Source organism: Enterobacter cloacae complex sp. SYL003, assembly GCF_049236925.1.
In the GTDB taxonomy this organism is placed as follows: domain Bacteria; phylum Pseudomonadota; class Gammaproteobacteria; order Enterobacterales; family Enterobacteriaceae; genus Enterobacter; species Enterobacter intestinihominis.
In genome coordinates, this window is record NZ_JBMKJK010000017.1 from 55,701 (window position 1) to 107,716 (window position 52,016).

Sequence of the window (52,016 nt, forward strand, 5' to 3'; positions counted from 1 at the left end):
CCCCTTTATTGTGACGCCCCCGATAAACCGTGTTGATCCCGGCAAAGGTCAGACACTACAGATCAGTTTTACCGGAAAACACCTGCCTTCAGATAAAGAGTCAGTATTCTGGCTTAACGTGCTTGAAGTGCCAGCACGTAACAGTGCAAAGAAAGATGATAATTTTTTACAAATCGCTTTTCGTACCCGGATAAAACTTTTTTATCGGCCGCAGGCGCTTCAGGGGAAATCCATTGAAGCTCCGGATAAGCTCGAATGGAAAACCGTAGACGGGAAATTACAGGCCATCAATAAAACGCCCTGGAATGTATCTATTTCTGGCGTAAAAGCGAATGGAAAAAAGACCGAAGGGAAAATGATAGCACCTTTTGATGCTGAGTCGTTTCCGTTGCAGGTAAGGCATGGACAAACGATTCACTTTGACGCCGTCAATGATTATGGCGCAGTCACTGCGAAATCTGCTGCTGTTCAATAACGTCTGTTTGACAGGGAATATAACGTGAAAAACCATAATAAATATTTCCGCAAGAGCTTTCTTGCAGCAGCTGTTGCGGGTTTTTGCAGTATATCGCATTCAACTGAAGCAATGGAACACACAGGAGCGCAGCCTGAGAATCCTCTGTCAGAAGTGATACCTGACCCCGGGACCGGGGACGTTGAATTTATCAGTGATGTACTGATGTTACAAAACAATCAACCCGTCGATATCAGCCGCTTTTCAAAGCGCGGTTTTCTTTTACCCGGGAAATATTATGCCTCTATTCGGGTAAATGGGAGTGAAGTAGGGAATGAAAATATCGAGATTAAAACCCGGGCGGATAACTCTGGTTATGTCTGTATAACGCCGGAATTACTGAAAGCGATCCCTCTGGCCTGGGAAAGAATCAATGAGACCGACACAGTGCGACTGCCAAATTCTGATGGCTGCACCGAGATCTTATCTGGCATCCCGAATGCCAGGGTCGAATTCGATGCGGGAGAGCAGGTACTGGATATTACGTTGCCGCAAAAATATGTCCATCGCTCTGCGCGTGGTTTCGTGAACCCGGAACTCTGGGATAGCGGTATACCAGCAGCATTTCTCAGCTATGGCCTCAACGCCTGGACAAGTCAGTCCAGTCATTACGATTATAAATCGTTGTTTGCCTCGCTAAATACCGGATTTAATCTTGGTGCATGGTATTTCCGTCATAATGGCTCTTATTCCTGGTCAGATGACGGGAAAAAGGATTATCAGTCTCTGAACTCGTATGCGCAGCGGGATATTCCGTTCATTAAAGGCCGCTTACTTGTCGGCCAGTCTAATACTACAGGCAGGGTTTTTGACTCACTGCCCTTTTCCGGTATGCAAATTGCCAGTGATGAGCGCATGTATCCGGCTTCGCTGCGGGGTTATGCACCTGAAATCAGGGGGATGGCCAGAACGAATGCGAAAGTCACTGTACGCCAGAACAGCGCCATTATTTACGAAACTACCGTGTCCCCGGGTGAATTCGTCATTAACGATCTTTATCCGACAGGATTTGGTGGTGACCTGACAGTGACCGTCCGGGAGGCAGATGGCAATGAAAACTTTTTTCTGGTCCCATATACCGCGATGCCCCAGCTCATTAGACCGGGGTCGTACCGCTATTCCTTTACGGCGGGTAAATTACGCCAGCTCAACCTTAGAGATAAACCAGAGTTTTATGAGGCAACCTGGCAGCACGGCCTGACAAATTACCTGACGGGCTATACTGGCTGGCAACAAAGCGACGGTTATTATGCTGCTCAGGCAGGTATGGCATTAGGAACGCAGGCCGGGGCGATTTCTCTGGATATCACCCAGTCGCACGCTTCTTTCGCGGGCAACCCGAACGGTCAGGAGTATAGCCATAAAACGTCATCCGGACAGAGCTACAGACTCAGCTATTCAAAATTCATCCCCCGGACGGGTACCAATCTGACGCTGGCAACCTATCGTTTTTCAACTCAGGGCTATTACGATCTGGCAACAGCCATGATGACAAAAGATCTGCTGGCGCGTGGTTACGCTGAACAGCGTCTGAAACGTTCCAAAAGCCGCTATACCCTGACTGCCAGTCAGTCTCTTCCAGCAGGTCTGGGACAGTTCTATGCAAGTGCGTCATTACAGAATTACTGGAACAGTAAGGATACCGATAAACAATTCCAGGTCGGTTACAGTAATAGCTGGAATTCAGTCACTTACGGACTGAATGTCAACCGAACATATACCTGGTACGGCAAAAGCGATACCAGCTGGCTTCTGTCCCTCAGCTTCCCTCTGGGGACTGCCGGAGACACTCACGTTCCATCCGCGCGTCTGGAAACAGGGCGCAACAATGATGGTTCATGGTCAAAAGCGGCCTCCCTGTCCGGAACGGCCGGCGAAGACAACCAGTACAACTATGGGGTAACAGCCCGCAATACCAGCGGCGCAACCGGCAGCAGCTTGTATGTTAACGGGCAGTGGCGGACACCATATACGTACCTTAATGGCAGCAGCAGCGTTGGTAATCATTACCAGAGCCAGTCATTTGGTGCGAATGGGTCCGTGATCCTGCATTCCGGTGGCGCAACGCTCAGCCCTTACACCTCAGATACCTGGGCGTTGATTGAAGCCAGAGGAGCCGAAGGTGCCCGGGTTTCCTCTTACCCTGGTATCCGCATTGATAATGCCGGTTATGCCGCAGTGCCTTATCTGAATGCGTATGAACTGAATGAAGTGGCCATCGATCCAAAGGATGCGACAAACAATGTCGGTTTTGAGAGCACGTCACGTAAGGTAGCCCCCTACGCCGGTGCCATTGTAAAGGTTCAATATCATACGCAGACAGGGGTCCCCGTACTGATTTCTGCCCGATGGAAAGGAGAACCAGCCCCCTTCGGCGCGGATATCAACAATGAGAAAGGTAATTATATTGCGACCGTCGGCCAGGCCGGGCAGATATTTGTTCGCCTTGAGCCAGGCACTCATATTCTCAAACTGAAGGCCGGTCATCAGGGTGAATGTAAAATGAAAGTCATCGTTTCCGAAGAAGATTCAGCAATTAATATGAAGAAAGAGGTCCTGGAATGTTACTGAATGCGGTAGGGTTTCTGTCACGCAGTAGCATGAGAATGCTACTTGCTATTTTATTTTTCATCATGGTGAATTTCCCATTGGCAGCATTGGCAGCCCCTGTTTGCGATAATGCCAATATTGGGCACAAGGAGCTAGTATTGCGTGGAAGTAGTATTTCGCCTGGTGTGGACTTGTCATCTATCACCATAGTATCAGGTGGTGGTTTTGGCCCGGATGATATTGCAGGTCCACCTCCTACCAATTATCAATGTCACACAACCAGTGGAGACAATGAAGATTATCTTTTAGAGATTTTTCTTGAGCCATTGAGTTCATATGGTAGTTCTTATTATTTAAATTTTGGGGTGTCAGGGATTTACAGTAGTGTCGTTGCAATAAATGCTCCAGCATTTGGGATCGGATTCACTCCAGGTCCATTTTCCCGACCTGGTATGGGGATGACTACGGTTCGTACAGTATTTTTTAACAAAAGCGGTAGTATTGATACTGGCTTATTTGGTGGTATTTATTATATATCATTAGTTAATGGCTCTCTGTTACAGCCAGGAGTTTTATCGGGGAGTGACCTGCCCACCTTCGGCATATACGGCATGATTTTTAAGAATGATGGAACAGTCTATGACGGAAAGAAAATATTGATGGGGTCTTTATCTTTTAGCGGTTCAGTAAATATTATTCCGTTTACATGCCAGACACCTGATGTTGTCGTGCCAATGGGAAAATACAAGACGACAGATTTTACCGGCGTGGGAAGTACCAGTCAGTGGGTGGATTTCAATATTGAATTAGATAACTGCCCGGGGAATTATCCAGGATATTATCAGGCTAAAAACCAAATGAGTTTATTGATTAATCCCGTTTATGGCAATCCGACCCCTGATTCATTCAGTCTCAAATCAGGTACTGGCAGCGCAACGGGGATAGATATGCAGGTCAGAAAGCAAAATGATACCAGCATGATAACAATGGGAACAGGTTTTGACCCCCTGGGCCCCGTCACCGGAAATACAGGCGTTAAGCAATTACGCATCCCTCTGCAGGCCAGATATATACAGTCAGGCGGGCAGGTGACTCCTGGTTTGGCGGAGTCAGCGCTAACGTTCACAATAAATTATTATTAGTATGATAAATAATAATTTTTCTCTCATCCATTGAAATTAAAGAGTCGATATGACCAGGCAGGAATGGCTTTTGCAACTAAGACGATGTACTTCAAAAGATACGTTAGAAAAAGTGATAGATAAAAACACATATTCTCTTTCCAGTGATGAGCTGGAAACATTTAATTCAGCGGTTGATCATCGACTGGCCGAACTGACAATGGGGAAACTTTACGACAAGGTACCTCCGGAAGTGTGGAAATTTGTGAAATAAAATGCGGGCGTGGCAGGTAGCACAGCGCCTGCGTGACGTTATGTTATGTCAAACCTGACGGCTGGAAGAAGAGTAACCTTCTCGTCGTCAGGTGGGCTGAATGCTCCATGCACGTTAAATTTTATGACGTTATTGGCCATCCGCAGATAATCACTAGAAAGGTAACAGGATGGCTGAGATGATCATATTTTTAGCAATTTTCATGTGTCTATCCCTGATCTCATCGACATTTCCGCGCTAACGTTTCACCAAATCGATTGCTGCTTAAAATTAATGAGATTCAGAAAGGTTTTGTGAAGCGTGTTTTTCTCAAAAAATGACATAAACGGATTAAGTGAGTTTTGTCCGTAGCTATTTAAAAAGAACTCACTTTTCTTTTTCATCAATCCAGGCAATCAGATCGGCGAGCCTCTTCTCAGAAAATACGGCTATACCATGTTTGGAGAGTAGCGATGCAGCGACACCCATTCCTGACTTACGCTGGCCGCTGAATGAACCGTCATAGATAAATTGACTACCGCATGTTGGGCTGTCGTCGGTTAATAGCGCCGCGGTACAATCTGACTCCTGAGCGGTACGAAGCGCTAATCTGGCGGCGAGCTGATATTGTTCAGTGACATCCTGCCCATTAATTTCAATTATTCTGACCTGCGCCAGCAATGTATCTTTAATTTCAGCAGAAATAATTTCAGCCGGAGGACGGGGCACTGATAAACCGGCGGCCAGTTCTGGACAGAAGATCACAAGGCGTCCTTCTTTCTGCCAGCGCTGCAACTGATCTGACATCTGTGCTTTCTCGCTTCCGTCATAACGTACTTTGAGTCCCGTCAGGCATGCACTTACCAGTATTTTATTGATCATCGTTATCTAATATGACGTAACCCGTATAGCTGTATGTTAACACATTACTTGTATATATCTGTCTCTTAGCGGGGGAATGCTGCGCTGTATCTTTAGACTGATTGAGAAAAAGCATGATCGTAAACGCCGAATGGCGGTATACCCCCAAGGCTATACCGCCAGCGCCATATTATCGCGCCATTAACGCAAACACCCCCCAGCCAAAGTACTCCCGCGAGTACGTCACATGACGTTCAGGCGCTATCGTCAGCTCCGCCCGAACCTCCTGCGCGAAGTCATCTTCTGGGTTTTCCTCCAGCCAGCGACGCATGGTCATCCATTTTGCGGCTTCGTACCTGTCCCAGCCTTCCTGGTCTGCCAGCACCATTTCAACCAGGTCATAGCCCTGTTGATCGAAAGACGCAACCAGACCGGGCAGAGTGAGAAAGTCTGCAATCGACGAGACGCCGCACGCCTGGGCTGTCTCCTCCGTCGCGGGTACCTGACGCCAGTACGGTTCGCCAATGAGCATTATTCCCCCGGGCTTGAGGCTTTTTGCCAGCAGATCCATCGTCCCGGCTACGCCACCCGCAATCCAGGTTGCGCCAACGCAGGCCGCCACGTCACATTTTTCATTCGCGACATAGCCAGCCGCGTCGTTATGAATGAAATGGACGCGTTCGCTGACGCCGAGTTCCTCTGCGCGCCGCGTGGCCTGCGCGGTGAAGAGCGGGCTCATGTCGATGCCGGTACCGGTGATACCGTAATCACGTGCCCAGGTGCAAAGCATCTCTCCCGAGCCGCTGCCAAGATCGAGAATGCGTGTGCCTCGCTTCATGCGTAACACGCGGCCCAGCGTCGCGTACTTCTCTGGTGTAAAGGGGTTATGAATGCGGTGTTCGCTTTCGCTAACAGTAAAAATACGTGGGATATCCATCATCCTCTCCTTAACGATTATCAGGCTGCGCGCGAACGTTGTTCAGCCCGGTAGTGTTAATGCGGTAGGGCTGACCGTTAACGGATTTGATCAGCTTTTTGGTTTTGAGCTTTTTGAAAACGGCGAGCGTGCAGTCAGCCAGCAGTAGCCCTTCGCGGCTATAGCATTCAACGGCGGTGACGCGGCCAGACGCATCGCGGACGTGCACAATACGGCCACCTTTGGCGAGAACGTGTAAGGTACGTTGTTCCTGACGGGATAAATTCATACTGGAAAACCTGTTTAATCATCATGTGCAAAACGTGCAAACACACAGCGGTGTCCGCATTCGATTTCGGCGCATTGATAATCAGTCCGGCCTGGAAAGGTCGGTAAGCTGATTATCGGATGATTACATTCTCCAGCATCAAAGCCTCGGGTTGAGTTGAAAGGTATTTACGGGGTGAATGATAACACCTGATTTTTATAAGTGAATACCCAGGGGTGAAAAACGTGATCACGGTTGGCATCGGGCTGAGGAGAGGGAATCATTCCTGGCCGCTCTTAATTTTGCTGTCGACCTGAGGCTGTGGTTTGCTGAAAAGATATCCCTGCACAAGCTCGCAACCCAGAGCCTGAAGCCGCTCAAGCTGCTCTTCGGTCTCAACGCCCTCGGCTATAACGCCCATATTAAGGCTCTTAGCCATACCGGTAATAAGCTTCACAATATTAAGCGCATCTTCTTGTGTAGATATCGGATTGACAAAAGATTTATCGATCTTGATTTTATCAAAATTCAGTTCGCTGAGTCTGGAGAGCGACGAATAACCCGTGCCAAAATCATCAATGGAAATTCTTACGCCCAGTGCGCGGAGTTTTTTCAGAATCGCAATGGGGTTATTTCTGTCACTAAAGAGGGATGACTCCGTGACCTCTAACTCAAGACGGTTAGCCGGGAGCCCGGTCTCAGCCAGAACGGTCTGCACCGTATTAATAAATGATTTGCTGCCCAATTGAACAGGCGAGACGTTTACGGAGATCCTGGCCGGAACAGCCCAGGAGACCGCTTCCCTACAGGCCAGTTTAAGTACGGTTTTACCTATCTCGTTGATCATGCCTGTTTTTTCAGCGGCGAAAATAAAGCTATCCGGGGAAAGCATTCCCTTTACAGGATGCATCCAGCGAATAAGCGCTTCATAGCCGTAAATTTCCTTGCTGACGGAATTCACAATAGGCTGGTAATAAACAATAAATTCATTGTTTTCAATCGCCCTTGCCATATCATTTTCAAGCGTTCTGCTCTCCTGTAACTTCTGAAGCATTCGCTGACGGAAAACTTTAATCTGCTGTGAGCCTGCCTTTTTGGCTTCATAGAGCGCCAGATCGGCGAACTTATAAAGATAATCAGCACGTCGTTCATTATCTGATAAAACAATACCCACGCAGGTGGCAATTTTTATGAGCTGGTTATTAATCGTATAGGGTTTACTGATATTCTCGCTGATCTCTCTAGCGCGCAAAACGGCTTCGCTTTCGTTTAACCCACTGGCTAAAAAAGCAAACTCGTCTCCGCCTAAACGGTAAAATCTGTCTGAAATATTGCTCATCGCGGTCAATCGCCTGGATACCTGACGTAACAGTAAATCGCCAGCATCATGACCATAGGTATCGTTGACCTCTTTGAATCGGTCTAAATCAAATAACATTACCGTAACGGGAACATGATTTTCTTCGGCCTCAAGATTGAGTTTGCTGAGCTCATCCCAGAAGTACAGACGGTTTTTCATGCCAGTGAGGGAATCATGGTAAACGTCATACTCTAGTTTTGAATTCTGAATCTGTAGGGTCTCCTTGGATAACTGGAGTTCTTCTGCAAGACTTTCAACCTGCCTGTGCGCTTTAAGGATGTTTTTATTTTGATAGATCGTTAAAAAACCCAGGATAATACTCAGAATGATCAGCAGTAAAGAGAGGGCTGAGTAAATATAATACAGGATCTGTATTTTATGGTTGCTACTGTTAATCGTGCTAATGTCTTTCGTTAACGCGCTTGATGAAAGCTGACTGAGTGGAGCATCCAGCAAATGCATGGTATGAAGGTATGTTTTTACATCCGAATGGCTCATTTTTTCGAGGTTAGCATCCAGATACGTAAGGATTTTATCAAGGCTTAACGCGAGGTCATGATGTGCCTGAACGTTTTTAATGTAATGTCCTAAATCCCCCTCCTTAAACAGATCATTCTGGCTTAGCATAATTTCCAGCCGCATCCGGACCTGGTCTATCGTAACGTCATCGGAATCGGTTGCGTACAGACCAAGCCATGATTCAAAGCGGTAATATTCGGATACCAGTTGGGCGACAGACCATGACTCCGTGTAATGAGTCAGTTTTTGGAGCTCCTGCTGTCGATCGTAAACAAGAAAAGCAATATATCCAGTCGTGATAAAAAGAGAAAAAATGATACCAACCAGTATCCTGTTCATTATGTTCTCCTGAACTGCTATTCAATCTTCATTTTGCTGACCTGCCATGCCGATCGCGAATAATATATCTGATTATTTAATTCAGGAAGACTGTCGTAGGGATATACAATGAATGCCGGACCTTTATCTCGGATGCGCATATATTCACCATTAACCTTCAAAGCGAGTATGGCATTATATTTTTTAAAGTCGCTGAGCGGGATGGCTGTCGCGTAATCATTAAGCGCTATAACATTGACCACGTTACCCTTTGCGCCAATATAATCCATGAGTTTGCTCATTGGAACACCCTCAAACTTTGTGCGGCCATTATACCAGGGGGATGATGTCTGGAAGCTCACCATACCGAGTTTTTCAAGGCTGGCGATATCAAACACGGCTTTTCCACTTTCATTCGTGTTCTCGATATTACCGTAAATCGTTAAAATGGGTTTACCAGCAGGTTTTGGCAACTCACCAGCCAGGGTGACGCTTTGCACTAAAAAGCAGCACAGCATTAGGATTAATCGCATTTCAGCCTCCACGTTTTAACATAAGTATAAGAATTATAATTTAGTTATCCTACTAGTTTATATATTTTATCTCTCCCCACGTTTATCCATCATAATCAGGATGTAAAAACGCCGTCAGTCGGCAGCCACCCGAGCGATGCTTAACCTTCTTACCGCAGACGCATGACAAGGAACCGTCCATCATGAAAAAAGATAGCTATGCCTTTTTAATTCCACTCATCGTTGGCGGGTTAGCGTTGATATTTGGCTTTGTTGTCTGGTCAATCGAGATTTATCGCGTGACATTTCTTACGGCCCTGGGGGAACAGTATCTTGCGGCTGTCACATTGCTGCTGCCGCTGGTGGCGATAGTGATGTTCGCCGCGAAGTGGGCGTTTAAAGACAAAACCCTTGTTGACGTTGTCAAACTTTACCTCGGCCTCATCATCTTCAGCCTGCCGGTTGCCATTTTCGTCATCTTTACCGCGGCCTGGCTACTGAACGGAGAATACTCTGCCTGGAGCCAACCTTACCGGTATGAATCCGGCAGCAGAAATAGCTGTTCGGGGGCGGAAGTCTATGAGCCGGAACTCAAGAGAGAGATCCGCATCTGTTATCCTCAGGGATATTATTTAATCGATGGCACCCTGTACGTGGAAAAGCGGAGTAATTCGCTGGGTATGGTGGTGCTTTGGGCGATCGCGCGATCCTGAACCTCAGGCTCGAATAACCCCTTTAGCCCGCCTCCAGCATCCCAAAGCTGACAATCCGCGAGCGGCCCAGCTCTTTCGCCCGGTACAACGCGACGTCCGCCGCGCGCAGCAGATTATCGCTCTGGGCGTGCTGCGGATAGCTGGCGATCCCGATCGACACATCCACCGGGCCAATCTCCGAAAGCCCGTAGCGCAGCGAAAGCGCATGCACGCTGTTGTAGATCTCCGTTGCAGCGGCGTGCGCTTCTTCCTCATCTGCACCGGTAAGAAGCACCAAAAACTCTTCACCCCCATAGCGGAAGGCCAGCCCGCTATCGTGTACCGCCCGTTGAATAATGGCTGCCACGCTTTTGATCACCAGATCGCCGGCCTCATGACCAAAGCGGTCATTAATGCTCTTGAAGTGATCGATATCGATCATCAGGCAGCTTACCGGCTCCTCGTTACGCACGGCCTGCTTCATTTGAGTACGTAACGTATCTTCCAGATGGTGGCGGTTACGCAGCCCCGTCAAGGGATCGAACAGGGCTTTTTCCAGCAGCGCATCGCGCAGCCGCTGGTTGGCCAGCGCCAGTCCCAGCGCCTCGGCCATCAGTTCCAGATAGGCGCGGGACGGCGCGGTTTCAGGCGTGATGTTCTGGAATGAGAGCAATCCAATCGCCTCGCCCTGAGCAATCAGGGGAACGCACAGCGATTGCTGCGCCTGTGATTCGGGCAGATGATAACAGCCGATATCCGGCTCGCCGTTCACTGGCGGATGGCTTTGACCACGCCGGACGGCCCAGCATTCGTCAGGATGGAACGGCTTTTTATCCCCTTCTGGCGATAGCCATTCGGCCGTACAGCGCATCTGCCACGGCTCGCGTTCCAGAATATACAGGCGCCCTGAAACCCCCGGCGCAATATTGGGTGCAAACAGCTCCGCCACATTCATCACGTCGGCAAAGTTTTCACAGCCCTGCAACCGCTGGGTCATTCGCGCCAGCAGTTCGCGGATGGCCCAGTCAGCATCGCGCTCTTTTTCCAGCCGCTGCCTTGCCAGCCCGTTCTCACGGAAGATGCGGATGGCCTGCGCCATATCACCGATTTCATCAACCTGGGTAAAGTTCGGCGTTTCGACGGCGTAATCCTGCGATGCAAGACGATGAACCACGTCACTCAGACGCACCACCGGACGGAGTACACGGCGCTTGAGGATGAAAACCATCACAAACAGGAAGAGCAGGGCGGTCAGGCCGACCATCACCTCAGAGGCCGTTCGAAGCGTTTTGGACGTTTTGGTTGCGGCCTGCACGTCGGCAATAATGCGCTTGTCCAGCAGCATGCGAAAGCGTTCGATAGTGTTGTGTGCCCGTTCGAGTTCCAGCTCATAGCTCTTACCAAACAGCAGCGAAACGGCCTGCTGTTCCTCGCCACGGGCGATACCGTCAATGGCAGCCTGCTGTTCATCCTGGAGATCGTCTACAATTTTCAGTCCGTCGTACAGCAGCGCCAGCTCTTCGCCCGATGCCCCCGTATTTTTGAGCTGTCGCAGCGTGTGTTCGATATTCTTCAGCTCGGCTTCTTTCGCCTGATATTTCTCAAGCACCTCGGGCTCTTTTTGGATGACGTAAAGCCGCGCCAGATCGGAGAGCATCCAGGTGTCTGTCTCGATCTCCTCCGTCAGCTGATCGAAGACCTGGCGTTGTTTAACGGCTTCACGTTCGATGTTATCGGCGTGGGAAGCCATCAGCATGACGATGCCGGAGGCAATGGTCAGGCACACCGTGACACCATAAGCCCAGTTCGTGATCGTGGCGATTCGCACCTGTTGGATCCTTCTACGACAAATGTGAAAGAGCGTTCATTTCAGATTATAGAAAACCTCTGATTTATCGCGAAAAAAAAGGCGGCACAGGGCCGCCTCACAGAACGCCTTTCTTTATAGATCCGGAGAATTTCTCCCCTCTTCGATAAAGTCTGCGTCCAGCTCCTCGGCGTTGCCTGCGTGATCGCGGCCGGAGAAGAGGTTCCAGCAGGCGATAAACAGAGCGGCAATCAGCGGCCCAATCACAAAGCCGTTGATGCCGTACAGCTCCATACCGCCGAGCGTGGTAATCAGTATCAGGTAGTCCGGCATTTTGGTGTCTTTGCCCACCAGCAGCGGACGCAACAGGTTGTCCACCAGCCCGACGATAATGACGAAGAAGCCCACAATGAACAGACCCTGCCACAGCTGGTGAGTGGCAAACAGGAAGATGGCGGCGGGAACCCAGACGATGGCCGACCCAACGGCAGGCACCAGGGAGAGAAATGCCATCAGTGCGCCCCACAATACGCTGCCGTCAATACCGACAATAGCAAAGGCGATACCACCGAGCGTGCCCTGAACCACCGCCACGACCGCCGTGCCTTTTACCGTGGCGCGCGAGACGCCGACAAACTTAGCGAACAGGTGCTGTTTGACGAAGTCAGACAGCGGCAGCGAGTCGAGGATCTGGCGCACCAGATACGGCCCGTCTTTCAGCAAGAAAAACAGCAGATACAGCATAATGCCAAAGCTGATGGCAAAGCCGAACGTCCCTTTCCCAATCAGGAACGCGCTGCCCGCCAGATACTGCCCGCCCTGTAACGCGACATCGGAGAGTTTTTTCTGGATCTGCGCGGCGTTGGTCAGGTTGTGATCCGCCAGGAAGCCGCTGGCCCAGTCCGGCAGGCGGTTGAAGATACCGGCGATCACTTCCGGGAACTGCGTGTTGTTCTGTTGCAGCCTGGTGTAAACCATGTTCAGTTCCACCGCGAGCGAGGAAAGGATCACCATCAACGGAATAAACACGATCAGGCAGATAATGCCGAGTGTGAGGAGTGAAGCCAGCCCGTTGCGATCGCCCAGCGCGGTACGCAGTTTGTTTTTCACCGGGTTGAAAATGATGGTCAGGATCGCGGCCCACAGAATCGCCGAGAAATAGGGAGACAGCACGTCAAAGAAGGCCCAGGTTACAAGGGCCAGGATGAGAATAAAGAAACCTTTGGTCAGTCCGTTAAATCGCATAGTGAGTCCTGGTGAAGAAGAAACTGTGTCGACTATAGAACTGATTTAAGGATTTACCAATAATTGCGCTGAAGTCGCGCCGGGTGGCTTTTTGTTAACAATCGCGGTATAACACTCCTTCTTTGGATGTTTAGATGTCCATACGTTTAGAAGGTAACATGCAAACACAACAAGAAAACGGGCAACTTAAGCGCACCATGAAAACCCGCCACCTGATTATGCTCTCGCTGGGTGGCGTTATCGGCACAGGGTTATTCTTCAATACCGGATATATCATCTCGACAACCGGCGCGGCGGGCACGCTGCTGGCATATCTTATCGGTGCGCTGGTGGTCTGGCTGGTCATGCAATGTCTGGGCGAACTTTCCGTGGCGATGCCGGAAACCGGCGCGTTTCACGTCTATGCCGCCCGCTATCTCGGTCCGGCGACGGGGTATACCGTGGCGTGGCTCTACTGGCTTACGTGGACAGTGGCGCTGGGATCGAGCTTTACCGCGGCCGGGTTCTGCATGCAGTACTGGTTCCCACAGGTTCCCGTCTGGACGTGGTGCGTTGTCTTTTGCGCTGTGATTTTTGGTCTTAACGTGATTTCCACGCGCTTTTTCGCGGAAGGGGAATTCTGGTTCTCGCTGGTCAAGGTTATCACCATCGTCGCCTTTATTATTCTCGGCGGCGCGGCCATCTTTGGCTTTATCCCGATGGCGGACGGCTCTGCCGCGCCGGGACTAAGCAACATTACCGCCGAAGGCTGGTTCCCGCACGGTGGCCTGCCGATCCTGATGACCATGGTGGCGGTCAACTTTGCCTTCTCAGGAACGGAGCTTATCGGCATCGCGGCAGGGGAAACGGAAAACCCACACAAGGTTATTCCGGTTGCTATTCGCACCACCATCGCCCGGCTCATCATCTTCTTTATTGGCACCGTGTTTGTGCTGGCGGCGTTGATCCCGATGCAGCAGGCTGGCGTGGAGAAAAGTCCGTTCGTGCTGGTGTTTGAAAAGGTCGGCATTCCGTATGCGGCGGATATCTTTAACTTCGTGATCCTGACGGCGATCCTCTCGGCGGCGAACTCGGGTCTGTACGCCTCTGGCCGTATGCTTTGGTCTCTGTCTAACGAGAAAACGCTGCCGCGCTGCTTTGCCCGCGTCAACAAAAACGGCGTGCCGCTGACGGCGCTTTCTGTTTCCATGCTGGGCGGCGTGCTGGCGCTGTTCTCCAGCGTGGTCGCGCCGGATACGGTGTTTGTGGCCCTGTCAGCCATTTCCGGTTTTGCGGTGGTGGCGGTGTGGATTAGCATTTGCGCGTCGCACTTCGTGTTTCGTCGCCGTCACGTGCAGTCCGGCCAGCCGCTATCCGCGTTGCAGTATCGCGCGCCATGGTATCCGCTGGTGCCCGTGCTTGGCTTTATCCTCTGTCTGGTGGCCTGCGTCGGCCTGTGGTTTGACCCAAGCCAGCGTATTGCCCTTTATTGCGGGCTTCCGTTTGTCGCCCTGTGTTATGGTGCGTACTACCTGACCCGAAATCTGACCACGCAGGAGCCTGAACATGTCGCAGAATAATCCGCTTACCGCCCTCCTTGAAAAACAGCCGTTTGTCGTGCTGGATGGGGCGATGGCAACGGAGCTGGAAGCGCGCGGTTGTAACCTTGCCGACAGTCTCTGGTCGGCCAAAGTGCTGATGGAAAATCCGGAGCTGATCCGCGACGTACACCTCGACTACTACCGCGCGGGTGCACAGGTGGCGATCACCGCCAGCTATCAGGCGACACCCGCAGGCTTTGCCGCTCGCGGGCTGGACGAGTCGCAATCCCGGACGCTGATCGGCAAAAGCGTAGAGCTGGCACGCAAAGCGCGCGAAGCGTACCTGGCAGAGAATGCGCAGGCGGGCACGCTGCTGGTGGCGGGATCTGTGGGCCCTTACGGCGCGTATCTGGCCGATGGTTCCGAGTATCGCGGCGATTATGTGCGTAGCGCTGAAGAATTTACCGCCTTCCACCGCCCGCGTGTAGAGGCGCTGTTGGATGCGGGCGCGGACCTCCTGGCCTGTGAAACGCTGCCTTCGTTCACTGAGATTAAGGCGCTGGCGGCGTTGCTGACGGCGTATCCGCGCGCCCGGGCATGGTTCTCATTTACCCTGCGTGACAGTGAGCACCTGAGCGACGGAACGCCGCTGCGGGATGTTGTTTCTGCGCTGGAAAGCTACCCGCAGGTTGTCGCGCTGGGGATTAACTGTATCGCGCTGGAAAACACCACGGCGGCGCTGACGCATCTGCACAGCCTGACGTCGCTGCCCCTGGTGGTCTATCCGAACTCCGGCGAGCATTACGATGCGGTGAGTAAAACCTGGCATCACCGCGGTGAAACGTGCGAGACGCTGGCGGGGTATTTACCGCAGTGGCTGGAAGCAGGCGCGAAGCTGATTGGCGGCTGCTGTCGGACCACGCCGCAGGATATTGCTGCGCTGACGGTTCAGCGCTGAGGCCTTTGCCGGGCGGCGGCTGCGCCTTACCCGGCCTACAAATTGCACGAACCGTAGGCCGGGTAAGCGTAGCGCCACCCTGCGAAACAACCGCACAAAATTCACTATCCTTTCCCGCTTTTTTTCTAAAAACGAATCGTCATTAGCGATTCTTTTTTATTCCTTTATCAAAATTCTCGCGCCGGAAATACTGCCCTTATAACAACAAGGGGAGCAGACGGTATGGCAATTTCATCGCGAATCACGTTACTTGGTGCACTGGCGCTGTGGGTATTTCAGGCGCAGGCGGTGGACGTCACCGTGGCGTATCAGACTTCCGCGGAACCGGCGAAAGTCGCGCAGGCGGATAACACCTTCGCCAAAGCGAGCGGGGCGAACGTCGACTGGCGCAAGTTCGACAGCGGCGCGGCAATTGTGCGGGCGTTAGCCTCGGGCGACGTGCAGATTGGCAACCTGGGTTCCAGCCCGCTGGCCGTTGCCGCCAGCCAGCAGGTGCCGATTGAAGTCTTCCTGCTGGCATCGCAGCTCGGAAATTCCGAAGCGCTGGTGGTGAAGAAAAGCATCACGAAACCCGAAGATTTGATTGGCAAACGCATCGCGGTGCCGTTTATCTCCACCACGCATTACAGCCTGCTGGCAGCGCTGAAACACTGGGGCATTAAGCCGGGCCAGGTGCAGATCATCAACCTGCAACCTCCAGCGATTATTGCCGCCTGGCAGCGTGGCGACATTGACGGAGCATACGTCTGGGCGCCCGCCGTCAACGAGCTGGAAAAAGATGGCACCGTGCTGACCGACTCCGAAAAAGTGGGGCAATGGGGGGCGCCAACACTTGATGTCTGGGTCGTTCGTAAGGACTTTGCCGAAAAACACCCTGAAGTGGTGAAAGCCTTCGCCAAAAGCGCCATCGACGCCCAGCAGCCTTACATCAGCAATCCGGATGAATGGCTGAAACAGCCCGCCAACCTGGAGAAGCTCTCACGTCTGAGCGGTGTGCCGGAAGCTGACGTGCCGGGGCTGGTGAAAGGCAACACCTATCTGACACCTGCGCAGCAGGTCCAGCAGCTGAACGGGCCGGTGAGCAAAGCGATTGTCGACACTGCGACGTTCCTGAAAGAGCAGGGCAAAGTGCCTGCGGTAGCAGCGGATTACAGCCGGTTCGTGACCGACCGCTTTGTGAAATAAGGGGGCTGCGATGCTGAACATTACCAACCTGTCTGCCGATTACGGCGGCAAACCCGCCCTGAAAGAGATCAACCTGACGCTGGACAGCGGTGAACTGCTGGTCGTACTGGGGCCGTCCGGCTGCGGGAAAACGACGCTGCTGAACCTGATCGCCGGGTTTGTACCGTATCAGCACGGCACGATCCAACTCGAAGGAAAACGGGTCACGGGGCCGGGCGCAGAGCGCGGCGTGGTCTTCCAGAACGAAGGGCTACTTCCGTGGCGAAACGTGCAGGAAAACGTTGCGTTTGGTCTGCAACTGGCCGGCGTAGCGCGTGAACAGCGTCTGAATACGGCGCGCGACATGTTGAAAAAGGTCGGGCTGGAGGGGGCTGAAAAACGCTTTATCTGGCAGCTTTCAGGCGGGCAGCGTCAGCGCGTCGGGATTGCCCGTGCGCTGGCGGCTAACCCTCAGCTGCTGTTGCTGGACGAACCTTTCGGGGCGCTGGATGCCTTTACCCGTGAGCAGATGCAAACCCTGCTGCTGCGCCTGTGGCACGAAACCGGCAAGCAGGTGCTGTTAATCACCCACGATATCGAAGAGGCCGTGTTTATGGCGACGGAGCTGGTGCTGCTCTCACCGGGACCGGGACGCGTGCTGGAGCGTCTGCCGCTTGAGTTTGCCCGGCGCTATATGGCGGGAGAGCCAGTACGCAGCATTAAATCAGACCCGCTATTTATCGAAAAACGGGAATACATCCTGAGCCGTGTGTTTGAACAGCGGGAGGCGTTCTCATGAGCATTGTCTTCAGTGAAAAAACGCGGCGGACGCGCCGTGCCTTACGCTGGCCGTTCTCTCGCCAGCTCACCTTAAGCGTCAGCACGCTGGTGGTGTTGCTGGCGGTATGGTGGGCGGTTGCCGCGCAGCAGTGGATCAGCCCGCTGTTTCTGCCCCCGCCAGGCCAGGTTCTGGAAAAACTGATCGCCATCGCCGGACCGCAGGGCTTTATGGATGCCACCCTCTGGCAGCATTTAGGCGCCAGTCTGACGCGTATTCTGGTGGCGCTGCTGGCGGCGGTCATTATTGGCGTTCCGGTGGGGATTGCGATGGGACTGAGCCCGACGGTGCGCGGCATTCTCGACCCGCTGATAGAGCTTTACCGTCCCGTACCGCCGCTGGCTTATCTGCCCCTGATGGTGATCTGGTTTGGCATCGGCGAGACGTCAAAGATCTTACTGATATATCTGGCTATTTTTGCGCCGGTAGCAATGTCGGCCCTGGCTGGCGTAAAGAGTGCGCAGCAGGTACGCATACGTGCGGCGCAGTCGCTCGGCGCCAGCCGCGCGCAGGTACTGCTGTTCGTCATTTTACCAGGTGCGCTGCCGGAGATATTGACCGGGTTGCGCATCGGCCTTGGGGTGGGCTGGTCAACGCTGGTGGCGGCAGAGCTGATTGCCGCCACGCGCGGCCTTGGGTTTATGGTGCAGTCGGCGGGAGAGTTCCTGGCGACTGACGTGGTACTGGCAGGGATCGCGGTCATCGCCGCGATCGCCTTTGGATTAGAACTGGGACTGCGCACGCTACAGCGTCGCCTGACGCCCTGGCATGGAGAAATACAATGAGTGAACGTCTGACGATTATCCCGTTGGGGCCGTACATTGGCGCGCAGGTGTCGGGCCTGGACGTAACCCGTCCGCTGAGCGATAACCAGTTTGAGCAGCTGTACCACGCGGTGCTGCGCCATCAGGTGGTGTTCCTGCGCGAGCAGGCCATCACCCCGCAACAGCAGCGCGCGCTGGCCCTGCGTTTTGGCGACCTGCATATCCACCCGGTCTACCCGCATGCGGAAGGGGTGGAGGAAATTATCGTGCTGGACACTCATAACGATAACCCGCCCGATAATGACAACTGGCATACGGATGTTACCTTTATCGACACACCGCCAGCCGGGGCGATTCTGGCAGCAAAACTACTGCCAGAGACCGGCGGCGATACGCTGTGGGCGAGCGGCATTGCGGCGTTTGAGGCGCTCTCCGCGCCGTTCCAGACCTTGCTAAGTGGCCTGCGGGCGGAGCATGATTTTAAAAAATCGTTCCAGGAGTATAAGTACCGTAAAACGGAAGAGGAGCACCAGCGCTGGCTGGATGCGGTCGCAAAACATCCGCCGCTGTTGCACCCGGTGGTGCGTACCCATCCGGTGACCGGCAAGCAGGCGCTGTTTGTGAACGAAGGGTTTACCTCGCGCATTGTGGACGTAACGGAAAAAGAGAGCGAGGCGCTGCTCAGCTTCCTGTTTGCGCATATCACGAAGCCGGAGTTTCAGGTGCGCTGGCGCTGGCAGGAGAACGATCTGGCGATCTGGGATAACCGCGTCACGCAGCATTACGCCAATGCGGATTACCTGCCGCAGCGAAGGATTATGCAGCGGGCGACGATCCTGGGGGATAAGCCGTTCTACCGTGCGGTTTGAGCCCCTCACCCTAACCCTCTCCCCAAAGGGGCGAGGGGACTGACTGGTGCGGTTTTCACCCTCTCCCTTTTAGGGAGAGGGCAGGGGTGAGGGTATTAAGTGCGCCTCTATATACCGCTGATAGCGGTTCGCCTTCAGATAACACAGATCCACCAGCACCAGCCCGTCGATACAGTTATTGAACGCCGGATCGCTGCCGAAATCGATAAACTGCACGCCGCCTGGCTCGCATAGCTCGGAATATTGTTTATAAAGCGGCGGAATACCGCAGCCCAGATTGCCGAGCAGGGATTTGAGCTTTGTCAGGTCATCCACGTAATCCACCCCGCTAAATTGCGCCAGCACGTCCGGGAGTGACGCCGGGTAGGGTTGACGCGAGGCGGCTAACGGGTGGCTGGCCGGAAACCAGAGACGATAAAACGCGACCAGCAGATCCCGGGCGGCAGGCGGTAAGCCGCCGGAGATGGACACCGGACCAAACAGGTAACGGTAATGTGGATAGCGCGCCAGATAGGCGCCAATGCCTGACCACAGGTAGTCCAGACCGCGACGTCCCCAGTAGCGCGGCTGTATAAAGCTGCGCCCCAGCTCAATGCCGTGCTCCAGTATGTCCTGCATTTTTTCGTCGTAGTGGAACAGGCTGTAACTGTACAATCCCTCGACGCCGCACTTTTCCACCTGCATGGCCGTTGGCATAAAGCGGTACGCGCCGACAATCTCGAGGTCATCATCATCCCACAGAATAAGATGCAGATAGTCATCATCGTAGCTGTCGGTATCCCGGCGTTTTCCGCTGCCTTCCTCCACGGCGCGAAAGGCAATCTCGCGCAGTCGCCCCAGCTCGCGCAGCAGAGGCGCCTCTTCCTGCCCGTTGCGCTGCCACAAATAGATGGTTTTACCATCGCTGGTTTTGCCCAGACATTCGGCCTGCGCCAGCTCCCGCTTCAGCGTGGCCCTGTCTTCCGGGCGGGCAATGGCGCACTGGGTTTTAAAGACGCCAGGCAATCCCTTGCCAAGTCGTATCACGTGCTGACGGCACTGCTCGGCCATCTCACGCGATGAAAGGGTAGAGCTAAACCGATCATTCCAGGCAATCTGCTGGCCGATTTTGATCGGCAGCTGGCTGTGGCGGCGGCGAAACATCTGTTGCATCAGCAGCAGCAGGGATACCGTCGGCGATACCAGGGTGCTGGCATAAAACAGCAGGCTGTTGTGGGCCTGAATATGTACCGGTAGCAGCGGTACCCGTAGTTTGCTGGCCAGCTTGATAAAGCCCGGATGCCACTTTTTATCGCGGATGCCTTTACGCGTTGGGCGGGAGACTTCGCCCGCCGGGAAGAAGATCAGCACGCCGGCGTTTTGCAGGTGCTGCTCCATCTTCACCAGAGATGCTTTTGCGGTTCTGCCGCCCATATTGTCCACGGGGATAAACAACGAGCTGAGGGGCTCAAGGTGAGACAGCATCCGGTTGGTGACAACCTTGACGTCCCGGCGCACGCGCGAAACGGCATACAGTAGCGCCAGCCCATCCAGGGTGCCCGTCGGGTGGTTCGCTATCACAATGAGTGGGCCGTGTTCGGGGATTTGTTCGAGGTCTCGGGCGGAAATGGTGCAGAGAATATCAAGGTGTTCCAGAACCTGCTCTACCATATCCAGCCCTTTCAGGTGACGGTGGCTGGCGGCAAACTGCTGAAATTCGTCTTCGTGGAGCAGTCTTTTTAACAGACTTTTTTGCCAGGGTGCGGGCCTCGCCTGAGGCCAAAGGTCATCAAGAACGCTGTCGAGACTAAACATTGATCACTCCTCCTGCCGTCTTGCCCAGACAGTAGAAGGAGGAGATGTCGGTTGTATTGCAGTTTAGTGAAGATTCGCGCAGAGAGCAGGCCGGGTATGGCGAAGCCACCCGGCGCTAAAGCGGATTAACGCAGAATTTTCTTCTCAGCCAGATCCAGCGCGAAGTAGCTGAAGATCAGATCCGCGCCCGCGCGTTTGATCGCCCCCAGGCTTTCGAGGATCACTTTCTCTTCGTCGATGGCACCCGCCTGCGCGGCGAATTTGATCATCGCGTACTCGCCGCTCACCTGGTATGCGCCCAGCGGCAGTTCGGTGCGTTCGCGAATGTCGCGCAGGATATCCAGATACGCGCCGGCCGGTTTCACCATCAGACAGTCTGCGCCCTGTGCTTCATCGAGCAGAGATTCACGAATCGCTTCGCGGCGGTTCAGCGGGTTCATCTGATAGGTTTTACGATCGCCCTTCAGCGCCGTGCCCGCCGCTTCACGGAACGGGCCGTAGAAGGAGGAGGCGAATTTGGTGGAGTAGGACATGATGGCGGTGTCGGTAAAGCCTGCCGCATCCAGCGCATGACGAATAGCCTGAACCTGACCATCCATTGCCGCAGAAGGTGCAATGAAATCCGCACCTGCGGCGGCGGCAACCACCGCCTGCTTGCCCAGATTCAGCAGGGTCGCATCGTTGTCCACGCCGTGATCGCACAGCACACCGCAGTGGCCATGAGAGGTGTATTCGCAGAAGCAGGTATCGGACATGACGATCATCTCCGGCACACTCTCTTTGCAGATGCGCGACATGCGTGCCACGAGGCCGTCTTCTTTCCATGCATCACTGCCGGTTGCGTCAGTGTGGTGGGAGATACCGAACGTCATCACCGAGCGGATGCCCGCATTCGCAATGCGTTCGATCTCGCGGGCCAGATGCTTTTCAGGAATGCGCATCACGCCCGGCATCGCGTCGATGGCTTTGTAGTCATCGATCTCTTCTTCAACAAAAATCGGCAACACCAGATCGTTTAAGGTCAGTGTTGTCTCTTCAAACATGGCGCGCAGTGCGGGTGACTTGCGCAGGCGACGGGGACGAGCAATTAAATCGGTCATGGTATGCCTGATGTTTGTGGAACAAAGAGGCTTAGTGTACCTGAAAGCGGAGAGTGGTGTTTTACTAAAGTTGTCTTTTAGATTTTCGAAATCGATTAATATACGCTACATGTATTTTGTATATATTATAAATCTTATTATGGTGTCCAGGGTGGTATGTGATATTGGTGAGGCTTCTATATTGGTTTGGGATTATAAATATAAATGATTTATTGCTTTTCATTATATGTGTCGAAGCAACTAAAGTAGTTTGCAATCAGTTGAATTTATAATATTTATTCATAATGATTGATATTGCCCTGGGTTTATAAGCTTATTTGTCTGAATACGGACTTAATGGAATCATTCATTGAACCTTTTCGAAGTGAAACTGCATAATTCCTTCCGCAATTAAACGTTGCCAAATGATTTGATGGACAAACTTGCTTACGTCCCTGAGGAGGGATGACCCAATGCAAACATGGAAAAAGAAACTGGTTGTATCACAACTTGCATTAGCCTGCACACTGGCTATCGCTTCTCAGGCCAATGCGAAAGATATATCCGGCACGACATATAATACTTTTGGATATGACAATACTGCGTCCACGCCCTGGTATTATGGTTATGCTGACTGGGATTATTCAGATGCCACACATGATGGTGACATTTATCCAGTCATCAATAAATCAACCGTAAACGGAGTTATTTCGACATACTATCTGGATGATGGTGTCAATGGCCGTACGAACGCGTTGAGTATTTCTAACAGCACCATTAACGGCATGATCACGTCAGAGTGTATGACCACGACGTGTGCAGAAGGCGTGGATACTGACGGCACTACGCATACCCAGTACGATCGTTTTAGCCTGACTGTTGATAACTCCACCATCAACGATACCTACGAGCATTATGCGTATGATGTCGTTAATGGCGATACCACTGAAACGCATTATCTGGACACCTATGGTCTGGGTAACGCCATCACCCTGGATGTTGAGTCTGATATCGTTATTCAGAACAATTCCCACATCGCGGGCATCACGCTGACGCAGGGTTATCAGGAGCTTGATAACACGCCATACGACGGTGTTGAAGGCGTTGCTAACAGCAGCAATATCTTTACCGATACGCTGGTGGTGAAAGACTCTGTGCTGACCTCTGGCGCATACAGCGATCTGGGTACCAGCGGCTTCTACGGTCAAACGGCGAAGCCAAGCGACTACGGTGAAACCAACGCCACGGCTGCGGATGATGCGGCGCTGATCGTTGCTGCCAGTGCGTCTGATAACGCCATGCAGACCACCGCTACCTTCGATCACTCTACCGTTACGGGTGACATTCTTTTCTCCAGCACCTTTGATAACAACTTCTACGAGAATGGCGATCCGGCAACGGATACCACAGAAGATGGCGTCTATAACCCAACCACCAACGGCTGGGATGGTACCGATAAACTGGATGTCACGCTGACCAACGGCAGTAAGTGGGTGGGTGCAGCGCAGTCCAGCGTTGAAGCTATCGGCACTGCGCAGATGTATGGCCAGGGCTACAGCAACGTAGACTGGCACGCATTGTCCCCGAATAGCATCTGGCCTGATTCTACCTTTGACAGCAACGGTCACGTTGCCGGTGAAGAGGTGTATCAGAGCGGCCTGTTCAACGTGGCGCTGGATAACGGTTCCGAGTGGGATACCCGCAAGATCTCCAACATCGATGCACTGACGGTGAACAACCAGTCTCAGGTCAATGTTGAAAACTCCGGCCTGCTGGCAGATTCCATCACCCTGACCAATGCTTCAACCTTGAATATTGGCGACAGCGGTGCCGTGGCAACCGACAGTCTGTATCTGGATAGCTACAGCCGTGCGGCACTGACTGAAGAGACGGCAGAACTGTATGCCAACACCATTACTGTAGACAACGGTGCAGAGCTGGCGCTGGGTCTGGGTCAGGTTGATACGCACAATATGGTGCTGACTGATGGCGGTGTGCTCAACGTTGCCAGCCGCGATTATGTGCTGAACAGCGACCTGAACAACGCACGCTATATCACCAACGATAGCCATAAAGCGGACTACGACTATGGTGTTGTCGCGCTGAACTCTGACGGCCATCTGGCGGTGAACGGTGACGTTGCCGGTAACTATAAAGTGCGCATCGACGATGCGACCGGTGCAGGCTCCGTAGCTGACTACAAAAACAAAGAGATCATTCGCGTCTATGACAATAACGCGGATACCGCTGCCAGCTTTACTGCGGCAAACAAAGCTGATTTAGGTGCATACACCTATCAGGCGCAGCAGAAGGGTGACACCGTTGTTCTCCAGCAGGAAGAGCTGACTGACTACGCCAACATGGCGCTGAGCATTCCTTCTGCTAATACCAACATCTGGAATCTGCAACAGGATACCGTGGGTACCCGTCTGACCAACAGCCGTCATGGCCTGGCAGATAACGGCGGCGCATGGGTGAGCTATTTTGGCGGCAACTTTGACGCGGATAATAGCACCGTTAGCTACGATCAGGACGTAAGCGGCATTATGGTGGGTCTGGATACTCAGATCGACGGTAATAACGCGAAGTGGATTGTCGGTGGTGCGGCTGGTTTCGCGAAGGGTGATATCAGCGATCGTACTGGTCAGGTCGATCAGGACAGCCAGACTGCGATGATCTACGCGTCGGCGAAGTTCATGAACGACATCTTCCTCGACAGCTCCATGAGCTACACCCGCTTCAACAACGACCTCTCTGCTACCATGAGCAACGGTCAGTATGTTGACGGTAATACCACGACTGACGCCGTTGGTTTCGGGATGAAACTGGGCTATGACTGGAAACCAAACCTGTCTGGCTACGTCACGCCTTACGCGGCGATCTCTGGCCTGTTCCAGTCCGGTGATGACTATCAGTTAAGCAACGACATGCGTATCGATGGCCAGTCTTACGACAGTATGCGTTATGAGCTCGGCGTGGATGCAGGTTATACCTTCAACTACGGTGGCGAGCAGGCATTAACCCCTTACTTCAAGCTGGCTTACGTGTATGACGATGCCGACAACAATGCTGATATCAACAATGACAGCATTGACAACGGCGTGGAAGGCTCTGCGGTTCGCGTGGGACTGGGCACTCAGTTCAGCTTCACGAAAAACTTCAGTGCTTACACTGATGCGACTTATCTGGGCGGCGGCGACGTTGACCAGAACTGGGGAGCAAACCTGGGTGTGAAATATACCTGGTAAGAAAAAACGCGGGGGATTTTGCCCCCGCTTTTTTATGTGCTTTAAAAATAATAAAGAACCGACATATACAGATGACTTGAGGTATGCATGAACGTTAATGCGAAACCACTTTCTGAATTAAGCCGGCTCATAAAGTGTCTGGAAGTCGCCGGTACCCCATTTAAAACGGAACCACAACAATTTATAACTACCGGCAATAATGATGATGAACCATTGACATTTGTAATACAATCCGGCCTGACAGTCGTTCACCGTAAATCAGATGAATTACTCGTGGGTATTGCACGGGCACCCTATATTCATGGATTAAGTGCATGGATTAATGACAGCTATCTTGAATATTCCCTGATGGCACAAACACCTTGTACCGGATTTTATTTGCCAGCCTCTACTGCATGCGAAATTATTCAAGAAGCGCAACTCTGGCAAGAAGCATTCTGCTGGCTTTCATGGCTAAATCATTTACTGGGAAAACGTGATATCCAGCTGGTCGGAAATAATTCGTATAGCCAAATTCGGGCGATGCTAATCAATATGGCCGAGTGGGATGACACGCTACGCTCAAAAATTGGTGTGATGAATCATATTCAGCGTAGCACGCGTATATCACGTTCGGTGGTTGCGGAGGTTCTGGCGGCGCTGCGTCAGGGGAACTACATCAATATGAGCCGGGGCAAACTGATCAGTATCAACCGTTTGCCCACGGACTATTAAGCTCAGTTAGCGGCCGTAAGTATCTGCGCTTTATTGGCGCTCAGCTCGGCTACAAGGTTATTTACGCCATCACTCATATTCACGAAGCGGGTGTTCGGTGACCGGGTGACCACCACAAAAGCGCCCACGTTTGATTGCGGAATCATCGCCATGTAGGTGATGAATCCGCCACCCCCACCGGTTTTTTGAATAATACCCGGGCGACCATCTTTTGGCGCCATATATACCCAGCCCATGCCGAGGGCATCGGCTTTACCGGGAACATCCATACCGATGACGCGACGTAACTGAGCACGCTGGTAGATGAGCGTCTGCATTCGGTCGGCCTGATTACTGCGCGCGTAAAAATCCGATGAGAGGAACTGTTGCATCCAGCGCATCATGTCGCCAGGCGTAGAGTAAACCCCACCGCTGCCAATGGCTGCCAGCGTGTTATTACACGGGCTGGCCCCTTTTTCCGCCACCATCAGACGCTTGCACTGGTCCGGGGAGGGGGTGTAAGTAGTATCTTTCATCCCGAGCGGACGCGTGATTTGCTCTTCAAAAAGTTGAGGGTAAGGCTTACCTGATGCCGTTGCTAACGCGTCGGCCAGCAGATCAAACGCCAGGTTAGAATAGCCAGCCTGAGAACCCGGAGCCGATTTCAGCGTTGCGGTGCTCAGGTAATTCCAGCGTTGTTCGCGAGTTGGCCAGACAAAGACAGGGCGATGCGCAGCGCCACCGGGCTGTTCTCGCGGCAGGGCGCTGGTATGGGTCGCCAGGTTCACCAGCCTGATCGGCGTTCCCTGATATGTCGGAACGCGAGCGCCGGGTGGCGCATATTTGCTGAGCGGATCGTCGAGTTTTACCACGCCTTGATCGAGCAATTTCACCAGCATTTCGCTGGTCATCAGCTTGGTTATCGACGCGACACGGATAACGGAATCCAGCTGCGGGCGAACGTTATTTCCCGGTCGTGTTTCACCGAAGCTGCGAAACACCCGCTGGTTACCGTCGATCACGACCAGCGCCATTCCCGTCGCACCACTGCCGTAATAAATAAGGTTCGCATAGCGATCGGCAATGTCAGAGGCCAGAACCGGTGCCGTCAGAGGCTGTGCTGCCTGGGCGGTGGACAGGCTCACCGCACACAGCGCGGCGAAAGAGAGCAGACAACGTTTCAACGAAAAGCATCCATCCAGTGAATAAGGAGAGTTACGGGTAGTTATACTACTAATCGGCGTCGGGCAATCGTCCGATTTGCATAACGATAGCGAGAAAAACGTAACCGTGGGTAAATTTGCACAATTTACTTACGGCCAGACTCCCATTTTGTGACATCGGGCTTATGATAGTCACCAGTTACATTCATTATTGCGGAGAACGGTATGTCTGAAAAGCGTGTGGTTTTGGTGGTTGATATGCAGAATGGGGTGTTTAAGACGCCGCGCCATCAGAGTGAGAAATGTGTCTCACTGATCAATCAGCTTACCCAGGCTGCTGAGGCCGTTATTTTCATACAGCATACTGAAGCTGGCGGGCTAGAGGAGGGGTGCGAAGGGTTTGCATTGCTGCCCGATCTCAACCAGCCGGCAGGGGCGTTTTACGTCACGAAGACCGCTTGCGATGCCTTCTATAACACTTCGCTCGAGGCACTGTTGCGCGAACAGGAGATCGATGAATTTATTATCTGCGGCTGCGCGACGGATTATTGTGTCGATGCCACCTTTAAAAACGGTGTCAGCCGGGGCTACCACATCACGGTTGCGGAGGATGCCCACACCACGGCCAATCGTCCAGCGGCCGATGCCCAGGTTCTGATCGCGCACTATAACGATGTCTGGCGTAACTTCATCGCCCCTGCCAACCCGCCTTCGGTGAAACGCACCGAAACAATTCTTGAAAACTGGAAAGCGAACTAATAATTCACCCGCAGGTCTGACTTTTTTGCCTGAGCCGGGAGGCTGGCCCAGGCAAGGTTTCGTGTGGCGATATGTTAAACACAGCAACAGCCATAACAACAAGAAGGAAGCACAATGTTTAAGTCTTTTTTCCCAAAGCCGGGGCCCTTTTTCCTGTCGGCATTTATTTGGGCACTGCTGGCTGTCATTTTCTGGCAGGCCGGTGGCGGCGCGTGGCTGACCCGTCTTACGGGGGCAACGGGCGACATTCCCATTAGCGCTGCGCGCTTCTGGTCCATGAGCTATCTGCTTTTCTACGCCTATTACATGCTCTGCGTGGGGCTTTTTGCCATGTTCTGGTTTATCTATTCGCCTCACCGCTGGCAATACTGGTCGATTCTCGGCACGTCGTTAATCATCTTTGTCACCTGGTTCCTGGTGGAAGTGGGCGTGGCGGTCAACGCCTGGTATGCGCCGTTTTACGATCTGATCCAGACGGCGCTGAGTTCGCCGCATAAAGTGACCATTAACCAGTTCTACCATGAGGTGGGGATCTTCCTCGGCATCGCCCTCATCGCCGTGGTGATCGGCGTGATGAATAACTTTTTCGTCAGTCACTATGTGTTCCGCTGGCGTACCGCGATGAACGAACACTATATGGCGCACTGGCAGCACCTGCGTCATATCGAAGGTGCCGCACAGCGTGTGCAGGAAGACACCATGCGTTTTGCCTCTACACTGGAAGATATGGGCGTGAGCTTTATTAATGCCATCATGACGCTGATCGCCTTCCTGCCGGTGCTGGTGACGCTCTCATCCCACGTTCCGGAACTGCCGATTGTCGGCCATCTGCCGTACGGCCTGGTCATTGCCGCGATTGTCTGGTCGCTGATGGGAACGGGACTGCTGGCAGTGGTGGGGATCAAGCTGCCGGGGCTGGAATTTAAAAACCAGCGCGTGGAAGCGGCCTACCGTAAAGAGCTGGTGTATGGTGAAGACGATCCCAACCGTGCGTCACCGCCTACCGTGCGTGAGCTGTTTGGCGCCGTACGTCGTAATTACTTCCGCCTCTATTTCCATTACATGTATTTCAATATCGCGCGCATCCTTTATCTTCAGGTTGATAACGTTTTCGGGTTGTTCCTGCTGTTCCCGTCCATCGTTGCGGGTACGATTACGCTCGGTCTGATGACCCAGATCACCAACGTTTTTGGTCAGGTTCGCGGTTCGTTCCAGTACCTGATTAGCTCCTGGACTACGCTGGTGGAGCTGATGTCCATCTACAAACGTTTACGCAGTTTCGAGCGTGAGCTGGACGATAAGGATTTGCAGGAAGTCACCCATACATTAGGTTAAAAAGGAATTGCTATGCCATTTGCCGTACCACGTGCATTACCGCTGACGTTACTCGCCGCCGTCGTGCTGGCGGGCTGTGCCGAGAAAGGGGCTACCCCGCTCAAAGAAGGGGAGAAGCCCGTTGATGTGGCGAGCGTGGTGCGGCAAAAAATGCCCGCCAGCGTGAAGGATCGCAGTGAGTGGGCTGATGCGCTGGCAACGACCTTCAAAAGTCAGAAGATCGCGCCTACCGAGGAGAACATCTGCTCGGTGCTGGCGGTGGCGCAGCAGGAATCGATGTATCAGTCAGATCCTGTTGTGCCTGGCCTGAACAAAATCGCCTGGAAGGAGATCGACCGCCGGGCCGAATCGATGCATATCCCGGTTTTCCTGGTACATACCGCCCTTAAAATCACCTCTCCAAACGGGAAAAGCTACAGCGAACGGCTGGATACGGTGAAAACCGAGAGGCAGCTCAGCGCCATTTTCGATGATTTCATCAATATGGTGCCGATGGGGCAGAAGCTGTTTGGCTCGCTGAATCCGGTACATACCGGCGGTCCGATGCAGGTAAGCATCGCATTTGCGGAAAAGCATACCGACGGCTATCCGTGGGATATCGACGGTACGGTGCGTCAGGAAGTCTTCTCCCTGCGCGGTGGGCTGTGGTTTGGGACGTATCACCTGCTGAATTATCCGGCCAGCTACGATAAACCGCTGTATCGTTTTGCCGACTTTAACGCGGGCTGGTATGCCAGCCGAAATGCAGCCTTCCAGAATGCGGTAAGCCGTGCCAGCGGTGTGAAGCTCGCTTTGGATGGCGATCTCATTGCTTACGGCAGCAGCGAGGCAGGGTCCACCGAACGGGCAGTGCGAAAACTTTCGACGAAGCTGGAGATGAGCAACAGTGACATTCGCCGACAGCTGGAGAAGGGTGACAGCCTGGCGTTTGAGAAAACGGATCTGTATAAGCAGGTTTTCGCGCTTGCAGAGAAGAAAAGTGGAAAGGCACTACCCAGAGCCATTCTGCCAGGCATTCAGCTTGAAAGCCCGAAGATCACGCGTAACCTGACGACCGCATGGTTCGCAAAACGCGTGGACGATCGTCGGGCTCGCTGTATGGGACTGTAATCAGTGGCGGTTGCGCCAGCGCAGCACGAGCGCAATCACGCCCAGAACCATGCTGCCCGCGAGGAAGGGAATGAGCCCGAATACGGTGCTCACGCCTAAACCGATTTCAACGCGCGGGCGGCCGGTATCCTGCACCTGCATCAGATGCTCATACACGCCAGGGGCATGCACCAGCATGTTCAGCAGTTGGGTTCCTGCCCAGAAACAAAACAGAACAAACAGGGCATAGGCAATATTCCCCGCCGTGGAGGTTTTTGGTTGTTTTCCGCCAAAAATCGGTTTCGACAATGTAAAGTCTGCCATAAGACCTCCCGAAAATATCACTCTGTTTTAATACGCGTCGTACAGGGTGAGTGTGACAGGTCATAGCATTTGTCAATATCAGAATCGTGGGAAATTCGGCTCAGGATTTCTCCTGGATTGTCGATTTCTGCATCACGTCACAAATTGATAACATAAGTGAAACTACGCTGCTTTTCAGAATTTACGTATCCGCCACAGACGGCTTTATCAAACTGTGAGAGGATAGTTTTTTTTCTGCCGGAGTTGTCATGAAGCTCACTTCCAAACTACGCCGTGACTGGCATTACTACGCCTTTGCGATCGGGCTGATCTTTATACTCAACGGTGTTGTCGGGCTGCTGGGATTTGAAGCGAAGGGCTGGCAAACCTATGCGGTTGGGCTGGTGACCTGGGTAATCAGTTTCTGGCTGGCGGGATTCATTATCCGCCGTCGTCCCGATGAGACGACGGCAGAGAAAGCCGACTAACCGTCAGTTAACAGAGCTTTTCAGGGCGCTGTCAGCGGCGTGACGCTCCAGCGCCAGTTCAATCAGGCGGGTGATCAGTTCCGGATAGCTTATTCCGCTGGCCTGCCACAATTTCGGGTACATGCTGATATTGGTAAAGCCCGGCAGGGTGTTGATTTCGTTAATCACTACCTCGTTATCCGCCGTCAGAAACACATCGACGCGCGCCATCCCACTGCATCCCAGCGCCTGATAGGCTTCAACGGCGATCGCCCGGATCTTGTCGTTAACGTCAGGATCGAGCGCGGCGGGAACCACAACCTGGGCACCTTTGTCGTCAATATATTTGGTGTCGTAGGAGTAGAAGTCGCTATTCAGCACCACTTCACCACAGGTACTCGCCTGCGGGAAGTCGTTACCCAGTACGGCGCACTCAATTTCGCGCCCGTTAATTCCCTGCTCAACCACCACCTTGTGGTCAAACTCAAAGGCCAGACGAACGGCATCGTTAAACTGTGCTTCGCTGGTGACTTTGCTGACGCCGACGGACGAGCCCTGATTCGCCGGTTTCACGAACAGCGGCAGGCCGAGTTGCGCCTGGATCTGCGCGAAGCTGTGTTTATCGCGGTTGGCGCGAGTGAGCGTGACGAACGGTGCAATATTCAGACCGGCGTCGCGCAGCAGACGTTTTGTGACGTCTTTATCCATGCAGGCGGCAGAACCCAGCACATCGGAGCCGACAAACGGCAGGTTCGCCATCCGCAACATGCCTTGCAGGGAGCCGTCTTCGCCCAGCGTGCCGTGAACGATAGGGAACACCACGTCAATCTGTGCCAGCGCCTGCGCGTTCCCGGCATCGATAAGCTGTCCCTGTGCCACGCCTGGAACCGTTGCGACGCTGATATCAGAAGGATTAAGGGCGATGCGCGCCGGATCATCAGCGTGTAACAGATACTGGCTGGCATCGTTAACATGCCATTGGCCCTGTTTATCAATGCCCAGCAGCACCACGTCAAAACGGCTTTTATCAATCGCATTAACGATATTTTTAGCCGATTGCAATGACACCTCGTGCTCTGATGATTTTCCCCCAAAGACAATACCTACGCGCTGCTTTGCCATCTCACTCTCTTCCAGTCTGACGAAAAGCCAATAACATACCACGATGCCCGGCGGGTTTCGCGGCCTTCTGCCATAATGTTTTGAGGGATGTTGAAGGGGGGCGCGTGAAAGGAAAAGGTCTGCTTATTCTTATTGTTATTGCCGGGATCGCCACGGTGGGCTACCGCTGGTTGCCGCCGCATTACAACCCTTTCGTGCCGCTTACGCTTGACGATCCGCCTGGAAAAATAACCCAGTTTAAAGTCCGGCGCTTAACGCCGCAGGCGTGCGCAAACCTGTTAGCGCAGGCGAATCAACGCCAGCTTATCCGTACCCAGGCGGTCGCTGACAGCGCCGGTGAGTGTCCGCTGAGTAACGTGGTGCGCGTGCGCGATTTTGGCCCGGTCAGCCTCAACGGCAGCTTCCTTGCCAGTTGCCCGCTGGCGTTAAGCTCGGCGCTGTTTGTCAGCCAGCAGGCCCGGCCGCTCACCAAAACCTGGACCGGCAGCGAGCTTACGCGTATTGAACATCTGGGCAGCTTCGCCTGCCGCAATATCTACAGCCGCCCGGATGCGCGGCGCAGCGAACATGCCACGGCGGATGCGCTGGATATCAGCGCTTTCAGGCTTGCAAACGGACAGCGTGTTACCGTCCTCAACGGCTGGAAAGCGGAAAAGACGCAGCCCTGGCTACAGGCGCTGCTGTCGGCAAGCTGCGGCTATTACGGTAACGCTCTGGGGCCGGACTACAATGCCGCCCATGCCAACCATTTCCATCTGGGAATGCGCGGCTATGGCTTATGTCGATGAAGCATAATCTTCCGCCGAAAATTGGATAGATTGTGACTTATCTCACAAATATGATGACTGGGAAGATAAAACACCAAAGTCTGCAAGGCCGCATCTCTGGCGCTATGTCATTGCGCGTAACTTGCTAATCTGTCGGCGAATTCGCCTAAAAATGAAGACTATTTCTGTTATGGAATCCTGGAAAGTTAACCTCATTTCAGTCTGGTTCGGCTGCTTCTTCACCGGACTGGCTATCAGCCAGATATTGCCCTTCCTGCCGCTTTACGTGTCGCAGCTGGGGGTCACTTCCCATGAAGCGCTCTCTATGTGGTCCGGCCTGACGTTCAGCGTGACGTTTCTGGTGTCCGCTATTGTGTCACCGATGTGGGGCAGCCTTGCGGATCGCAAGGGGCGCAAGTTGATGCTGCTCCGCGCCTCGCTGGGGATGGCGATAGCCATTTTGCTCCAGGCCTTCGCCACCAACGTCTGGCAGCTGTTTATTCTGCGGGCGATAATGGGGCTGACCTCCGGGTACATTCCGAATGCCATGGCGCTGGTGGCCTCACAGGTACCGCGCGAGCGGAGCGGCTGGGCACTCAGCACGCTTTCCACGGCCCAGATTAGCGGTGTAATTGGCGGCCCCCTGCTCGGCGGCTTCCTGGCTGACCATGTTGGGCTGCGTGCGGTCTTTATCATTACCGCCATCCTGCTAACGGTCAGCTTTTTGGTCACCCTTTTTCTGATAAAAGAGGGCGGTCGGCCTGTCGTCAGCAAATCAGAACGCCTGAGCGGAAAGGCGGTTTTCGCCTCGCTACCTTATCCTGGCCTGATGATTAGCCTTTTTGTGACAACGATGGTGATCCAGCTCTGTAACGGCTCGGTGGGACCGATTCTGGCGCTGTTTATCAAGTCGATGGCACCGGACAGCAGCAACATTGCTTTTCTGAGCGGGATGATTGCCGCCGTGCCGGGCGTGTCGGCGCTGATGTCCGCTCCGCGTCTGGGGAAACTGGGCGACAGGATCGGTACGGCACGCATTCTGATGGCAACGCTCATCATTGCGGTGATCCTTTTCTTTGCCATGTCGTTCGTCACAACACCGCTTCAGCTCGGGGTGTTGCGCTTCCTGCTTGGCTTCGCGGATGGTGCTATGCTGCCCGCTGTACAGACGCTGCTGGTGAAATATTCCAGTGACCAGGTAACCGGCCGCATTTTTGGCTACAACCAGTCGTTCATGTATTTAGGCAACGTAGCGGGCCCGCTTATTGGCGCCTCGGTCTCGGCGATGGCGGGTTTCCGCTGGGTATTTGCCGCGACGGCGGTAGTGGTGCTTCTTAATATTATTCAACTGGCCTTTGCCTTGCGCCGTCGCCGGCGAATCGCTGAGGCAAAGTCAGGCCGACAAACACGATAATATATTATTAATTCTTATGATGGCCGCATTTTTATATAACGAAATGCGGCTTCTGTCTTTTAGAAAAACGTTTCGCTTGCGCTCCGAAATATCTTTTTTGGCAGCAATGTCACTTTTGCATAAGATAAAACCAATCCATGCTTTTCATTATTCAGTGAGGGTGTTAATTTCAGGGGAAATCACATAAGGACATAGCACCATGAAAAATCTCATTGCTGAGTTGTTGGTTAAGCTTGCCCAAAAGGAAGAAGAGTCGAAAGAGCTGGTTGCCCAGGTCGAGGCGCTGGAGATCGTTGTGACGGCGCTGCTGCGACAGATGGCAAAACCAGAGCAGGAGGCGTTGATCGACAACGTTGAAGGCGCGCTGGAAAAAGCTCGCCCTGATTCACAGGTGCCCGCAGAGGACGCGGAGCTGCTTCAGCAATACGTAAAGAAGCTTTTAAGGCATCCTCGCAGTTAACCGGCCAGAGGTGAAATGACGTGTCACAGAATTGTCATGCAGGATGCCTGGCGTCGCTCTGTTTTTATTTTTACCCCGTTACCATGGGGAAATTAAAATGAAGCAGAGCACACTTTTCACCGCATTAAACTCGCTCGTAATTACCTCCTCCGTTCCTGCGAAACCGGTTAATAATAATCGCGCTGCGACGGGACTGAAATAACCCTGAATCACGGTGAAAATCATGGCCGCAGGGTGGTTTTTTTCCCGTAACGAACCAGACTTAACGTGGAACTTCACATAAAGGATGGTGCAATGAAAACAACAATACTGGTTACCCTGCTCTCTGGCCTGTGTCTGATCGCCTCAGCACATGCGGAAGAGAAAACGTTAACGCCCCAGCAGCAGCGCATGACGACCTGTAACCAACAGGCGACCTCGCAAAGTCTGAAAGGGGATGCCCGTAAAACGTATATGAGCGACTGCCTTAAAAATGGTACGACCAAACCGGGTGAAAAAAGCCTGACCCCGCAGCAGCAAAAAATGCGCGAGTGCAATGCCCAGGCGACACAGCAGATGCTGAAAGGCGACGATCGCAGCAAGTTGATGAGCGCGTGCCTGAAAAAACAGGCGTAGTGCTAACGGGTGAGTCACGGCTGTGGCTCACCCAAAATTTCATACTTTCCCCGCTATCCCCCTCTCTATAATTTGGGAAAATGTTTCAGAATATTCCCAAAAATGATGAATGATGAGTTTTATGACAATCAAGAGAACATTCGGGAAGCGTGGTATCAGCAGCTTTCTCAGGATGACTCATACCGTTCCGGTCTGCGATTTGCCCGGCGAATACGGCTGGCACGCATCGTTGGTCTGGCGGCGCTGTTTGTTCCGCTTGCCAGCGTTCTGGTGAGTCAGCTTCTTTCTGGCGTCTGGTGGTTGTTATTGGTGGGCTGGGTCTTTGTCTGGCCCCATCTGGCCTGGCAGCTGGCTTTTCGTTCGACCTGCCCCCACAGCGGTGAAATCGTTAATCTGAAAATCGATGCCATCATTGCTGGCGTCTGGATGGGCTTAATAGGGTTCAATGCACTGCCAACGGCGGCGCTGATCGTGATGATCGGCATGAACATGATGGGATCGGGGGGATGCCGCTTATTTCTGACAGGACTTGCGCTGCTTGCTCTGTCTGCCCTGCTCACCGTGCAATCCACGGATACTCCTGTGCTATTGACCTCTGAACCGCTGGCGTTGTGGCTGACGCTCCCCGTGCTGGTGGTCTACCCCATGCTGTTTGCCTGGCTCAGCCACCGCACGGCGATCCGGCTGGCAGAGCATAAGCGTCGGCTTGAGCTGATGAGTACCCGCGACGGAATGACCGGCGTGTTCAATCGCCGTCACTGGGAAACGTTGCTGCGTAACGAATTTGAGGCCTGCCGTCGCAGCCATCGACAGGCGACGATACTGCTCATCGATATCGATCACTTCAAGACGATCAACGACACCTGGGGGCATGACGTGGGGGATGAAGCGATTGTCGCCATCACGCGCCAGCTTCAGCTGACCCTGCGCGCAGGCGATTATATTGGCCGCTTCGGGGGAGATGAATTTGCGGTGATCATGTCCGGCACGCCTGCCGACAATGCGATTGCGGCGATGGCGCGCGTCCATGAAAGGCTGGTCAACATGCCGCTGCACGGAGCACCTATGGCGAGGTTGTGTATCAGCGTTGGGGTTGCCCCCTGGGGGGCGCAGTTCACGCACTATCGTGAATGGCTAAAGGCCGCGGACGTGGCCCTCTATAAAGCCAAAAATGCCGGACGGGGTCGCACCGAAGTGGCCGCCTGACGCCCGGCGTAACGCATCAGGACTTACTCAGCTTCTCTGATTTTTCCATGCATTTTTCCATCGCCTCGATCACGGCGGAGCGGAACCCGCGCTCTTCCAGCACGCGCACGGCTTCAATGGTTGTGCCACCCGGAGAGCACACCATATCTTTCAGTTCGCCCGGATGTTTACCCGTTTCCAGCACCATTTTGGCCGAGCCCATCACCGCCTGCGCTGCAAATTTGTAGGCCTGCGCGCGTGGCATACCGCCAAGTACGGCGGCATCAGCCATGGCTTCGATAAACATAAAGACATACGCCGGGGCAGAACCACTCACGCCGACAACCGGGTGGATCATCGGTTCGGCAATCACTTCCGCTTCGCCGAAGCAGCGGAAAATGTTCAATACATCCGCCACCTCTTCAGTAGTAACCAGCGCGTTTGGGGTAACGGAGGTCATACCGGCATTTACCAGCGACGGGGTGTTTGGCATGGCGCGAACAATCTTACGGTCGTGCCCCAGCGCGCGGGCGAGCTGGTCGAGGGTCACGCCTGCGGCAATCGACACCACCAGGCTCTCTTTGTTCAGGCTGGAGGTGATCTCGCTCAGGACTTTAATCATGATATTCGGCTTAACGGCGCCAAAGACAATGTCCGCCACCTGAGCCACTTCCTGCGCGCTTTCGGCGGCGTTGATACCATACTCATCACGCAGCGCCGCGACTTTATCCGGGGATGGGGTATAGACCCAAATCTGCCCCGGCAGCACCTGGCCGCTGGCTATCAGTCCACCGAGGATAGCTTTACCCATGTTTCCGCAGCCGATAAACCCGATTTTCTTATCCATCACGTCTCTCCGTTATTATGCGTTGTTATCTCTCATTGATAGCTTAACAACGAAATGCAGGCGACAATAGTCGCCAGAATCATAATGGGGAGACACTATGGCGATTTGGGTTGATGCGGACGCGTGTCCGAATGTGATTAAAGAGATTTTATTCCGCGCCGCCGAGCGGGTGCAGATGCCGATGACGCTGGTGGCGAACCAGAATATCCGCGTGCCGCCCTCCAGGTTCATTCGTTCTCTGCGCGTGCCGGCCGGGTTCGACGTGGCAGATAACGAGATAGTACGCCTGTGTGACGCAGGAGATCTGGTGATCACGGCGGATATCCCGCTGGCTGCCGACGTGCTGGCGAAGGGGGCCGCGGCGCTTAACCCGCGCGGAGAACGCTATTCGCCGGCAACGATCCGGGAGAAGCTCACCATGCGTGATTTTATGGATACCCTGCGTTCCAGCGGCGTGCAAACCGGTGGGCCGGACAGCCTGTCGCAGCGCGATCGCCAGCAGTTTGCCGCCGAGCTGGATAAATGGCTGCTGGAAGTGAAGCGCCGCCCGGCGTAGCCCACCTCCGGGCTGTTTTGTGGTACAGTGTGACTTCCACAGGCTTGTCATTCCGTACCGCTTTGCAGTAAAGTTAGCGCAACATCTTCTGCAATCATTTCTTTACAGCCTTCAGTTATCCGGCAGCAAGGGGAACACCTGGTTATGAACCCACCCATCTTTTTAGTTGGCCCTCGCGGCTGTGGGAAAACCACCGTTGGTCTGGAGCTGGCGCGTCTGTGCCAGAGTCAGTTTGTCGATACTGACCACTGGCTCCAGGAGAATGCCGGTAAGACCATCGCCGATATCGTGGAGAATGAGGGGTGGGAGAGCTTTCGTGCGCGCGAAACGGCCACGCTGGAAGCGGTGACCGCACCGTCGACCGTGATTGCGACCGGTGGAGGCATTATTCTGGCGCCGTATAACCGCCAGTTTATGCGCGAAAAGGGTGTCGTAATCTACCTTTGTGCCCCGGTTTCTACGCTGGTGGGGCGGCTGGAGGCGTTTCCGGAAGAGGGACAGCGCCCGGCGCTGACCGCGAAACCGCTGAGTGAAGAGGTCAGCGACGTCCTCGCCGAACGCGATGCACTGTACCGCGAGGCGGCACACCACGTTGTGGATGCGTCAGCGTCACCCGAGAAAGTTGCGATTCAGATTATTACCGCCCTGCGTTTGGCTTGCGCCAGCTAACAGCCGTCTATACTCATAGCTCAGACATAAAAAAAGGATGAGCTATGCCAACCAGACCTCCCTATCCACGTGAAGCCCGCATCGTTACCGTTGAAAAAGGTAACGGCGATCAGACCGTAACCTGGTACCAGCTGCGTGCCGATCACCCTAAACCTGATTCGCTGATCAGCGAACATGAAACCGAACAGGAAGCGCTGGATGCGAAACGGCGCTATGAGGATCCTGAGAAGTCCTGATAGGAATCCGAATTCGTTACAACCGTGCCTGAATCACACTTTTAACATATCGCTGATGTTAAGCAGCAGTTAATATTTAGTTATTACAGGTGGATTCGGAAAGGCAAGTCGATCTTTACATTACGGTGTAGAGATCCCCTGCTACCCTTGGTGCTGTTTTGTTGAAAAAATGAACAGTGCAGCGTAGTGAGCCTGTACTTGTGTGGCAGTTGTGGTAGTAACGGAAGGCGATCAAAATGAAGGCGACGTTGGCGATCCTCACGATTGGTGTGGTGCCTGTAAGCGAAGTATTACCGCTCTTAACCGAGCATGTCTCTGAACAACAAATTACGCATCTCAGTCTGTTAGGGAAGCTCAGTCGGGAAGAGGTCATGGAAGACTACGCGGTCGGAGAGGGGGAAGATCCCCTGGCAACGTTACTCAGTGACGGTAAACTGGCGCATGTGTCGCGCCAGAAAATCGAGCGCGCGCTACAGGGCGTGATCGAAGTGCTCGACAATCAGGACTATGACGTTATTTTGCTGATGAGCACGGCACCCGTTAAAGGACTCAGCGCGCGTAATGCCATTCTGCTCGAACCGATGCGGATTATCCCCCCGCTGGTGGCGTCAATTGTTGATGGTCATCAGGTGGGCGTTATCGTTCCCGTAGAAGAACTGCTGGATAACCAGACGGTGAAGTGGGCCGCGCTGGAGCACACCCCGTTGTACGCGCTGGCAAACCCGTTCTGGGACAGCGAAGCGAAGCTGATTGCGGCCGGGCAGGAGTTGATCGACAGAGGGGCGGATGTCCTGATGCTGGACTGCCTGGGCTTCCATCAGCGGCATCGTGATTTACTGCAAAAGGCGCTGGATGTTCCGGTGTTGCTCTCTAACGTCCTGATGGCGCGCCTGGCGTCAGAATTACTGGTGTAATGATTTTTCGTGACAGGTCATGAGCATGGCCCCTATAGTGGATTTTTCTCAATAAATATAAGGGCCAGTTCATGCTTCAAAGTAACGAATACTTTTCCGGTAAAGTGAAATCCATTGGTTTTACCAGCAGCAGCACTGGCCGCGCCAGTGTCGGCGTCATGGCGGAAGGGGAATACACCTTTGGCACCGCAGAAGCGGAAGAGATGACGGTGGTCAGTGGTGCGCTGAACGTCCTGCTGCCGGGTGAAACGGAGTGGAAAGTCTATAGTGCCGGGCAGGTGTTCAACGTGCCGGGCCACAGCGAGTTCCATTTGCAGGTTGCAGAGCCAACCTCTTATCTGTGCCGCTATCTGAAATAAAAGCATGCCGGGTGGCGCATTCGCTTACCCGGCCTACGTTTTGCCTGTCAGCGCTGCGCTTCGCCGCCGAGACCTTCCACCAGGTTCTGAATTAACGCCGCCAGCTCGCCGGTCATCAGGATAAAGTCTGCGTCAAAGCGCTGAGCATAATCTTCGCGGTCGATATCTTCGTTCTGATCGCGCAGTTCATCGCAGAACTTAAGGCGCTTCACGGAGCCGTCATCACACATCACAAACTGAATGCGCTGCTGCCAGTCGAGTGCCAGTTTGGTCACCACTTTGCCCGCTTCAATGTGCACGGCGATTTCGTCGCTCACCAGATCCTGTTTCTTCGCGCGGATCACGCCGCCATCTTCCAGCAGCGCTTTCAGCTCTGCTTCATCAAGGATCTGGAAGCCCTGCGCGGCAGTCCCGCTGCGCACCCACTCAGTCAGGGTCAGCTCAATCGGCGTCTCCAGTGCCAGCGGTACCACCGGTAATGAGCCAAGGCTCTTACGCAGCAGCGCCAGCGTATCTTCCGCTTTTTTGGCGCTGGCGCAGTCGACCATGATCAGCCCGTTCACGGTGTCGATCCACATCATGGTCTGGCTAAAGCGGCTAAAGGCGCGCGGCAGCAGCGAGTGCAGCACTTCATCCTTCAGTGAATCTTTTTCGGTTTTTTTAAGCTTACGGCCCTGTTCAGCTTCCAGCTTGAAGATCTTCGCTTCGAGCGCCTGCTTCACCACAGGCGTCGGCAGGATCTTCTCTTCTTTGCGGGCGCAAACGATGATTTGCCCCGTGCTGCTGGCGTGGGTCAGCGCATCGCTTTGAGAACCCATTGGCGGAACCCAGCCGGTTTTTGCCATATCCTGGCTACCGCAAGGGGTAAAGGAGTAAGCGGCTAACTGTTTTTCCATCTCTTCTGCACGCAGCGAAACGTCGCGGCTGAGACGGTAAACCATCAAATTTTTGAACCACAGCATGATAATTTCCACGGCCTTGTCGTTAAATCAGCGGGCATGATAACGAATTGTCGCATCGCTTGCATTGCTAATCGGGAAGTGGGCTTCTACTCTGTTGATAATCAAAATAATGAGGAGTGTCTTGTGCGTATTGGGATTGATTTGGGCGGCACCAAAACAGAAGTTATTGCGTTGAGCGAGCAGGGGGAGCAACTGTTTCGCCACCGTCTGCCTACGCCGCGCGATGATTATCACCAGACCATAGAGACGATTGCCCGTCTGGTCGATATGGCAGAGCAGGCAACGGGCGAGACGGGCACGGTCGGGATGGGGATCCCCGGCTCCATTTCGCCGTATACCGGCGTGGTGAAAAATGCCAACTCTACCTGGCTCAACGGTCAGCCGTTTGATAAAGACTTAAGCCAGCGTCTGAACCGGGAAGTGCGTCTGGCAAATGACGCTAACTGCCTGGCGGTCTCTGAGGCCGTAGATGGCGCAGCGGCTGGCGCGCAGACCGTATTTGCGGTCATTATCGGTACCGGCTGCGGGGCGGGCGTGGCCTTCGGTGGGCGCTCGCATATTGGCGGCAACGGCACCGCAGGTGAGTGGGGGCACAACCCGTTACCGTGGATGGACGAAGATGAACTCAAATACCGTGCCGAGGTGCCGTGCTACTGTGGCAAGCAGGGCTGTATTGAGACCTTTATTTCCGGCACGGGGTTTGCCACCGATTATCATCGTCTGAGCGGCCAGCCGCTGAAAGGCAACGAGATTATGCGTCTGGTTGAGGAACAGGATCCGGTGGCTGAACTGGCGCTCAGCCGCTACGAAATGCGGTTGGCTAAATCACTGGCGCATGTGATCAATATCCTCGATCCGGACGTGATTGTGCTGGGCGGCGGCATGAGCAACGTTGACCGGCTGTACGCGACGGTGCCAACGCTGGTGAAACAGTGGGTATTTGGGGGCGAATGCGAAACGCCGATCCGCAAAGCCGTCCATGGAGATTCCAGCGGTGTGCGCGGCGCGGCGTGGCTCTGGCCGGAATAAACGCAAAACGGCAACTTGCGTTGCCGTTTTTGATGTTTGTACCCTCTCCCACAGAGAGAGGGCCAGGGTGAGGGCAACATCCCCCATTTACTGCACCGCAAACTCCCTGTCCAGCCTGCTATACCCCAGCCCGTTGATCTTCTTCACCTTGATCTGCACCGGAATACGTTCTTTCATTGCCTCTACGTGGCTGATCACGCCGATGGTTTTCCCGGTGGCGTTCAGCGCGTCGAGCGCATCCAGCGCGGTGTCCAGCGTTTCGCTGTCGAGTGTGCCGAACCCTTCATCCAGGAAAAGCGAGTCAATGCGCGTTTTGTGACTGACCAGATCGGAAAGCGCTAAAGCCAGCGCCAGACTGACGAGGAAACTTTCCCCGCCGGACAGGGTACGGGTATCGCGTACCGCATCGGCCTGCCAGGTATCAACCACCTCCAGCTCCAGCGCGTCGCTGGCTTTACGCTGAAGCAGATAGCGGCCATGCAGACGGTTGAGCTGCTGGTTGGCAAGCCACACCAGATTATCCAGCGTCAGCCCCTGGGCGAATTTACGGAATTTATCGCCGGTGCTGGAGCCTATCAGCGCATTGAGATAGCCCCAGTCGTCAGCCTGACGCGCCGCCTCCTCAATCTGCTGCATAAGCGCCTGCTGGTGCAGACGGTTATCGGCGTCCTGTTTGAGCTGCTGGCGGATCTCCCCCTGATGCGTGGTGTTTTCACGAAGCTGTTGCGCCAGCTGGTGTAACTGCGCCTGAAGGGTTGCGGCGTCGGTTTCCAGCCCCTCCGGGCGTTGTGCCTGATGCGCCTGAAGCTGCTGGTTTGCCTGTACGGAGAGCGCCGTGGCCTGCTGGAGCTGGTTCTCCAGCGTCTGCTTTTGTTGTTCAAGCTGGCGGATCGACGCTTCATCCAGCAGGGCGGAGAGAAATGCCTCCTGACTGGCAAAGCAGCTCGCGGTCAGCGCGGCGCTGAACTGAGCCTGCGACTGCTGAAGCCGTTCACGCTCAAGCGTCTCCTGCTGCTGTAGGGTGGCGAGCTGGCTTTGCAGCGACACGCATTCGTCATGGATGCCGCGCCAGTTCTCAGGGATAACCGCGTCGGCTTCTGCGTCATCAGAATCCGGCAGCGTCTCCAGGATGGGCATCAGGACGTTAATACGTTCCTGAATCGTACCGTGCTGGGCCTGTTTTTCCTGCCAGCGGGTATATTCAGCTTCGCGTGCGCTCAGCCAGGCGCTTTCGGCCCCTTCATCGGGCACGCTAAGCGACAGCGACTCTAGCGAGGCCGCCAGCGCCTGACGCGTCGCCGTCAGCTGCTGCTGGTACTGGCGCGCCTGATCTTCCTGTTCATTGAGCTGGTTTTGCAGCGTCAGACGCTGGCTAAGCTGATACAGCTGGCGTTCATACTGCTCCTGTTCGCTCATCCAGGGGGCAATATCATCCTGAATATTCAGCGCTATGTTCAGGGAGGCGCAGACCTCCAGCCACTCTTTAGTGAGTGCTTGCTCTTCCTGAGAGAGGGCCTGTACTTCCTCTGTCTCGCGCTGGATCTGTTGGGTGAGCGCATTCACCTGCCCGAGCACCAGCAATCCTTCCTCTTTTAGCGCGGCAACCTCTTTCTCCAGCGCGTCGCGGCGGCGCTGATTGTCGGTCAGTTCAAGCGCCTGATACTGCACAACTGCCGGATGTTCGCTTGAACCGCAGAGCGGGCAAGGTTTACCCGCTTCGAGCTGTGCACGATAGTTCTCAAGATCCTTGATTGTCGCCTCACGCTCACAGAGCGCTTTCAGGTCGGCATAGTGCTGATTTTTCTCTTTGAACTGCTGACGCCGCAGGATCAGCGTTTCATTGAGCTTACCCTGCTCAGCCTGCGCTTTCTGAACGCTTTCCGCATTATGGCGCAGCCGTTTTTGCAGCGGCTGATAGCGAGCGTGAAGCGCAGTCAGACGCTGGCGGAGCGCCCGCGATTGTGCCTGTTGCTCCATTGCCGTCGCGAGATCCTCAGCCGTCAGCGTCAGCGTACTCTCCGGCATCTCAGTCAGTTTCTGACGAAGCTCAGCCATACGCGCTGACTGGGCCACAAGCTGATTTTTATCGCGACTCAGTTGCGTAAAATGCGCCCGCCAGCCGGCAATTTCCTGCCCCCACTGACGGAAACGATCGTGTTCGGTTAGCCACTGCGTCAGTACCGTGTGTTCTGTCTGCAACTGTTCACGGTTGCGCAGCGCACCGTTGCGAATACGCGAGCGCTGCGCCGCTCTGTCGAGTAAGCGAGTATTTACTTCAATAATTCGCGCTGTTGTCTGCGCCAGGCGGGTGGTCTGCTCCTGCTGATACTCCCACAGCGGACGTAGCTGGGCGGCGGGCTGTGCCAGCTGGAGCTTCGCCAGTTGCGGCGCGGCGTCCGTCAGAGCCTGTTGCGCCTGCTGCTGCGAAGCGGCTACGCGCTGCTGCTCACGTATCAGCTCGTCGTTACGCGTAAGCCACTGAAAATCTTTCTGTTGGCTCTGCTGCTGTGCCAGCAGGATTTTTTCTTCGTCAGTAAGTGCCTGCAAACTTTGCTGCAAGTGCTGCTGCTGTTCCTCGCTCAGCAGCACAACGCCTGCGGCCTGCGCTTCGCACATCTCCAGCGCGTTGCGTGCCGCTTTGTGTTTTTCAAAAACCATGGCGGAAATCTGGCCGTAAATTTCCGTGCCGGTCAGTTCTTCCAGCAGCTCTGCGCGATCGCTCGGTTTAGCATTCAGGAAGGCGGCAAACTGCCCCTGTGAGAGCAACATCGAGCGGGTAAAGCGACCATAGTCCAGCCCGGTGAGTGCGGCGGTTTGTTCCAGCTTATCCGTGACTTTATCGGCCAGAATTTTGCCGTCTTCGCAGCGGGCCAGCTCAACGCGCGGTGCCTGTAAGTTCCCGTCTGGCTGGTTGCGGGCGCGGTTCTGGCTCCAGAAAGCGCGATAAGCAACGCCTTTGACCTCAAATTCCACTTCAGCCAGGCATTCGGCGGTATCGCGCGTCATCAGGTCGTTTTGTGCCTGAGAGACCTTATTAAGACGCGGTGTTTCGTGGTAAAGCGCCAGGCAGATGGCATCCAGCAGCGTGGTTTTACCCGCGCCGGTTGCGCCGGTGATGGCAAATAGCCCATTGCTGGCGAAAGGCTCCGCGGTGAAATCGATTTTCCACTCACCCTTTAGCGAATTCAGATTTTTCAGACGCAGGCTCAGAATTTTCATGCGTTCCCGTCCTCGTCATTGAGGGAATGCAAGGTATGGGCAAACAGCTCGTTAAGCCTGGTGCGCCTGGCCTCGTCCACTTCTTCATGCGCAAGCCGCCGCGCGAACACCTCTTCAACCCGAAGTTCGCTAAGCGTTTCACGCTGGGCGTTCAGCAGAATTTTCTCGCGCTGCTCGCGGCTGCGACGTACCAGCAGCACCTCTACGGGAAGGTCTTCCGTCAGCGTCTGAATTTTACGCTGCATATCGTACAGGTAGTCATCGGTGGTGATTTCGATATCGAGCCAGACGGGGGGATTAAGCGCTGCGCCGCGCCACTGCTCAAGCTGAGCGGTAATGGCGGCCAGATCGCCTTTCAGCACTGCCAGCGGCTGGGTGACCGGCACCTCAAGCGTCTCAACGGCGCTAAGTTTGCCTTCGGTGAAGCTCACCAGATGCACGGATTTGGCTTTGCCCGTTTCGTCAAAACTGAGGGAAATGGGCGAGCCGCAGTAGCGAATATGCTCGCAGCCCCCGACGATCTGGGCCCGGTGAATATGCCCGAGGGCAATATAGTCGGCGGGGGGAAAGTTTTGCGCTGGAAACGCGTCCAGCGTCCCGATATAAATCTCGCGCACCGCATCACTCTTACTGGCCCCGACGGTGGTGAGGTGCCCGGTGGCAACGATCGGAATGGCCTGTTCGCCGCGCAGGGCGCAGGCTTCCGTATGCTGCTGGTGATAATAGCGGGTGATGGCCTGCAACAGATGCTGCTGTTTTTCGCTCCCGGACAGGCCTGCCTGGCTTTGCACGATATCGCGCGGGCGTAAAAACGGAATTGGGCATAGCACTGCGCCCGGCGTGCCGTCACGTTTTTTCAGGATCTGCGGCGCGTGTCCGGCGCTGGCCACCACGGTGGTATTGAGGAACGCTAGAATATCGCGGGATTCATTCAGCGTCGCGACCGAGTCATGGTTTCCGGCGACAATCACCAGGTGACAACCGGTTTGCTGGAGGTTGACCACAAAACGGTTGTACAGCTCACGCGCATAGCTCGGCGGCGATCCGGTATCAAAAATGTCGCCCGCCACAATAATTGCGTCCACCTCGTGAGCCTGAGCCGTCTCCAGCAGCCAGTTCAGGAACGCTTCATGTTCCGCGGCGCGGCTTTTGCTGTAAAAATTTTGACCCAGGTGCCAGTCTGAGGTGTGAAGTATGCGCATAAGAGATCCGTGGCAATAATAAGAAAGCAGGATTATAAACGTTCGGGGAACGGAAAATAACCGCTGTAATAAAACAACAGTTTGCTATTTATCGTGGTAATGTTTTTCATAAATCTGTCATAAATCTGACGCATAATGACGCCGCATTACAGACTTGTAACTTAAATACGATAAGACAGGGCAAAGTATGGCGAGACGTATTCTGGTCGTAGAAGATGAAGCTCCGATCCGTGAAATGGTGTGCTTCGTGCTTGAACAAAATGGCTTCCAGCCGGTTGAAGCGGAAGATTATGACAGCGCGGTGAACCAGCTGAATGAACCCTGGCCCGATCTGATCCTGCTGGACTGGATGCTGCCTGGCGGTTCCGGATTGCAGTTTATCAAGCATATCAAACGCGAGGCGATGACCCGCGATATCCCGGTGGTGATGCTGACGGCGCGCGGTGAGGAAGAGGATCGCGTGCGCGGTCTGGAAACTGGCGCGGACGATTACATCACCAAGCCATTCTCTCCAAAAGAGCTGGTGGCGCGTATCAAAGCCGTGATGCGCCGTATTTCACCGATGGCGGTGGAAGAGGTGATTGAGATGCAGGGTCTGAGCCTGGATCCTACCTCACACCGGGTCATGACCGGTGAAAATCCCCTCGATATGGGCCCCACCGAATTTAAACTCCTGCACTTCTTTATGACCCACCCGGAGCGCGTTTACAGCCGCGAACAGTTGCTGAATAACGTCTGGGGAACTAACGTCTATGTCGAAGACCGAACGGTTGACGTCCATATTCGCCGCCTGCGTAAAGCACTGGAACTGAGCGGCCACGATCGCATGGTACAGACGGTCCGCGGCACGGGTTATCGCTTCTCGACCCGTTTCTGAACAATGACAGGAGTGTGACGCGTGCTGGAACGTCTGTCATGGAAAAGGCTCGTCTTTGAACTGATCTTATGCTGTATTCCGGCCCTCATTCTGGGGGCTATTTTTGGCTATCTGCCGTGGTTTTTACTGGTGGCCGTGACGGGGTTGCTCGTCTGGCATTTCTGGAATTTACTGCGTCTTTCCTGGTGGCTGTGGGTCGACAGAAGTATGACACCCCCGCCGGGAAGCGGGAGCTGGGAACCGCTACTCTACGGCCTGCACCAGATGCAGATGCGTAATAAAAAGCGCCGTCGTGAGCTGGGAAGTCTGATAAAACGCTTTCGCAGCGGCGCGGAGTCGCTGCCGGACGCAGTGATCCTGACGACGGAAGAAGGGACCATCTTCTGGTGCAATGGCCTCGCACAGCAGCTGTTGGGCCTGCGCTGGCCGGATGATAACGGTCAGAACATCCTCAACCTTCTGCGCTATCCCGAGTTCACGCTGTATCTGAAAACGCGTGATTTTAGTCGTCCGCACAATTTGAAGCTCAATAACGGTCGCCATCTTGAAATTCGCGTGATGCCCTACAGCGATCGGCAGTGGCTGATGGTGGCGCGGGATGTCACCCAGATGCATCAGCTTGAGGGCGCAAGACGTAACTTCTTTGCTAACGTCAGCCACGAGCTGCGTACGCCGTTGACGGTGCTTCAGGGCTATCTGGAGATGATGCAGGAGCAAACGCTTGAGGGGGCGCCGCGTGAGAAAGCGCTGCATACCATGCGGGAACAGACGTTCCGCATGGAAGGGCTGGTCAAACAGCTACTAACGCTTTCAAAAATTGAGGCTGCCCCGTCGCTGGCGCTAAACGACATCATTGATGTGCCGATGATGCTGCGAGTGGTGGAGCGCGAAGCCCAAACGCTGAGCCATAATCAACACACCCTGAGTTTTGATGTTGATAACACGCTGAAAGTGCTCGGCAGTGAAGATGAGCTGCGAAGCGCTATCTCAAACCTGGTCTATAACGCCGTGAATCATACCCCGACAGGGACGCATATCGCGGTGCGGTGGCAGCATACTCCGGCAGGGGCTGAATTTAGCGTCGAGGACAACGGGCCGGGGATTGGGCCTGAACACCTCCCGCGTCTCACCGAACGGTTCTACCGGGTGGATAAGGCGCGCTCGCGGCAGACCGGCGGGAGCGGACTGGGGCTGGCAATTGTGAAGCATGCCGTCAGCCACCACGAAAGCCGGCTCAATATCGAAAGCACCCTGGGTAAGGGCACGCGCTTTAGCTTCGTGATCCCGGAACGATTAATTGCCAAAAAAAGTGCCTGACAGCGTGTGTGTCAGGCTACCTTTCCACGGGCCAGCGATTGCTGGCCCGTTTGCTTTGCAGTCAAGCGAAACGCGAGTGAATATTATACGGCTGGTGCTTTTTTGTTCGCATGATTAGCCATGAGTTTTTCTTATACATGGCATATTATTTTGGTCTGAATTTTCATGCTGGCATATTGTTCTGGTTTTACGATCCCTTCTTGCCTTTAAACGTTATAAGCGTTTAAATTGCCCCCCATATACTGTCAGACCGACTGTATTTGCGTGGTAAATCGAAAAACTATTCTTCGCCACGCCTGGACGGGAGCATATCCCGCTGAAATTGAGCAAATTTTCCGCTGTATCGTCCCGTCAGGGATGGCGAAAATCTCAACGTATTCAACACCACATCCACAGGCAGTAAGGTTTTATGACCCATCACTTGAAATCGCGTGACATTATCGCGCTGGGCTTTATGACATTTGCGCTGTTCGTTGGCGCAGGTAACATCATTTTTCCTCCAATGGTTGGCTTACAGGCGGGTGAACACGTCTGGACGGCTGCGTTTGGCTTCCTGCTTACTGCCGTGGGCCTGCCGGTACTGACCGTTATCGCGCTGGCGAAAGTCGGTGGCGGTGTGGACAGCCTCAGCACCCCGATTGGCAAAGTGGCTGGCGTTCTGCTGGCAACCGTCTGCTATCTGGCCGTTGGCCCGCTGTTCGCGACCCCGCGTACGGCGACCGTCTCCTTTGAAGTGGGTATTGCCCCGCTGACCGGTGACGGCGCGATGCCGCTGTTTATTTACAGCCTCATTTACTTCGCCATCGTGATTCTGGTTTCTCTCTATCCGGGCAAACTGCTGGATACTGTGGGTAACTTCCTGGCACCGCTGAAAATTGTGGCGCTGATTGTGCTGGCGGTTGCGGCCATCGTCTGGCCTGCGGGGCCCATCAGCTCCGCGATGGACGCCTACCAGAACGCGGCGTTCTCAAACGGTTTCGTGAACGGCTATCTGACGATGGATACGCTTGGCGCGATGGTGTTTGGTATCGTTATCGTTAACGCCGCGCGTTCCCGCGGGGTGACCGAAGCGCGTCTGCTGACTCGCTACACCATCTGGGCTGGCCTGATGGCCGGTGTCGGCCTGACGCTGCTGTATCTGGCGCTGTTCCGTCTGGGTTCAGATAGCGCAACGCTGGTCGATCAGAGCGCAAACGGCGCGGCGATCCTGCATGCTTACGTGCAGCACACCTTTGGTGGTGCAGGCAGCATGCTGCTGGCGGCGCTGATTTTCCTGGCCTGTCTGGTGACGGCGGTGGGTCTGACCTGCGCCTGCGCGGAGTTCTTCGCTCAGTATCTGCCGCTTTCTTACCGCACGCTGGTGTTTATCCTCGGCATCTTCTCCATGGCGGTGTCAAACCTCGGTCTGAGCCACCTGATTCAGGTCTCAATTCCGGTGCTGACGGCGATCTATCCGCCATGTATCGTGCTGGTAGTGCTGAGCTTCACCCGTCCGTGGTGGCATAACTCCACGCGAATTATTGCGCCAGCCATGTTTATCAGCCTGATTTTTGGTATCCTTGACGGGATCAAAGCATCAGCATTTGCAGAAATCCTGCCAGCCTGGACACAGCGTCTGCCGCTGTCCGAGCAGGGCCTGGCCTGGCTGATGCCTTCCGTTGTAGCGCTGGTTCTGGCGATTATCTGGGACCGTGCGGCAGGGCGTCAGGTGACATCCAACGCCCATTAATCAACGGCAACAAATTGTTTAACCACGGGGCTTAAGGCCCCGTGGTTTTTTGTTTTTTTCGTGTTGAATGGCAAGATTTTAATGGAAAGCACTAACAAACTTAAACGTGGATTGAGCACCCGCCACATCCGCTTTATGGCGCTGGGCTCGGCTATCGGTACCGGTCTTTTTTATGGCTCGGCAGATGCCATCAAAATGGCCGGTCCAAGCGTTCTGCTGGCCTACATCATCGGCGGCGTGGCGGCGTATATCATCATGCGCGCCCTTGGCGAAATGTCGGTTCACAACCCCTCTGCCAGTTCCTTCTCCCGCTACGCGCAGGAAAATTTAGGCCCGCTGGCCGGGTTTATCACCGGCTGGACCTACTGCTTCGAAATCCTGATTGTTGCCATTGCCGATGTGACGGCGTTTGGTATCTATATGGGGGTCTGGTTCCCCGCCGTGCCGCACTGGATCTGGGTGCTGAGCGTGGTGCTGATTATCTGCGCCGTTAACCTGATGAGCGTGAAGGTGTTTGGCGAGCTGGAGTTCTGGTTCTCCTTCTTCAAGGTCGCGACCATTATCATCATGATCCTCGCCGGTTTCGGCATTATCATCTGGGGTATCGGCAACGGTGGACAGCCAACCGGCATTCACAACCTGTGGAGCAACGGCGGCTTCTTTAGCAACGGCTGGCTCGGGATGGTCATGTCGCTGCAGATGGTCATGTTCGCCTATGGCGGAATCGAGATTATCGGCATCACCGCCGGGGAAGCGAAAGATCCGGAGAAGTCTATTCCGCGCGCCATCAACTCGGTACCGATGCGCATCCTGGTGTTCTACGTGGGCACGCTGTTTGTGATTATGTCCATCTACCCGTGGAACCAGGTGGGCACCAACGGCAGCCCGTTTGTCCTGACTTTCCAGCATATGGGCATTGCGTTTGCCGCCAGCATTCTCAACTTTGTGGTGCTGACCGCCTCGCTGTCGGCCATCAACAGTGACGTGTTCGGCGTGGGCCGTATGCTGCACGGCATGGCGGAGCAGGGCAGTGCGCCGAAGGTGTTTGCCAAAACGTCGCGTCGCGGTACCCCGTGGGTAACGGTGCTGGTCATGACCGTGGCGCTGCTGTTCTCGGTCTACCTGAACTACATTATGCCAGAGAACGTCTTCCTGGTGATTGCGTCGCTGGCGACCTTTGCGACGGTGTGGGTGTGGATCATGATCCTGCTGTCGCAGATTGCGTTCCGTCGCCGCCTGTCGCCAGAAGAGGCCAAAGCGCTGAAGTTTAAAGTGCCGGGCGGCGTGCCAACGACCATTGTCGGTCTCATCTTCCTGGTCTTCATCATTGGCCTGATTGGTTATCACCCGGATACCCGTATTTCCCTGTACGTGGGCTTCGCGTGGATCGTCCTGCTGCTGGTGGGCTGGATGTTTAAATGTCGCCGCGATCGTCAGCTGGCGGAAGCACAGTAACATTCTTTTCCCCTCTCCCCGTGGGCTGAGGGTTCCCCACAAATTAATGCGAGCACTGAGCAATCCCCTCGCCCCTCCGGGGAGAGGGTTAGGGTGAGGGGAA

Annotated in this window: 48 protein-coding genes (1 of these 48 only partly in view); 32 read left to right on the forward strand and 16 right to left on the reverse strand. The window is 54.2% G+C overall.

Annotated elements, in window-relative coordinates; translation table 11 throughout:
- The 4 genes in view from ACOT1A_RS19510 to hha are tightly spaced (at most 49 nt apart) and all read left to right on the forward strand, a layout consistent with a single transcriptional unit that may run on beyond the window.
- A protein-coding gene (locus ACOT1A_RS19510) for a fimbrial biogenesis chaperone (RefSeq protein WP_058677403.1) crosses the window boundary here: on the forward strand, positions 1–475 show its 3' portion. The gene continues 239 nt to the left of window position 1, outside the view; only the last 475 of its 714 coding nucleotides appear in the window; its start codon lies off the left edge, out of view; its stop codon occupies positions 473–475.
- Positions 476–499: 24 nt separating this feature from the next.
- On the forward strand, positions 500–3,085 hold the full coding sequence (locus ACOT1A_RS19515) for a fimbria/pilus outer membrane usher protein (protein ID WP_256145856.1): 2,586 nt from the start codon (positions 500–502) through the stop codon (positions 3,083–3,085).
- On the forward strand, positions 3,076–4,206 hold the full coding sequence (locus ACOT1A_RS19520; RefSeq protein ID WP_022647181.1) for a fimbrial protein: 1,131 nt from the start codon (positions 3,076–3,078) through the stop codon (positions 4,204–4,206). Before ACOT1A_RS19515 ends, ACOT1A_RS19520 begins: the two co-directional genes overlap by 10 nt.
- Positions 4,207–4,255: 49 nt before the next feature.
- On the forward strand, positions 4,256–4,459 hold the full coding sequence (hha, locus tag ACOT1A_RS19525; RefSeq protein WP_022647182.1) for a hemolysin expression modulator Hha: 204 nt from the start codon (positions 4,256–4,258) through the stop codon (positions 4,457–4,459).
- Between the two features lie 366 nt (positions 4,460–4,825).
- Here hha and ACOT1A_RS19530 read toward each other — a convergent pair whose 3' ends face one another.
- The 5 genes from ACOT1A_RS19530 to ACOT1A_RS19550 all read right to left on the reverse strand — a co-directional run bounded on the left by ACOT1A_RS19530 (position 4,826) and on the right by ACOT1A_RS19550 (position 9,213).
- Positions 4,826–5,320, reverse strand: coding sequence for a DUF523 domain-containing protein (locus tag ACOT1A_RS19530; protein WP_022647183.1), 495 nt, complete (start codon positions 5,318–5,320; stop codon positions 4,826–4,828).
- Positions 5,321–5,489: 169 nt separating this feature from the next.
- Positions 5,490–6,236, reverse strand: coding sequence for an SAM-dependent methyltransferase (locus ACOT1A_RS19535; RefSeq protein ID WP_063148325.1), 747 nt, complete (start codon positions 6,234–6,236; stop codon positions 5,490–5,492).
- Between the two features lie 10 nt (positions 6,237–6,246).
- On the reverse strand, positions 6,247–6,504 hold the full coding sequence (locus tag ACOT1A_RS19540; protein WP_048966038.1) for a YjhX family toxin: 258 nt from the start codon (positions 6,502–6,504) through the stop codon (positions 6,247–6,249).
- Between the two features lie 259 nt (positions 6,505–6,763).
- Positions 6,764–8,701: a putative bifunctional diguanylate cyclase/phosphodiesterase gene (locus ACOT1A_RS19545; protein ID WP_063850154.1), complete on the reverse strand. Its 1,938-nt coding sequence runs from the start codon at positions 8,699–8,701 to the stop codon at positions 6,764–6,766.
- 17 nt (positions 8,702–8,718) lie between these two features.
- Positions 8,719–9,213 (reverse strand): molybdopterin-dependent oxidoreductase, encoded by a 495-nt coding sequence (locus tag ACOT1A_RS19550; RefSeq protein ID WP_022647187.1) that lies wholly within the window; start codon positions 9,211–9,213, stop codon positions 8,719–8,721.
- A 182-nt stretch (positions 9,214–9,395) separates the two neighbouring features.
- On the opposite strand from ACOT1A_RS19550, the gene ACOT1A_RS19555 reads away from it, so the two are divergent.
- On the forward strand, positions 9,396–9,905 hold the full coding sequence (locus ACOT1A_RS19555) for a hypothetical protein (RefSeq protein WP_105322484.1): 510 nt from the start codon (positions 9,396–9,398) through the stop codon (positions 9,903–9,905).
- Positions 9,906–9,927: 22 nt separating this feature from the next.
- Here the strand turns inward: ACOT1A_RS19555 and ACOT1A_RS19560 are convergent, their stop codons facing one another.
- Both ACOT1A_RS19560 and ACOT1A_RS19565 read right to left on the reverse strand, forming a co-directional pair.
- Positions 9,928–11,712 carry a diguanylate cyclase gene (locus ACOT1A_RS19560; RefSeq protein WP_046620596.1) on the reverse strand — a complete coding sequence of 595 codons (1,785 nt, stop codon included), beginning with the start codon at positions 11,710–11,712 and terminating at the stop codon, positions 9,928–9,930.
- Positions 11,713–11,826: 114 nt separating this feature from the next.
- Positions 11,827–12,936 (reverse strand): AI-2E family transporter, encoded by a 1,110-nt coding sequence (locus ACOT1A_RS19565; RefSeq protein ID WP_022647190.1) that lies wholly within the window; start codon positions 12,934–12,936, stop codon positions 11,827–11,829.
- Between the two features lie 158 nt (positions 12,937–13,094).
- Between ACOT1A_RS19565 and mmuP the strand changes: the two genes are divergently transcribed.
- From mmuP to tauD, 6 genes are all read left to right on the forward strand, one after another.
- Positions 13,095–14,495, forward strand: coding sequence for an S-methylmethionine permease (mmuP, locus tag ACOT1A_RS19570; protein WP_023305550.1), 1,401 nt, complete (start codon positions 13,095–13,097; stop codon positions 14,493–14,495).
- Entirely contained in the window at positions 14,482–15,414 is a 933-nt protein-coding gene (mmuM, locus tag ACOT1A_RS19575) for a homocysteine S-methyltransferase (RefSeq protein WP_063135994.1), read from the forward strand. The genes mmuP and mmuM overlap by 14 nt, the downstream gene beginning before the upstream one ends.
- Positions 15,415–15,636: 222 nt before the next feature.
- Entirely contained in the window at positions 15,637–16,599 is a 963-nt protein-coding gene (tauA, locus tag ACOT1A_RS19580) for a taurine ABC transporter substrate-binding protein (protein WP_038415446.1), read from the forward strand.
- A 10-nt stretch (positions 16,600–16,609) separates the two neighbouring features.
- Positions 16,610–17,377: a taurine ABC transporter ATP-binding subunit gene (gene tauB / locus ACOT1A_RS19585; protein ID WP_038415448.1), complete on the forward strand. Its 768-nt coding sequence runs from the start codon at positions 16,610–16,612 to the stop codon at positions 17,375–17,377.
- Positions 17,374–18,201, forward strand: a complete 828-nt coding sequence (tauC, locus tag ACOT1A_RS19590; RefSeq protein WP_022647195.1) for a taurine ABC transporter permease TauC — start codon at positions 17,374–17,376, stop codon at positions 18,199–18,201. The genes tauB and tauC overlap by 4 nt, the downstream gene beginning before the upstream one ends.
- The gene (gene tauD / locus ACOT1A_RS19595) at positions 18,198–19,049 is read left to right on the forward strand and encodes a taurine dioxygenase (RefSeq protein WP_023305554.1); all 852 of its coding nucleotides are present in this window, start codon (positions 18,198–18,200) and stop codon (positions 19,047–19,049) included. Before tauC ends, tauD begins: the two co-directional genes overlap by 4 nt.
- A gap of 69 nt (positions 19,050–19,118) precedes the next feature.
- Here the strand turns inward: tauD and ACOT1A_RS19600 are convergent, their stop codons facing one another.
- Both ACOT1A_RS19600 and hemB read right to left on the reverse strand, forming a co-directional pair.
- Entirely contained in the window at positions 19,119–20,843 is a 1,725-nt protein-coding gene (locus ACOT1A_RS19600; protein WP_171932812.1) for a lysophospholipid acyltransferase family protein, read from the reverse strand.
- Positions 20,844–20,968: 125 nt separating this feature from the next.
- Positions 20,969–21,943: a porphobilinogen synthase gene (gene hemB, locus ACOT1A_RS19605; protein ID WP_003859169.1), complete on the reverse strand. Its 975-nt coding sequence runs from the start codon at positions 21,941–21,943 to the stop codon at positions 20,969–20,971.
- Between the two features lie 452 nt (positions 21,944–22,395).
- On the opposite strand from hemB, the gene ACOT1A_RS19610 reads away from it, so the two are divergent.
- Both ACOT1A_RS19610 and ACOT1A_RS19615 read left to right on the forward strand, forming a co-directional pair.
- Positions 22,396–25,170 carry an autotransporter outer membrane beta-barrel domain-containing protein gene (locus ACOT1A_RS19610; RefSeq protein ID WP_368958439.1) on the forward strand — a complete coding sequence of 925 codons (2,775 nt, stop codon included), beginning with the start codon at positions 22,396–22,398 and terminating at the stop codon, positions 25,168–25,170.
- Positions 25,171–25,257: 87 nt separating this feature from the next.
- The gene (locus ACOT1A_RS19615; protein ID WP_022647199.1) at positions 25,258–25,884 is read left to right on the forward strand and encodes a helix-turn-helix domain-containing protein; all 627 of its coding nucleotides are present in this window, start codon (positions 25,258–25,260) and stop codon (positions 25,882–25,884) included.
- Between the two features lie 2 nt (positions 25,885–25,886).
- On the opposite strand, the gene ampH is transcribed toward ACOT1A_RS19615, so the two are convergent.
- A complete protein-coding gene (gene ampH / locus ACOT1A_RS19620; protein ID WP_276170327.1) occupies positions 25,887–27,047 on the reverse strand; it encodes a D-alanyl-D-alanine-carboxypeptidase/endopeptidase AmpH in 1,161 nt (386 codons plus the stop codon).
- A 204-nt stretch (positions 27,048–27,251) separates the two neighbouring features.
- Here ampH and ACOT1A_RS19625 point away from each other — a divergent pair, with 204 nt between their 5' ends.
- From ACOT1A_RS19625 to ACOT1A_RS19635, 3 genes are all read left to right on the forward strand, one after another.
- Positions 27,252–27,785, forward strand: a complete 534-nt coding sequence (locus tag ACOT1A_RS19625) for an isochorismatase family protein (RefSeq protein ID WP_276170328.1) — start codon at positions 27,252–27,254, stop codon at positions 27,783–27,785.
- Between the two features lie 114 nt (positions 27,786–27,899).
- Entirely contained in the window at positions 27,900–29,120 is a 1,221-nt protein-coding gene (gene sbmA / locus ACOT1A_RS19630) for a peptide antibiotic transporter SbmA (RefSeq protein WP_022647202.1), read from the forward strand.
- Positions 29,121–29,132: 12 nt separating this feature from the next.
- Positions 29,133–30,230 carry a DUF1615 domain-containing protein gene (locus tag ACOT1A_RS19635; protein ID WP_126503132.1) on the forward strand — a complete coding sequence of 366 codons (1,098 nt, stop codon included), beginning with the start codon at positions 29,133–29,135 and terminating at the stop codon, positions 30,228–30,230.
- On the opposite strand, the gene ACOT1A_RS19640 is transcribed toward ACOT1A_RS19635, so the two are convergent.
- On the reverse strand, positions 30,231–30,533 hold the full coding sequence (locus ACOT1A_RS19640) for a DUF2755 family protein (RefSeq protein ID WP_003859159.1): 303 nt from the start codon (positions 30,531–30,533) through the stop codon (positions 30,231–30,233).
- 248 nt (positions 30,534–30,781) lie between these two features.
- Here ACOT1A_RS19640 and ACOT1A_RS19645 point away from each other — a divergent pair, with 248 nt between their 5' ends.
- A complete protein-coding gene (locus tag ACOT1A_RS19645; RefSeq protein WP_022647204.1) occupies positions 30,782–31,000 on the forward strand; it encodes a DUF2754 domain-containing protein in 219 nt (72 codons plus the stop codon).
- Between the two features lie 3 nt (positions 31,001–31,003).
- On the opposite strand, the gene ddlA is transcribed toward ACOT1A_RS19645, so the two are convergent.
- Positions 31,004–32,101: a D-alanine--D-alanine ligase gene (gene ddlA, locus ACOT1A_RS19650; RefSeq protein WP_193543841.1), complete on the reverse strand. Its 1,098-nt coding sequence runs from the start codon at positions 32,099–32,101 to the stop codon at positions 31,004–31,006.
- A 104-nt stretch (positions 32,102–32,205) separates the two neighbouring features.
- On the opposite strand from ddlA, the gene ACOT1A_RS19655 reads away from it, so the two are divergent.
- From ACOT1A_RS19655 to adrA, 5 genes are all read left to right on the forward strand, one after another.
- On the forward strand, positions 32,206–32,889 hold the full coding sequence (locus ACOT1A_RS19655) for an extensin family protein (protein WP_276170329.1): 684 nt from the start codon (positions 32,206–32,208) through the stop codon (positions 32,887–32,889).
- Between the two features lie 169 nt (positions 32,890–33,058).
- Positions 33,059–34,282: a multidrug efflux MFS transporter gene (locus ACOT1A_RS19660; RefSeq protein WP_150312002.1), complete on the forward strand. Its 1,224-nt coding sequence runs from the start codon at positions 33,059–33,061 to the stop codon at positions 34,280–34,282.
- 199 nt (positions 34,283–34,481) lie between these two features.
- Positions 34,482–34,742 carry an anti-adapter protein IraP gene (gene iraP, locus ACOT1A_RS19665; protein WP_003859148.1) on the forward strand — a complete coding sequence of 87 codons (261 nt, stop codon included), beginning with the start codon at positions 34,482–34,484 and terminating at the stop codon, positions 34,740–34,742.
- A gap of 294 nt (positions 34,743–35,036) precedes the next feature.
- Positions 35,037–35,357 (forward strand): phosphate starvation-inducible protein PsiF, encoded by a 321-nt coding sequence (gene psiF / locus ACOT1A_RS19670; RefSeq protein WP_276170330.1) that lies wholly within the window; start codon positions 35,037–35,039, stop codon positions 35,355–35,357.
- Between the two features lie 102 nt (positions 35,358–35,459).
- Entirely contained in the window at positions 35,460–36,563 is a 1,104-nt protein-coding gene (gene adrA, locus ACOT1A_RS19675) for a diguanylate cyclase AdrA (RefSeq protein WP_276170331.1), read from the forward strand.
- A 16-nt stretch (positions 36,564–36,579) separates the two neighbouring features.
- On the opposite strand, the gene proC is transcribed toward adrA, so the two are convergent.
- Entirely contained in the window at positions 36,580–37,389 is an 810-nt protein-coding gene (gene proC / locus ACOT1A_RS19680) for a pyrroline-5-carboxylate reductase (RefSeq protein WP_022647210.1), read from the reverse strand.
- 97 nt (positions 37,390–37,486) lie between these two features.
- Between proC and ACOT1A_RS19685 the strand changes: the two genes are divergently transcribed.
- The 5 genes from ACOT1A_RS19685 (at position 37,487) to ppnP (ending at position 40,123) form a co-directional block, all read left to right on the forward strand.
- On the forward strand, positions 37,487–37,945 hold the full coding sequence (locus ACOT1A_RS19685) for a YaiI/YqxD family protein (protein WP_022647211.1): 459 nt from the start codon (positions 37,487–37,489) through the stop codon (positions 37,943–37,945).
- Positions 37,946–38,089: 144 nt separating this feature from the next.
- A complete protein-coding gene (gene aroL / locus ACOT1A_RS19690; RefSeq protein ID WP_022647212.1) occupies positions 38,090–38,614 on the forward strand; it encodes a shikimate kinase AroL in 525 nt (174 codons plus the stop codon).
- A 44-nt stretch (positions 38,615–38,658) separates the two neighbouring features.
- Entirely contained in the window at positions 38,659–38,850 is a 192-nt protein-coding gene (gene yaiA, locus ACOT1A_RS19695; protein WP_003859135.1) for a protein YaiA, read from the forward strand.
- A 236-nt stretch (positions 38,851–39,086) separates the two neighbouring features.
- The gene (locus tag ACOT1A_RS19700; protein ID WP_003859133.1) at positions 39,087–39,764 is read left to right on the forward strand and encodes an AroM family protein; all 678 of its coding nucleotides are present in this window, start codon (positions 39,087–39,089) and stop codon (positions 39,762–39,764) included.
- Positions 39,765–39,835: 71 nt separating this feature from the next.
- Entirely contained in the window at positions 39,836–40,123 is a 288-nt protein-coding gene (gene ppnP, locus ACOT1A_RS19705) for a pyrimidine/purine nucleoside phosphorylase (RefSeq protein ID WP_003859131.1), read from the forward strand.
- 47 nt (positions 40,124–40,170) lie between these two features.
- Here ppnP and rdgC read toward each other — a convergent pair whose 3' ends face one another.
- Positions 40,171–41,085, reverse strand: a complete 915-nt coding sequence (gene rdgC / locus ACOT1A_RS19710) for a recombination-associated protein RdgC (protein ID WP_006809928.1) — start codon at positions 41,083–41,085, stop codon at positions 40,171–40,173.
- Positions 41,086–41,208: 123 nt separating this feature from the next.
- Between rdgC and mak the strand changes: the two genes are divergently transcribed.
- Positions 41,209–42,114, forward strand: a complete 906-nt coding sequence (gene mak, locus ACOT1A_RS19715) for a fructokinase (RefSeq protein WP_003859127.1) — start codon at positions 41,209–41,211, stop codon at positions 42,112–42,114.
- An 87-nt stretch (positions 42,115–42,201) separates the two neighbouring features.
- Here mak and sbcC read toward each other — a convergent pair whose 3' ends face one another.
- Both sbcC and sbcD read right to left on the reverse strand, forming a co-directional pair.
- The gene (gene sbcC, locus ACOT1A_RS19720; protein WP_276170333.1) at positions 42,202–45,333 is read right to left on the reverse strand and encodes an exonuclease subunit SbcC; all 3,132 of its coding nucleotides are present in this window, start codon (positions 45,331–45,333) and stop codon (positions 42,202–42,204) included.
- Positions 45,330–46,535: an exonuclease subunit SbcD gene (gene sbcD / locus ACOT1A_RS19725; protein ID WP_276170334.1), complete on the reverse strand. Its 1,206-nt coding sequence runs from the start codon at positions 46,533–46,535 to the stop codon at positions 45,330–45,332. Before sbcD ends, sbcC begins: the two co-directional genes overlap by 4 nt.
- 187 nt (positions 46,536–46,722) lie before the next feature.
- Between sbcD and phoB the strand changes: the two genes are divergently transcribed.
- From phoB to proY, 4 genes are all read left to right on the forward strand, one after another.
- Entirely contained in the window at positions 46,723–47,412 is a 690-nt protein-coding gene (gene phoB / locus ACOT1A_RS19730; protein WP_003859122.1) for a phosphate response regulator transcription factor PhoB, read from the forward strand.
- A 21-nt stretch (positions 47,413–47,433) separates the two neighbouring features.
- Positions 47,434–48,729 carry a phosphate regulon sensor histidine kinase PhoR gene (gene phoR, locus ACOT1A_RS19735; RefSeq protein WP_023299433.1) on the forward strand — a complete coding sequence of 432 codons (1,296 nt, stop codon included), beginning with the start codon at positions 47,434–47,436 and terminating at the stop codon, positions 48,727–48,729.
- A 409-nt stretch (positions 48,730–49,138) separates the two neighbouring features.
- Positions 49,139–50,458, forward strand: a complete 1,320-nt coding sequence (brnQ, locus tag ACOT1A_RS19740) for a branched-chain amino acid transporter carrier protein BrnQ (RefSeq protein ID WP_003859118.1) — start codon at positions 49,139–49,141, stop codon at positions 50,456–50,458.
- An 81-nt stretch (positions 50,459–50,539) separates the two neighbouring features.
- Complete coding sequence (proY, locus tag ACOT1A_RS19745) at positions 50,540–51,913, forward strand: proline-specific permease ProY (RefSeq protein WP_017383160.1); 1,374 nt, start codon at positions 50,540–50,542, stop codon at positions 51,911–51,913.
- Positions 51,914–52,016 lie beyond the last annotated feature (103 nt).

Coding starts and splice junctions, on each gene's coding strand:
- ACOT1A_RS19520 (WP_022647181.1), top strand. CDS start 3,076: ATGTTACTGAATGCGGTAGGGTTTCTGTCACGCAGTAGCATGAGAATG.
- hha (WP_022647182.1), top strand. CDS start 4,256: ATGACCAGGCAGGAATGGCTTTTGCAACTAAGACGATGTACTTCAAAA.
- ACOT1A_RS19530 (WP_022647183.1), bottom strand. CDS start 5,320: ATGATCAATAAAATACTGGTAAGTGCATGCCTGACGGGACTCAAAGTA.
- ACOT1A_RS19535 (WP_063148325.1), bottom strand. CDS start 6,236: ATGGATATCCCACGTATTTTTACTGTTAGCGAAAGCGAACACCGCATT.
- ACOT1A_RS19540 (WP_048966038.1), bottom strand. CDS start 6,504: ATGAATTTATCCCGTCAGGAACAACGTACCTTACACGTTCTCGCCAAA.
- ACOT1A_RS19545 (WP_063850154.1), bottom strand. CDS start 8,701: ATGAACAGGATACTGGTTGGTATCATTTTTTCTCTTTTTATCACGACT.
- ACOT1A_RS19550 (WP_022647187.1), bottom strand. CDS start 9,213: ATGCGATTAATCCTAATGCTGTGCTGCTTTTTAGTGCAAAGCGTCACC.
- ACOT1A_RS19555 (WP_105322484.1), top strand. CDS start 9,396: ATGAAAAAAGATAGCTATGCCTTTTTAATTCCACTCATCGTTGGCGGG.
- ACOT1A_RS19565 (WP_022647190.1), bottom strand. CDS start 12,936: ATGCGATTTAACGGACTGACCAAAGGTTTCTTTATTCTCATCCTGGCC.
- mmuP (WP_023305550.1), top strand. CDS start 13,095: ATGCAAACACAACAAGAAAACGGGCAACTTAAGCGCACCATGAAAACC.
- mmuM (WP_063135994.1), top strand. CDS start 14,482: ATGTCGCAGAATAATCCGCTTACCGCCCTCCTTGAAAAACAGCCGTTT.
- tauA (WP_038415446.1), top strand. CDS start 15,637: ATGGCAATTTCATCGCGAATCACGTTACTTGGTGCACTGGCGCTGTGG.
- tauB (WP_038415448.1), top strand. CDS start 16,610: ATGCTGAACATTACCAACCTGTCTGCCGATTACGGCGGCAAACCCGCC.
- tauC (WP_022647195.1), top strand. CDS start 17,374: ATGAGCATTGTCTTCAGTGAAAAAACGCGGCGGACGCGCCGTGCCTTA.
- tauD (WP_023305554.1), top strand. CDS start 18,198: ATGAGTGAACGTCTGACGATTATCCCGTTGGGGCCGTACATTGGCGCG.
- ACOT1A_RS19600 (WP_171932812.1), bottom strand. CDS start 20,843: ATGTTTAGTCTCGACAGCGTTCTTGATGACCTTTGGCCTCAGGCGAGG.
- hemB (WP_003859169.1), bottom strand. CDS start 21,943: ATGACCGATTTAATTGCTCGTCCCCGTCGCCTGCGCAAGTCACCCGCA.
- ACOT1A_RS19610 (WP_368958439.1), top strand. CDS start 22,396: ATGCAAACATGGAAAAAGAAACTGGTTGTATCACAACTTGCATTAGCC.
- ACOT1A_RS19615 (WP_022647199.1), top strand. CDS start 25,258: ATGAACGTTAATGCGAAACCACTTTCTGAATTAAGCCGGCTCATAAAG.
- ACOT1A_RS19625 (WP_276170328.1), top strand. CDS start 27,252: ATGTCTGAAAAGCGTGTGGTTTTGGTGGTTGATATGCAGAATGGGGTG.
- sbmA (WP_022647202.1), top strand. CDS start 27,900: ATGTTTAAGTCTTTTTTCCCAAAGCCGGGGCCCTTTTTCCTGTCGGCA.
- ACOT1A_RS19635 (WP_126503132.1), top strand. CDS start 29,133: ATGCCATTTGCCGTACCACGTGCATTACCGCTGACGTTACTCGCCGCC.
- ACOT1A_RS19640 (WP_003859159.1), bottom strand. CDS start 30,533: ATGGCAGACTTTACATTGTCGAAACCGATTTTTGGCGGAAAACAACCA.
- ACOT1A_RS19645 (WP_022647204.1), top strand. CDS start 30,782: ATGAAGCTCACTTCCAAACTACGCCGTGACTGGCATTACTACGCCTTT.
- ddlA (WP_193543841.1), bottom strand. CDS start 32,101: ATGGCAAAGCAGCGCGTAGGTATTGTCTTTGGGGGAAAATCATCAGAG.
- ACOT1A_RS19660 (WP_150312002.1), top strand. CDS start 33,059: ATGGAATCCTGGAAAGTTAACCTCATTTCAGTCTGGTTCGGCTGCTTC.
- iraP (WP_003859148.1), top strand. CDS start 34,482: ATGAAAAATCTCATTGCTGAGTTGTTGGTTAAGCTTGCCCAAAAGGAA.
- psiF (WP_276170330.1), top strand. CDS start 35,037: ATGAAAACAACAATACTGGTTACCCTGCTCTCTGGCCTGTGTCTGATC.
- adrA (WP_276170331.1), top strand. CDS start 35,460: ATGATGAATGATGAGTTTTATGACAATCAAGAGAACATTCGGGAAGCG.
- proC (WP_022647210.1), bottom strand. CDS start 37,389: ATGGATAAGAAAATCGGGTTTATCGGCTGCGGAAACATGGGTAAAGCT.
- ACOT1A_RS19685 (WP_022647211.1), top strand. CDS start 37,487: ATGGCGATTTGGGTTGATGCGGACGCGTGTCCGAATGTGATTAAAGAG.
- aroL (WP_022647212.1), top strand. CDS start 38,090: ATGAACCCACCCATCTTTTTAGTTGGCCCTCGCGGCTGTGGGAAAACC.
- yaiA (WP_003859135.1), top strand. CDS start 38,659: ATGCCAACCAGACCTCCCTATCCACGTGAAGCCCGCATCGTTACCGTT.
- ACOT1A_RS19700 (WP_003859133.1), top strand. CDS start 39,087: ATGAAGGCGACGTTGGCGATCCTCACGATTGGTGTGGTGCCTGTAAGC.
- ppnP (WP_003859131.1), top strand. CDS start 39,836: ATGCTTCAAAGTAACGAATACTTTTCCGGTAAAGTGAAATCCATTGGT.
- rdgC (WP_006809928.1), bottom strand. CDS start 41,085: ATGCTGTGGTTCAAAAATTTGATGGTTTACCGTCTCAGCCGCGACGTT.
- sbcC (WP_276170333.1), bottom strand. CDS start 45,333: ATGAAAATTCTGAGCCTGCGTCTGAAAAATCTGAATTCGCTAAAGGGT.
- sbcD (WP_276170334.1), bottom strand. CDS start 46,535: ATGCGCATACTTCACACCTCAGACTGGCACCTGGGTCAAAATTTTTAC.
- phoB (WP_003859122.1), top strand. CDS start 46,723: ATGGCGAGACGTATTCTGGTCGTAGAAGATGAAGCTCCGATCCGTGAA.
- brnQ (WP_003859118.1), top strand. CDS start 49,139: ATGACCCATCACTTGAAATCGCGTGACATTATCGCGCTGGGCTTTATG.
- proY (WP_017383160.1), top strand. CDS start 50,540: ATGGAAAGCACTAACAAACTTAAACGTGGATTGAGCACCCGCCACATC.